Raw genomic sequence first — 57,671 nt, forward strand, 5'->3', positions numbered from 1 at the left:
TGGATGGAAAATGACTTATCCAAATTGTTTTATGATATTTGTCCTGACCATAACAGTTTTATTTTGAACTGACTATACTACAGTCGCTGTGCAAAATAACACCCAATAGAATAAGCAAAAAAAGCAGATATCGATTTGATACCTGCTTTTTTGTTTTATAAATTAACCTATAACTCAAAGCCTGATTTTCTAGGCTTTTAAAAAGAATGGCTACTATTTAGGCTGATGTTTAATAATAGTTTTGGCCAAATGATCACCAAACCAAATCGCCGTATCAATATCGCCAGGTCCAGGTGTTTCTTCAGGTGGCCCATCAAGCGACTGCGTCATTAAGCCCAAAAAGCTTGAAAGACGGTTTAAATCATGTGCCTCATGACCTGTGGGCATCAGTGGTAATCCAATCCAGTTCATGCCATGTTGCATAGCGTATAGAGAAATCTGCTGTAATACGGCAAGCTTATCCCCGCTTAGTCCACCAGAGTTGGCGAACGCGGCGGCCCACTTACCTTCCCATTTGCGGTGATACCAGCGCTTTGAGGTTTCATCCATAAAAGTTTTAAATTCAGCCGTCACGCTACCCATGTATACGGCACTACCGAAAACCAGCAAATCAGCCTGATCCAAATAGTCCCAGTCGACATCATGAACATCGACAGCTTTGGCCTGTGCTTGTGGCAATTGCTGATGTGCGCCCTTAACGATTGCTTCAGCGACGCGCTTAGTATGACCATAGTTACTGTGAAAAATAACGGCAATCGATACATTGGGCGTGTTATCAGTGGGTGTAGATTTTAAAGACGATTCGACAGATGTATTCATACAAACTCTAATAATGGCTATAAGTGGTGGGATAAAAATAAGAAAGGATAATACATAAAATAAATCAGTTCATCATGCTCAGCGTTTATATAGAATTACCGCGTACAATAACAAGCGCCATACGCCCTGTAGCGGGCTGCTGTAAATGGGTCTGACGCCGATAAGAGTAATAATGGTCATCCGCATAACTACAGTGTGTCGGTGATGAATTATCTAGCGTTACACCAGCGGCACTTAATTGATCGGCGGCCAGTTTTGGTAAGTCAATTTTAATTTTCTGCACTTCGACGGTAGCGTCATTTAGTCGTTGGTCAGTTGTATTATTCAAGCACTGAATTTGGCTATCATTCTTAGTGACGCCATCAGAGCTTATTACGTATAACGGATCGAAATTATCAATCTCAGACTCAGTCAACAATTGATTTTCGATGCAGCCTGCCAGCAATTGGTCACGGACAGGGCTATCTACTTCATAATTTTGTTGGCTGATACAAACGCCAATCCATGCCTTAATTTGTCCAGACTCAGTAAAATGCTGTACGGTTGCTTGAATAACGCCACATGCAAGCCCTTGCCAGCCAGCATGAATCGCTGCAATCTGACCACTAGCAGGTTGGTATAAAACAATGGGTACACAATCAGCCGTCATTATCGCCAGTCCAACACCTTTTTGCTGACTGACCATCGCATCAGCGGCCATTGGTTCCATACTCAGTGCTGTGGCGTCAATATCATGAATCCGCTTGCCATGAACTTGATTAACCCAATGCAGGCGTTTGATGCGTAAGTGCTGCTTACTCTCTAAAGATAGATTTGCTACTTGCTCATTGATGGTAGCCAGCAAACGCATGCGATTGTCTAATACCGTTGCCGCCTCGTCATTGACGTGCAAACCCAAGTTTAACTCGCCATAACTGGCTTCAATCTGCGATCCTGATTGCTTTTTTTCTGCACCAAAATCACTGAGATTAACAATATTATCATCAGAAACAGTGCTACTAGAAATAATGTCGCTAAAAGTACTGCCACTAGAAAAGGCAGCCGTTTGAAAAACAGCCACGTCATCAATGTGCGCCAGCAATGTCACAGGAAGCTTATTTGTCATGGCTGAGTTACCGTCTTAATGGGTCGTTATTATATTGCTGACAATGCTTTAGTAATTTTTTACAATCTTATTTACGCATCACTGTTTATTCGTCATCATAACCATCACTCAGAACCGCCATTAACTGCTGCATATCTTCAGGCAGTGGCGTCGTCACCTCGATGTCCTCGCCCGTCGCTGGGTGAACAAATCCTAAGGTGTAAGCATGCAATGCTTGACGGGGAAAGTTACTAATTGCTTGACGCTGGGCTTCTGTCAGACCTGAGCGCAGTTGACGACGACCACCATAGATACGGTCGCCTACTATCGGATAAGTGATATGACTTAAATGCACCCGAATCTGGTGGGTTCTTCCCGTCTCAAGCCCGACATCCAACAAGCAATAATTGCCATTAAGTGGGGTCACATTTAACAGATGCGTGACAGCCTCACGTCCTGCGGTCATGACAGTCATTTTGGTACGCTGGTTACGATGACGACCGATTGGCGCGTCAATACGACGGTGGCGCAATAGACTTGCCTGATCACCTGCAACCACACATTTATAGTGGCGATACACTGATTTATCTTTCAACTGATCCATCAGTGCCATTTGTGCTGGCTTGGTTTTTCCGATAAGTAATAGCCCAGAAGTATCTTTATCAATCCTATGCACTAGGCCTGCACGTGGCAGATGGTTCTGCTGCGGATAATGATACAGAAGCGCATTGACCAAGGTGCCTGTCTGATTACCTGCACCAGGATGAACCACCATACCAACAGGCTTATTAATCACTAATACTTCATCATCTTCATAGACGACATCGATATTTATATTTTCTGGCTGATCTTCACCATGTTGCTGCAACGTGGTCGATAAATGCAATACATCATCTGCTTTAACACGAACTTTTGGTCTTTGTACACTGCCGTTATAAAGCAAACTACCATCAGTAATCCAGCCTTGTATCTGTACACGCGAAAAATCTGTAAATATTTGCGATGCCACCTTATCGATACGCAAACCTGACTCATCTTCTGTAACAATATGGGTCATATCAATCGTTACAGGTACGGCTTGACCAGCAATTGGCGCTTCATCATCGTCGCCATCGTCAATATCATCACCCTCTTCATCGTTACTATCCGTCAGCTCGTTGTCAAATGCGTCACTATCTTCTAACAGAGCTTCTTCTTCTGACAAAGCTTCATCATGGACTTTTTCATCAAGCGTTGTTTGATTGTTGTCAGATAACTCATTATTCTTTAAAACGTCGTTTGGCATCGTTGACTCTTGTGCTGATGAATCAGTATCTAGCGATTGATTCGGTGGTAAATGGGTAGTCATAGCATTATTATTCATGGCAGATTTATATATGGCAAAGTCCCTAGCATCGTTTTGCAAGGCAACTCTAAAGGTAAGTTTATAAACAAATAGACTGTCGTTCGCTGATTGGTAACTCGTCATCCAAATAATCGTTGTCAAAAAAGCGAGGGCAATATCGCGATAGTGTACCATGCCGAGCGCTTAAGCCCTATAGAAGCGATGCGTTATCTGTCGTTTTTTGATTACAGCTCATTGTTTAAAGCATTAGCGATTAACTCTCTAGAATATGACATTGCTGTAATTTACTGTATATTTGTCAATGCTGGCGAGATTCAATATCGCTCAAAATCGCCGCTCATGTTAAAATGCCAAACTGACATCAACTATGACGTGGTATCTTGGTGGCAGACTGTCTTATATCTTGCAAACCTCATCATAATTGAGCAGATAAACAGTCTTTAACGCAGTGGCATCAAAAAGATAAGCTGATTTCTTAAGCCTAACACTAAAATGCTGTCATACTGCGTCAACCATTTAGTCAAAGAGTCAGTGGTGGCTGCTTATAACGACTCATCATGACATTACTACAATATAGATGGTGAAAAAATAGACGAAGCGAACGTTATTCTATAAAGTGGAGCCATATTTTGCTGTATGCTATGGCACTATATTTTAGAATACCGCTATTTTATTAGAATTGGATGTGATCTTGAGCCAATATCACCTTCGATAAAAATTATGCTAATAATGCGTTCGTTTAACTATAAGCATATTCAATAGTAGACCGTTACCTGATGCCATACGCATCGTTTTTATTATTAACCTTTTATATATCATGATAGCGCTGCTGTTATTATGTATCTTGTGTCGGAGAAGAAGTATGCAAGCTGTTGGCAATACGTTTATCAAACTGTCCTCAATAACCCTGCTTGCGCTAAGCGTGAACCTAGTGGGTTGTCAGACTTTTAAAAACCTGACTGGCGGTAAAGATGTCGATGCGGTAGAAACTGCCGAAAAGTCAGAGCAAAATTACTATAATGACGCCATCACCCAAATTGATAAAGGTCGCTATAACCAAGCCATCGAAGATCTGACCAGTCTGCGTACCTTTTACCCTACCGGACAGTATGCTGAACCAGCATTACTCGACATGATGTACGCACAATATTCAAGCGGTGAGTATGAAACGGCAGCAGCCAGTGCCGAGCAATTCATCCGTCTATACCCTTCTAATCCGCAAGTCAGCTATGCTTACTATGTGCGCGGTGTGGCCAATATGCAAGGCTCATCAGAGGGCTTAAAATTATTTAAGCTAAATCAAGCCGAGCGCGATACGGCATATTTACGTATCGCCTTTGCAAACTTTCAAGAGCTTATCAACAAATACCCTAACAGTCCTTATACGCCCGATGCTGCTCAGCGCATGACCTTTATCTATAATCAGTTTGCTGAAAGTGAGATGAGCGCCGCCAATTGGTATATCGAGCGCGAAGCATATGTTGCCGCAGTCAACCGTGCCAAATGGGTATTTCAATATTATCCGCTCAGTGAATCAACGCCAGAAGCCATTGCTATCCTTGCTTATAGTAACGGCAAGTTGGGTCTAACAGACTTGGCGAATGAGTACAAAACTTTATTGCAGATCAACTACCCAGATTGGTTGACCAATGACGGCCGCGTAAAATTAAAAACCAAACGTGATAGCACTTGGCTAAACAAAGTGACTTTTGGCAAGCTTGGGCGTTCAAACATAACAGATAAGACAGCCGCAACTGGCGCATACAATGGCGCAACCAAGACTCAGATGATTCGTAATGCAAATCAATTAAGACTGCCTAGCGAAAATACTACCAATGCACCTGTCGCCAACGACTTCTCTTCTCGTAATAGCGGTCTCAATATAGGCTTAGATTTGCCTGAGGCTTCAGCGGAAAGAGTGACTAGTCAATCGAGCACTGGCTCTACGGCTAGAGAAGCGAACGTTGATCCACAAAATATAAATCCAACGCGCCGCACGACCTTACCTGAAACTAATGACAGCATTATGCTAACGCCATCGAGCAATGACACAGATATGAATAACAACTAATTATTTTCGTTAATTTTATATCATCTATTGCCTATCATAAATAATAAGGTCAACGCTCAGTTGGCCTTATTTTTCTGTCTCTACTCTATAATCTCTGCCCCACCTAATTGACCTATGGTAAACTGTTTTTTGTATGAGCATTCCTAACCATATCCTCGAGCAACTAAATAGCCAAGCTGACTTAGTCAGTATTATTGGGCGTCATACCACGCTTAAACGTGCGGGAGGCGAATATAAAGGCTGCTGCCCTTTTCATGGCGAAAAGTCCCCTTCTTTTTATGTTAATCCACAAAAAAACATCTACCATTGCTTCGGCTGTAGTGTCGGTGGCAACGCCATTAGTTTTTTGCGCGACTATGAAAACCTAACGTTTATTGAAGCGGTCAATGAGCTGTCAAAACAAACGGGTATCGAAGTCCCAAAAGAAGAGCAACAAAACGTCAGTTATCAGCGCACCAAGCAGCAACCGGCCGTAAAACCAGCTGCCAAAGCACCCCATACCAAAGTACCCGCTGATCATCAATCATCAGTAAATACAGCGTCTAATCCTCAAGATCAGAATACCCAAGCTAATACAGATCCGCTTGCCTACGATGATAACAGTCACTATGGAAACAGTAGCTACGAAAATTACCCGCCACTAGACGTCTACGACTCAGCGCCTTATGCAAATGATTCTTATAGTTCAGACTATGAAAGCGGCCATGATAGTAGCTATCCGCCTGCATGGCTGACAGGCACTGATGAGACCACAGATCTGCATGGTATAAATAATCATGCGGATAAAGACGGCAACTTATATGAGCTATTAGAGCAAATACAGCAATTTTATCAACATAGTCTCACGACCCATCCTCATGCCAAGCATTATTTTTTATCGCGTGGTATTACCGAAGACATCTTTGAGACCTTTGGTTTGGGTTATGCGCCCTTTGGTTGGCAGCATCTTGAGCATCAGTTTCCGCAAGATATCGCTGGTCTAAAAGCGCTTGGTTTGGTTCGCAGCTCAGAGTCTGGGCGAGATTATGATCTATTGCGCGATCGCGTGATCTTTCCCATTCGAGACAATCAAGGTCGTACCATTGGTTTCGGTGGTCGAGCGCTCGATGATGACGTCAAACCTAAATATATCAATTCCTCAGACTCGCCCGTCTTTCATAAGCAGCATGTGTTGTATGGCTACTATGAATCACGCCAGCAGCGCGCTGATAACTGGCTCGTGGTCGAAGGCTATATGGATGTAATTGCCCTTTATCAAGTGGGCATTTATGGTGCCATCGCCTCTATGGGCACGGCGATTAACGAGAGTCAGATATCACGGTTATTAACGTTAAATCCTACTTTGACATTAAGTTTCGATGGCGATAGTGCTGGACAAAAAGCTGCTTGGCGCACGCTTGAAGTGGCGCTGCCTGTGCTGGCTGATGATAAAGAACTGCGGTTTTTGACCTTACCCAATAATCATGACCCTGACACCTTTATTAAAAGTCAGGGCAGCGATGCCATGCGTCAACAAATTACCAATGCTATGCCGCTCTCACAGTATATATTTGCGTACTTGAGCGAGCGTTATGACTTAACTTTGGTAGAAGGCAAAGCCAAGCTTATGTCTCAGGTGCGCTCATTGACCACCGCCTTACCCAAAGGCAGTAGCTTTCGTTATTTACTTAATAATGAGATTTATCAAAAGCTTGGCGGCAAACGCAGTCAAAACGTTGAGGCCAAAGATGCGCTACTAGATTTTGATGGTGACATGACCATCAGTCAGCAATTGCAGCTCTGCTTTTTGTTTCAGCCGCGGGCACTGCTTGATGACCCAATTGAGATGATTTGGCAACAGGCCGGTATCAATGGTTTACATCTGCCGGCCCATATCAAACAAAAAGCATCGCCCGATATATTGCGTGCATTGGCTTGGGAAGATCTGCAAGACACGGCGCTCATTGATATCGTGACTACCATCAAACGCTGTCTTACTTACTTGCCAAAAGATGCCAACGCTGCGGCGCACTTTATCTTATCTAATCTAAAACCGATCACTCAAGAAACGCTTAGCCGTAGCTGGAGTGGATTTTATAAGACATTGACGGCAAGGAATATCTTGAGCTTGGATGAGCAGATTGAGAACTTGGTTATGCAGTTGCTCAAACTACATCTACAAAAGAAGATGCAAGATTTGATAAAAAATCCTGACCATATCAAGCTGGCGATTGTCCGAAAACAATCACAGTTATTGAATGATTGGTTGCGCGCACAGCAAGCTGAGCAATCAGCACAGATGGTCACGGTTCAATCTTAATTTTTAATTCTCAGATGATACCTCTTTAAAAGTATCGTAGCTGCCCCCACTAATAATGATTATGCCCAGTAGCATATCTTGCACCATAAACATTTAGCTGATAGCAAATAATCAGTAAAAAATGATTGGAAGGCATCACTACCTCGTGCTTGACTACTGTGGTCTGTGTTAAACTATGTCGCTGTGTATTTATAGCACTGCTTAGTGAATGATTATGAGCATGCATCGTTTAACGCAAATTTTAGGTATTATTTTTAAGTAGCTGTTTTTGAGAGGCTATTATTTTTTAGATATTGTTCTTTTGAAGCTTTTTTAATTTTTAGCTGTTTTTCAGCATTGTTATTGTAGTGTTTTGAGCCTTTATTCATATCAACTCATTTTTGATATTATTGACAACCTCTACGCCATATTTTGATCAATCGATTGATAAGATCAACGCAACCAGCAAGCGATAGCGAGTCACAATATAAAAATGTCCGATGCAAGTAAGCGAGTATTTATGAACGATAAGTCAGTTTCTAAGTCCACATCTCAGCTGGCCACCTTAATCCAGATGGGTAAAGAGCAAGGGTATCTTACCTATGCTGAGGTGAATGACCAACTGCCCGACTCTATTACCGAAAGCGATCAGATCGAAGATATTGTGCAAATGCTAACTGACGTTGGTATTAAAATCTTTGAATCAGCCCCCGATGCCGATGACATCTTGATGAACGACGATTCAAGTGATGATGACATGGCAGCGGATGAGGCAGCGGCTGTATTGGCCTCTGTTGAGACTGAACCTGGTCGTACTACCGATCCTGTGCGTATGTATATGCGTGAAATGGGTACGGTCGATCTACTCACCCGCGAAGGTGAGATTGCCATTGCTAAGCGTATCGAAGAAGGTATTCGTGACGTGCAGCATGCGATGTCTTTTTGGCCAGGTACGGTACAGTTTGTCCTTGATGAATATCAAAAAGTACAAGATGGCGAGAAAAAACTTTCTGATGTCATCACAGGTTTCTTAGATCCAGAAACCGAAGAAGACAAAATTGCTGCTCAAGAAGCAAAAGAGGCAGCAAAAGAAGAAAGAGAGCGCATCAAAGAAGAGAAAGAAAACCCGCCTGTTATCAAAGCAAAAGCCAAAGCAGCGTCGCTTGATGACGATGATGAAGACGATGACGACTCTGAAGAAGAAGCCGAAGAAGAGACCAGCGGTATTGATCCAGAAGAAGTACGTTTGCGTTTAGAAGAGATCGAAAACCTCTTTATCAAAGCCAAACAAGCCTTGCTAGATTATGGCCGTGGTAGCGTGCAAGCTGACGAGGCTTACGCTTTACTCGCAGAACGCTTTATGATGTTGAAGTTGAACAATCGCTTGTCAGACCAAGTCATGGCTATTATGCATGATGTTTATGACGACGTGCGTAAGCAAGAGCGTCAAATCATGCGTTTGGTCATTCGCCGTGGTCGTATGCCGCGTGAAGAATTCCGTAAAACGTTCCCAAGTAATGAAACCAATGTTGATTGGCTCATTGAGCGTATCAAAGGCAAGCCTGCGTTTGCTGGTACGTTAGAAAAAGTCACCGATGACGTTATCTTATTACAACGTCGCATTCGTGATTACGAGCAACAGCTCGACATGAAAATCCACGATATGAAAGACGTGGCGCGCCGTATGGCAATTGGTGAAGCAAAAGCTCGCCGTGCCAAAAAAGAAATGGTCGAAGCTAACCTACGTTTGGTGATCTCTATCGCCAAAAAATATACCAACCGTGGTCTACAGTTCTTGGATCTTATCCAAGAAGGTAATATCGGTCTGATGAAAGCGGTCGATAAATTTGAATATCGCCGTGGTTATAAATTCTCCACGTATGCAACGTGGTGGATTCGTCAGGCAATTACCCGCTCTATCGCTGACCAAGCACGCACGATTCGTATCCCTGTGCATATGATTGAGACTATCAATAAGATCAACCGTGTCTCACGTCAGTTGCTACAAGAAATGGGACGCGAGCCAACACCTGAGGAATTAGGTGAACGCTTAGAGATGGACGAAGTTAAAGTCCGTAAAGTACTAAAAATTGCCAAAGAGCCTATCTCAATGGAGACGCCAATTGGTGACGATGAAGATTCGCATTTAGGAGACTTCATCGAAGATGGTACTATCTCAAGTCCTGTAGATGATGCAACGGCTGCTGGACTACGTGAAGCGACTCGTGATGTGCTTGGCAACCTCACTGAGCGTGAAGCGCGTGTATTGAAAATGCGTTTCGGTATCGATATGCCAACTGACCATACGTTAGAAGAAGTCGGTAAACAGTTCGATGTGACGCGTGAGCGTATTCGTCAGATTGAGGCAAAAGCATTGCGTAAATTGCGTCATCCATCACGCTCTGAGCACTTGCGTTCTTTCCTTGAGAACGACTAATCCTTTAGTAATCTAAACATAAAAAAGCCGAGTTTATCTTGGCTTTTTTTGTGCCTGCTATATAGGTTTAGCGATCACCGAGATTAGGCACTATAGATAGAGAATAATAAAATCACTACAGTACTACTGGAATGAATTTTCGAAGCCTCTGTCAGCAACGACACAGCAAGCGAGAAAAATTTATACCAGTAGTATCTGACTATGGATGTATCGATTTAACTTTTCGTTGACTATATTACGCCACGTCATAACCTATAATTTTTGGTTCTTTAAGTACTAATTGCCTTCCAAATTCACTCTAAATAAGTATAAATAATATCAAGCCCCATTCTTCCAATCAAAAAAATCAACAGGACTAAAAAGCCGATTCGAATAAAACGACTTCCATATCTAAGCGCGAGAAACACGCCGACAATTGCCCCAAGAATATTACAAATGGCTACCAGTAGCCCCACTTTCCACAGTACATTACCAGAAGGGATAAAAAATAAAAGTGCAGCAGTAAATGTCCCCATATTAATTAGTTTTGCTGAGGCTGATGCATTTAGGAAATCAAAACCAAATCCTCGAACAAACAGGAACAATAGAAAACTTCCACTACCTGGACCAAATAACCCATCATAAAATCCAATTAATCCACCGAAAATTGTTCCTTTAGTTATTTCTAATTTACTCCCTATTAACTGCTGATGTGTCGTCCCCAGATCCTTTTTTACGAACGTATAAATAGCCATTATAACAAGCAGAAGAAATACTACGACCTGCATTGCCTCCTTTGGTATTAAAGACACTGACATAGCACCTAAATAAGCAAACAAGAAGGCAGATAAAGCTGTAGGTATAACAATTTTCCAAACAATATTAACGCGTTTCATATATTGAAATATAGATGACAATGTGCCGGCCCATACAGCAATTTTATTCGTTCCAAATACAGTTGTGATTGTATATTCTGGTAGAGCATGAAGTAAGGCTGGCACCAAAACTAATCCCCCACCTCCAACTGCAACATCAATTAACCCACCGAAAAATGAAAAAAGACCTAACGTATAAAGATCAATAGACATATTTTAATTCGTCATGTTAAACATACATGCTCTATCAAATGCTGCTTAAATGCTGCGATAGGAACATGCATGTTGATTGATTTCACTCTATCAGTGCTTGATGAAGGGCACGAAAAGATTTGCCAACTTTGGCATTGTAATGGAGCATTACTCGTCTCAACTGTTCAATGTCAAAAGAGATATTATGCAATCGAGAATAAACGTGTGCCGCTGCTAAAGCATGCAGCTCAGCTTTGTTCCTCGACCTCCATAAGGTTAATTTATTGGACAGATAAATAAAAGTGATTTATATTGAGTCGATAACTCATTTTAAGTGACTGTTTATGGAACTATCTCAACTCCTCATGTTTAAAAAAGTTGCAGACCTTGGAAGTATTGCAAGAGCAGCTGAACAACTCCATTGTGTTCCCTCCAATATAACGGCGAGGATCAAGAATTTGGAGGAAGAGTTAGATGAGTTGCTGTTTATTCGAAAAGGGCGAGGACTGGTTCTTAGTCCTTCTGGAGTCATATTTTTAGAATATACGAATAAAATTATCACCCTTTGTGATGAGGCCAAAAGGTCTATCAGCTTTGGAACCACCCCTACAGGTAGGCTTAGTATCGGTGCCATCGAATCTTCAGCGACAAGTCGATTACCTAAGCTATTGTCGACATACCATCAAACCTATCCAGAAGTAACAATTGAGTTTTCTACTGACACATGGAAAAACTTAGAGAATAAGGTGTTAAAACACGAAATTGATGGTGCTATCATTGCGGTTAAAAGTGCTCACCCTAAGATTAATTGTGAAAAGATTTATGAGGAAGAGTTAGTCATAATTGCATCTTCTATGTTTGACAACATTGACTCTGCAGAAAGCTTAATTGGGAAGAATATCTATATGTGGCCTGATGGTTGCCCATATAGAAAAGCACTAGAAAATTGGTTATCAGAGAGTAACATTTCTGTTCCCATTACTAGCATAGCGAGTTATGGGACTATCCTAGGATGCGTGAGCTCTGGGACAGGAGTATCGTTGGTTCCCAAAGGTATATATGAACAGTTCAAATCATTAGATGGTATTAAGGGGTATTCAATTTTTGAATTAAAACCTATTCATAATTATTTTATTTGGAATAAAGAAACAGGCTACCATAGCGCGAAAGATGCATTTCTAGAACTCATAAAAACAGTGTTTTAGAAGAAAACCTCTCCTGTCCTTGCTCTAACTTAATATCTTTAAATTTATGCCAATCTAGGCTTTACAGATTTCAATTCTGTATTAGAATCACCCTTTACTCTCAGCAGTACATTTATACCCTATCGCTAGGAAACTGACATGATTGTCCGGCAAACACCACATCCTCTCAAAATATTTTTTACCCTGCGTGGATCAATCATTCCAAAAATCTATCCGCAAATTTTGCTGGTGACTCTCCTCAGCACCGTCATCACGATTATTCAACACAAGTTTCCCGACTCTTTCCCCTATTATGGTATGGCTACTTTTACCTTATTAGGTATCGCGTTATCGTTGTTTCTTGGATTTCGTAACAACGCAAGCTATCAACGTTGGTGGGAAGCTCGCGGATTATGGGGTCAGTTAGTATATGATGCCCGCAGCCTAACTCGCCAAGTGCTTTCTTTTATAGACAATGAAGAAGAGATTGGACATAATGCTCAGCAAAGTATGGTGCACCTGACCATCGCGTTTACTCATGCTGTGCGTCATCGATTACGTGATACTGAGCCTTGGCAAGATGTCGAACGTTTTGTCAATCCAGTGCATCATAAAAGCATGCGCCAAGCACAGAACTTACCGGATTATCTGATGCGCTTAATGGGTAAGCAGCTCGGCGATATTCGGCGTCAGCAACTGGTGTCGGAGCAAATCATACAAAATATGGACGAGCGTCTGACTTCTATGACGATTGTTTTGGCAGCTTGTGAGCGTATTCATAATACGCCGCTACCGTTTGCTTACATGCTACTGGTACATCGCACAACTTATCTGTATTGCATTATGCTGCCCTTTGGCTTGGTGTCCTCACTAGGCTGGGCGACTCCTTTAATCTGCGCGGTGATAGCCTATACCTTTTTTGGTCTTGATAGGCTTAGCGAGGAGTTAGAAGAACCATTTGGCTTAGCTGCCAACCAACTGCCCCTGATTGCCCTATCACGAACTATTGAGATCAACTTATTAGAAGCACTGGGAGAGACGGATATTCCGCCTGATATCGCTCCTGTTAACGGTTATTTACCATGATGGTTTGATTGATTACCTAGCGTCTTGCTAATGATTCATAGCCATTACCGCACTTGAATAATTCTTCGTATGACACTATAAATAGGAAATAACACGACTATCCTCAATAAACATGACCATTTAAAAACTGAATCTATCAAGAGATTCAGTACGTCTCAGGTTTTGGCTTTCGTTAAGAGCGATAGTTTACTAACTAACATTTTCATAAAAGTAAGGCACACATTATGAGCGACGATCCAAAAGACACCACCAAACAAAACACTAATAATCAAGCGTCTGAAAAAGAAATCGAAATGACGGACATGACACCTAATGAAGGTGTCCTAAAAGGCAAAAAAACGGATATCCAAAATCCTGAGCTTTGGGACTTTCCGATGAATTACCCGTTGAGCATCATCGGTCACGAAGGCGAGCATGAAAGCTTACTTAATGAAGTGAAGCTTATTTTGGGCAGTCAGTTCCCTGATTTTGATTTGGCTTCTATAGAGGTTAAGCCCTCCAAAACGGGTCGTTTTCACTCAGCGCGAGTCAATTTATACTTAACGGCCGCTGACCAAGTCAATGTGCTTTATGCATCACTTGATAATGCCAAAACTGTTCGTATGGTTGTTTAGAAAAAGCAACCCCTTTTTCTTCCAAATCGTCGCTCATATGGGTGGCGATTTTTTATGGTTTAATGTACAATTTGTACCCGAAATATTCATGACATAACAGTGATTATGGCCAGTTAATTAGACAATATATAAAAATTAAATTAGCGCTATTTTTTACAAAACTTTTATTATATTTATCATTGCCCTCCATCCCTTATCCCATCGTCCTTTGCTAAAATTTGGACACGCTGCAACCTCTTAGCAACATAGTTTTCATCTAAAATCAATATAGCATTTTCAAAAATTTCCCGCTATATTGTGCCTACCAATTAACAAACACGCTATATGTAGTACTCAGTGATTTTAACCGTCACTATGAGTAGTGGTCACTTTTTGCTCAAAAAAAGAGCAGTCAACACTATTATTCAACGTGGTTTGATGAGTGGCGTGATAAAAAAGAGTGAGCGGGTTTTACCGTTTAACGAATAATATAAGCAACCAAAAATAGAGGCCAGCATGACACATATTGATAAAATCCAAGTGACCAAACGTGACGGACGATTAGAGCTTATTGATTTGGATAAAATCCATAAGGTAATCGAGTGGGCAGCTCACGATTTGGAAAACGTGTCTGTGTCTCAAGTTGAGCTAAAGTCGCACATCCAGTTTTATGAAGGCATCAAGACTCGTGATATCCATGAGACTATTATCAAGTCAGCGGCCGACCTAATCTCTGAGACCACGCCTGACTATCAGTACCTAGCAGCGCGTTTGGCGATCTTTCATCTACGTAAAATTGCTTACAATAGATTTACACCGCCACACTTATACGATCACGTAAAAAAGCTAACAGATGCGGGCAAATACGATCAACATATTCTGACTGACTATAGCCGTGCCGAATTTGATGAGTTAGAAGAATACCTTGACCACTGGCGCGATATGAATTTGGCGTATGCCGCCGTTGAGCAAATGGCGGGTAAATACCTCGTCCAAGATCGCGTGAACAAAACCGTGTTCGAGAGCCCGCAGTTCTTGTACATGCTCGTTGGTATGTGCCTGTTTAGCCGTTATGAAAAATCAGAACGTTTGAACTACGTGAAGCGCTTCTATGATGCTACCTCAGAATTCAAAATCTCACTGCCAACGCCAATCATGGCAGGTGTGCGTACACCATCGCGCCAGTTCAGCTCGTGCGTATTGATCGAATGTGGTGATAGCCTAGACTCAATCAACGCGACCACCAGCGCCATCGTACGCTACGTGTCACAGCGTGCTGGTATTGGCATCAATGCAGGTCGTATCCGTGCCCTTGGTAGCCCTATTCGCGGCGGTGAAGCACAACATACTGGCTGTATTCCATTCTACAAACTGTTCCAAACCGCAGTGAAATGCTGCTCACAAGGCGGCGTACGTGGCGGTGCAGCAACGTTGTTCTACCCATTGTGGCATTTGGAAGTTGAGTCACTCTTGGTACTCAAAAACAACCGCGGCGTCGAAGACAACCGTGTCCGTCATATGGACTACGGCGTTCAGTTAAATAAAACAATGTATACCCGCCTCATTAAAGGTCAAGACATCTCGCTATTTTCTCCGGGCGACACGCCTGGTTTGTATGATGCGTTCTTTGAAGATCAAGATAAATTCGAAGCGCTATATACCAAATACGAAAATGACTCAAGCATTCGTAGTCGTCAAATCCCAGCAGCAGACTTGTTTAGCCTAATGATGCAAGAGCGTGCCAGCACGGGTCGTATCTACATCCAAAACGTCGATCATTGCAACACGCACAGCCCATTTGATGCAACGGTTGCGCCGATTCGCCAGTCAAACCTATGTATGGAAATCGCCCTACCGACCAAGCCACTTGATAATATCAATGACGAAGCAGGCGAAATCGCGCTTTGTACGCTATCAGCGGTTAACTTGGGTAAAGTCGAAAACGTCAGCGATATCGAAGAACCAGCCGAGCTGATCGTCCGTGCGCTTGATGCCCTGCTCGACTATCAAGACTATCCAGTCAAAGCGGCTCAAAACGGCAGTATGCGTCGCCGTACGCTAGGTGTTGGCGTGATTAACTATGCTTATTACCTTGCCAAAAATGGCGTGCGCTATTCAGACGACAGCGCGCTTGGTCTGACCCATCAAACATTTGAAGCGTTGCAATTCTACCTCTTGAAAGCGTCAAACAAATTGGCAAAAGAGCAAGGCGCTTGCCCCGCGTTCAATGAGACAACCTACTCGCAAGGTATCTTGCCGATTGATACGTACAAAAAGGACTTGGATAAAATCTGCCAAGAGCCGCTACACCTAGATTGGGAAACACTACGTGGCGAGATCACTGAGCACGGACTACGCAACTCTACCCTAACCGCCTTGATGCCATCTGAGACCTCTAGTCAGATCGCCAACGCGACCAATGGTATCGAGCCACCACGCGGTCTGGTCTCTATCAAAGCGTCAAAAGATGGCATCTTAAAGCAAGTCGTGCCTGAGATTGATAAGCTAAAAGATCAGTACGAGCTACTATGGCAAATGCCTAATAATGATGGCTATATCAAGCTCGTCGCTATCATGCAAAAGTTCGTCGATCAAAGTATCTCTGCTAATACTAACTACGATCCGGTTCGTTATGAAGGCGGCCGTGTACCGATGAAGATATTGCTTAAAGACTTGCTCAACGCTTATAAACTAGGTGTAAAGACGTTGTACTACCATAACACGCGTGATGGTGCGAACGATGTCCAAGCGGATATGGAAGATGATTGTGCTGGTGGTGCATGTAAGATCTAGGTTTGCAAAAAGTGGACTCAGCTTTGGGGCTGGGTTCGCTTATTAAGAATTTATATTTGAAAATGTATATTGGGTGAAGGTTGTGACACCCAATTGTTCAAAGTAGATGTATTGGGTTTCATTTTCGATAGTAGTATATATTGTCACTAACTGGAGTAGTTATGGAAGTATATAAATACCGTACTTTAAATGAAGATAATATCGATAGCTTAAAAGAAAACTATTTTTGGGCAGCTTCTAAGAAAACTTTAAACGATCCATATGAAGGAACTTACTCTACAGAAATGATAGATGACTTTTTCGAGAAAATCAGTTCATTAGGAAAAATAGATTCTTCCAAAGATCTAAGGGAAAGTTTCAACTCTCTTGAAAAGAAGATTTCAGAGTGCAGTATATTTTCACTAAGTAAGGATTATGCTATCAATAGTTTATGGGCATACTATGCTGACAACCATAAAGGTATATGTATTGAATATGATTTGGAAGAATTAATATCAAAAAACGTGCCTATGTATCAACATTTTGATATTAATTATGTGGATAACCCCTTAAGTATCAGTATGAATGATGTTATATCTGAGAATATATTTAAAATAACTATTGGTACTAAAGAGCTATCTTGGTCAAACGAGCAAGAATATCGTATTATTAGCGATATACCTGAGAAGAACTATCATAGATCCGATGCTATTAAATCTATATTTTTTGGATTACAAACATCAAAAGATGAAAAAGAAAATTTGATGCAAATTTTAGCCAATAGAAATATTCAGTTTAAACAAATTTGCAAAGATAATAATTGCTATAAGCTATCGTCATATAATATTAACAACCCTTTTGATGTTGACAATAAAGTTACCGAAATAGAAATACCTAAATATATTGTACCTGAAGAAAAATATGTTAAAGATGAATATAAAGAATATATACCGTATTTATATAAGGTAGCACAGTTCATGCTATCCTATTCAGATTGTTTAGAATTACATGATATAAACTTTTCTCAAAAGTCTACTATAGAAAATCCAATTATTTATGCAAACTTTAAAGAAAAAAACTCTATTTATTATTCTAGACAAAAATTATTTAGTGTAAAAAGTATGGGCAATAACAAGATATAAACCTAACGTATGTTGGATCGAGCTTGAAACACCAAAATATTAGGCTTTGATCCAAGTTATGAATAAAGCAAAAAGCACCTGTGATGAGTGCCCATCATCATACTTTACACTTAGCTCGAAGATGGCAAGTTTATGCCCTAATTGCGCTCACAAACTTTATGGCTATTTAAATTGTAGCCATCATTTTCCAGATGGTGTTTGTGTAGAGTGTGGTTGGAACGGTCAAGAGTCTGATTATGTAAAAGACTTATTAAAGTGCGCTTAGCATATCGATTTTATAAAATAATTGAAAAGGTGCATGGAATTTACCCTATGCCTACTAAATAGGTTGGATAAAATGCAGCTGTCTTCACCAATCATTTATAAACGCTCCGCTAATGCAATAACTTACCGTGATGGTGGTTCACTTGAATTAAGATTCGCCGCAGATAACGACAGAAAATATTGTATATTTATGGAAGTTGTTCATGCCTCACCAGATGATTGCAAACGTTATCAACCGCCAATGCTATTTAAAGAGTCATTTGACATAAATAACAGTAAGCCTGAAGACTTTATCGGCTATTTAAATTGGCAACAGATTAAAGGCTTGATTAGCGAAATTAGAATGGATATCGGTCAAGATTTCAAGAAACATTCTGATAGCGTATATTTCGAATTGATTGGAAATATTGCGAATAATAATGGTTGGCTTATCAAGTAAAATACTTTGGCTTTACCGCTATAATTAAAACATACAGATAGAACTAAAACGACGGAGGTCACGTGCAATATACCGCAATCATCAAAGACGGTGGTTTGTTTATCCCAAACGTATTTTCAGACCTCAACGATGGTGGCTCGCATATCGTACAAGTCGAAGTTGATATTGCAGACGTGCGTCAGCAGTTAAGCGCAAGCGTAGAGTTAAAGACAGCAGCGCCGAAACCACCCAAAAAACAAGTAAAGAAGCAGACCAAAAGAGAAATACAAAGAACAGCGGAAAATGCTGACTTGGGCACACTGCGTAAAAGCGCCCTCGATGAATTGGAAGCATTAGATGATGGTGAGCTGAGTGAAATCTTCAAAGCCTATATGAACGATGGGCAAGCATCATCACAGATATCACTAGAGAACCTATAATCTAAATAGCTATCATCCAAAACTTTGTAATAATATCAAATTAAAGCCAGTCAAATCCATATACATTAACAAACGTATCACTTATAAAGGCAGTCCCATGACTTACTCGATTTTTTCTCAAACGCCAAACAATGCGCTAAAAGAGCCGATGTTCTTTGGTCAGCCAGTCAACGTGGCGCGCTATGACCAACAAAAGCACCCAATCTTTGAGCAATTGATAGAAAAGCAACTGTCGTTCTTTTGGCGTCCAGAAGAAGTTGATGTGTCACGCGACCGTATGGATTTTAGCAATCTGTCCTCGCATGAGCAGCATATATTTTTGAGTAACCTCAAGTATCAGACCCTACTTGACTCTATCCAAGGTCGTAGCCCAAACGTCGTGTTATTGCCGCTGGTGTCTATTCCTGAGCTTGAAACGTGGATTGAGACATGGTCGTTCTCCGAAACCATTCACTCACGCAGTTATACTCATATTATTCGTAATATCGTCAATGACCCAAATATTATCTTTGACGACATTATGCAAAATGAGCATATTTTAGGACGTGCCTCTGATATTGCTCAGTACTATGATGATCTGTACCGCAACTCACAATTATATAGCTTGTACGGTGCTGGCACGCACAATATCAATGGCGAGCAAGTTACGGTTGATTTGAGATCATTAAAAAAACAGATGTATCTTTGCATTATGGCGGTTAACGTATTAGAAGCCATTCGTTTTTATGTGTCATTTGCCTGCTCGTTCGCCTTCGCTGAGCGCAAGCTGATGGAAGGCAATGCCAAGATTATCAAGTTGATCGCACGTGATGAAGCGCTGCATTTGACGGGTACTCAACACATGCTGAATCTCATGCGTAACGGTCGTGACGATCCTGAGATGGTTGAGATTGCCGCAGAATGTTACGAGGACAGTATCGAAATCTTCCGTAAAGCGGCCGAGCAAGAAAAAGAATGGGCAGGTTATCTATTCAAAGACGGTTCGATGATTGGTCTAAATAAAGATATTTTGTGCCAATATATTGAGTTTATTACTAACTTGCGTATGGAAGCCGTTGGTTTGCCATCAGTATTCCCGAAATCAAAATCAAATCCGATTCCGTGGATTAATACGTGGTTGTCTTCTGATAACGTGCAAGTTGCGCCGCAAGAAACAGAAATCAGCTCATACTTGGTTGGTCAGATTGATTCTGATTTATCAGACAGTGACTTTGATGACTTTGAATTATAAAAGCTTTGAGCTGTAATGACTTTGAACGGTAATGGCTTTGAGCGGTAATGACTTTGAGCGGTAATGACTTTGAGCTGTAACTGTTTAAATTCTGATGCCTGTAATGACATAAAATATTTGATAAATGAATAAAGCAACGCGCAATATAAATGGCAATACGGCAGGAAAATTGAGATATAGATAGAGAACAATAAAATCACTACAGTACTACTGGAATGAATTTTCGAAGCCTCTGTCAGCAACGACACAGCAAGCGAGAAAAATTTATACCAGTAGTATCTGACTATGGATGTATCGATTTAACTTTTCGTTGACTATAGGATCAACTATGACTTGGGTAATGACGAGTAAGAAGCAGTTTTACTTGCACGATGATGAAAGTCTGCTTGATGGCCTACTGCGCACTGGGCATGAGGTCAATTATCAATGCCGAGAGGGTTATTGTGGCAGTTGCCGAATCAAACGTATTGCCAGCTCACATATCATCGATTACCCGTTTAACCCGCTTGCGATGATTGAGGATGATGAAATCCTGCCCTGCTGCTGCCGTGTGCAAGGGGTTATTTATATCAATCATGAACCTATCGTAGAGTAACAAACTACTGATCAAAAATTAAAATTAGCATTAAAAAAAAGCGCGCTGTCTGTCGAGACAACGCGCTTTTTATTTTTTTATTCTATCCCTATTTTACGACAACCATTATAAAGGCGCGCCATCTCGTTCAAATAGTTGCAGTAACTCTTCACGCATGCGGTCACGCTCTGCCTCTGACATCATGGGCACTTCTTGTGTTCCATCCTCTAGATTTGGTTGACCTGCACCGCCAAGCGTTTCATCATGAAGCACTACTGGTTGCTCAACTGACTCTTGTGCTGGACGCTCTTCTAACTGTATCTTCACTTGCGCATTTTTACCTTTGCGCAATATCTGGGCATTTAGCTCGCTGTCGGGTGCTTTGCGAGCGACGTACTGAATCAGGGTGTTGGCATCGGTCATTTCTACCCCATCAATCGTCAAAACAATATCGCCAACACGCAAACCGCTTTTGGCCGCTGGACTACCATCGACGACTTTTAGCACCTCTACACCCGTCGAGGTTTCAAGCTGAGTTGGATCGCGTAATTGTGATTGTATCTCGATACCCAACCAACCACGGCTGACGCGACCATTCTTAATCAAGCCATTCATCACTTGCTCTACGATCGACGTTGGAATAGCAAAACCAATCCCCATCGAGCCACCAGAGCGTGAAAAAATCAAGGTGTTGATACCCACCAATTCACCGTGAGCATCGACCAGCGCGCCACCTGAATTGCCCGGATTGATAGCCGCATCGGTCTGGATAAAGTCTTCAAACTTACTGACCCCAAGCCCAGTACGACCCGTCGCTGATATGATACCTTGAGTAACTGTCTGACCCACACCGAATGGGTTACCAATGGCCAATGCTAAATCACCAACACGAGCAGGATCTTTACGGAAACCTAATGGTGTTAATCCTGTCATATCTACTTTAATCACCGCCAAATCACTGTCCGGATCAGTACCAACAATTTTCGCGCGGCTTTTGCGGCCATCATTAAAGGCGACGACAATTTCATCTGCTTTTTCGATAACGTGAGCATTGGTCACGATATAGCCATCTTCTGATACGACGACGCCAGAGCCTAAGTTGGTATTGCCCTGCTCCTGTGATGGATCGCCATGATCCTCAAAAAATCGGCGCAAAACAGGATCATCCATATAAGGGTGCTCAGCCATCGTTTGCGTGGTATAGATATTGACAACCGACTGCGACGCACGGGCGACCGCATTGTGATAAGAAGAAATAGGCGCTGGAGTGTCAGCAGCAGGAGCCGACGCTTGCTGCTCAGCGGCCGTGGTTCTCGGTGGCTCCCACGTAGCATTCGATGTCGTCTTCATACTCGTAAATAACCAAATAAAAGCTACAATCACTATCAGTAACAAAACCCAAGGCAACCACTTTACGACAGACGCCTTGTTATTGGTGTTCCGAGATGACGACATATAAAACCTCTATAAATTTGATACAGACAGACGAAGATACCTAAGGCAAAAGCGTGTTGACCATTAACTACAATATACAATTCGTTAAGTACAATGCATTAAGTAGCCACAGCTAACTAAATACCCACGGTTGTGCAATACTTATTTAAGCGTAATACCATTTGATAGATATACGTATGCAAATTATAACCGCCCCCACTACCAAGTTGTCACGTATCGTGTACCATTTCAGTTATTAGCTTTGTCTACTCTTTTACAGCACCATGCTAAAATAGCAGTTATCAGAAATATTCGTTATGACAAGCCCTATATTAATTATCAAGGCTTGCTCTACTGCAATAATTATAAGGAAAGCAAAACAATGACAACCAGTGATATCTCAACTGAACGCTCTTCTGCTATTGAGCATTCTTCTACTACCGTTAGCGTACAAGATCTAACGCAATTTTGTGACGATTATTTGTCGGCAGACGCTTTTAAAGATTATGCGCCAAACGGCTTACAAGTAGACGGTGGACGAGCGGTTCAACGTGTCGTCACAGGCGTGACAGCTTGCGACGCGTTGATTGATGCGGCGATTGCTGACAATGCAGATGCCATTATGGTTCATCATGGATATTTTTGGAAAGGCGAGCCTGCCCCTCTTACGGGAATGAAAGGCCAACGTATACGCAAACTGATGCAAAATGGCATCTCTATGATAGGCTATCATCTACCGCTTGATGCTCATCCTACTATTGGCAACAATGCCAAGCTTGCTGAATTACTTAATATGACCATCACTGGTGCTCTTTATCCTAATGAGGCGCACCCTGTTGGGAACATAGCCACTTGCACACCGCAGAGTGCGCAAAGTCTCATTGAGCAAATTACCCAAGCATTAGGACGTTCACCATTACATATTTCTGCGAATTATAATGTATCGAATAGGACTAATATTGATGTGGATGATAATAGGCTAATCGGACGTGTGGGTATCTGTACAGGTGGCGCACAAGATATGATCGAGCAAGCAGCCATGATGGGCTGTGATGCGTTTATCTCAGGCGAGATATCAGAGCGCACCACTCATATCGCACGCGAGCTTGGCATTGATTATTTTGCCTGTGGTCATCATGCGACAGAACGTGGTGGCATCCAAGCGTTAGGAGATATTATTGCTCAGCAGTTTGGGTTACCTGTGACCTTCATTGATATTGATAATCCCGCTTAAACCCATAGTTGTTATGAAAACACAGTCATTATGAACACACAGTCATTATCAACAGATAGTAATTAGATTCAGTTTATAAGTAGTTTTTGGATGTTGTTTTAGGATTTTAAAGGCAACTGCTTTTCTCATAACATGTGACTTTTATTGCTCTAATCTTAGCTAATGTATAGATAATAAGATTATTTTTAACCGTCTATAGCCCGATTGTTAAGTTTTATCGCTAATTTCTTAACTTAACTTGAATAATACAATTTGCAACCGCATATTACTAAGTGAAGAAAGAACGTCTTGTCATGAGACGTCCCATTTATTATAGCTTCCGGTTATAGCGCTTGAATGATGGTAAATGTCCAAAATTCTATTTTTTGTATGGCGACTGTTTTGTACGATAGATGAGAGCTTGGATATTCTACTAGCGAAGTTATTATGTCTGCACGATATATTTTTAGCAGCCTAATATTTTCTGATTTCAGCGTCGCAATAACGGCTTATGGTTACCTGCTTGATAGTGTATTTTTATAATTGCTTTATTAACTATCGAATAGGGTCGCTCGCCGCTATTGCTGAACAAAAATATCATTAATCCTGCCTCTGTTATGAACCATTCAAAGAGCCAGTCGTTATTGGTATCAACGTAGCAAAATTGAACGATAATTTAGTGTCACTACCTTACTATCCTATCGATCAATTAAGCTACGGCTTGTTTTGATAACTTACTCATGACCTTACCTGTGTTTACTGTAATAGCTTTTTTATCTTTAGCCCTATCTATTTATCGATGAAGGAATCATCTGATTTATATCCTTCGCAGCATGGTGCGTCCATGTTTTTACATGAGTACTTTAAGAGTAATACTTTAATCCTCTTAAGTGATATGTCGATAGATAAACAGCTAATGAAAAACTGTATCGCCCGCGTTATAAAATATTTATTGGCGGTACTGTTTATTAGTTATTAGCATTATTATAGTTAAACAAGCTGATCTTGCGCTTATATTATTAAAAAGTGTGATACCAGCCAAAATGTTGTATGGATGTATGGGTCGTTTATGAGCATGCGTTCATTAATATTTTAGGGTAAGTAGGATGGCTAAAATCAGGAGACATCCATGCAGCGTATTACTTATCGTGTAAAAGTATCTGCGCAAGAGACCAAACGCCGTATTCCTTATTTATTGCGTCCCTCTGAACGCCTACTAAGCACTAAAAGTAACATCGTTTCATCCGTTACCCCAAAAAAATCGACGCGTTTTGCTCGAACTAAAAAGTTGATGCAGATTTCTAGTATCGCCCTTCTCTCATTACCTGCTGAGAGTCTGACGATAGTCGGTGCGCAGATGCCAGCCTATGATAATGTCATGCAACATAATACCTTAACCATTGCCGCTGTCCCAGGTGATAGCACTTATTTTGCTACTGATGGTTTTCAACATGGCTTTGGCTATGATTTGGTACGTGCTTATGCTGACGAGCTGGGTGTTGATATTGATTTAAAAGCTTATGCCAATGAAGAAGCTGCACTGAAAGCCGTACGATCCGGCAAAGCAGATATGGCATTGACCACGGCCAGCACTCAGCTAAAGAGCCAGCTTAATTTATCGTCTGTTAATGTCAGCTGCGGTTACGATACAAGCCTAACAAAGAACGGTTTGCATCCAAAAGTTAGCTGGACGTTTAGTTCGGCTAATGACCCATTGTCAAAAAAAGCCAGTTACTTTTTATGTGACAGTATCAAGCTGCAAAGTACGCAAAAGCTGGCTTCCTTTTATAATCAAAACCTACTGAAAGATTCTTATAGTCAAGATCATTTCCAAAAAACACTGACAGAAAAGTTGCCTGATTATCAGTCTTCTTTTAAAGAACAAGCACGTAACTATAATCACGATTGGGAATTACTGGTAGCGATGGGATATCAAGAGTCACATCTTGATGCCAATGCGGTATCGCCAACGGGTGTTCGTGGCCTCATGATGCTGACCAATAACACAGCCAAAGCGATGGGTGTCTTAGATCGCGTTGACCCTTATCAAAGTATCGGTGGCGGCGCACGTTATCTAGAGCAGATGAAAGATGACTTTGCTGATGTACCAAAAACTGACCGTATTTGGTTTGCGCTTGCTGGTTATAATATGGGCCCGAATGCGATCAAAAGCATTCAGCGTACATTGAGAGATCAAGGTATCGATGATAAAAATTGGGCAAACATTTATGCATATTTAGCGGACAATAAAGCCTCTAATAGTCGTTATGGCCAAGCGATGCATTACGTCAGTAATATCAGAAGCTATCTTGAGACGATAAAGACTCACAGCGTTTAATGATATAGTTGGTGAAAAGTTACATCGATATATCAATCGTTAGATACTACGGATATAAATTTTCCTTGCTTGCTGCGGCTCTGCAGACAGAGGCTTCAAAAAATTCATTCCAGCAGTACTGTCACGCTTTTATTGTTTTTTAACTAGGGCGTGTTGAACATTCAACCATGGCACTGACGGAAACTATTTTTTAGGCGATTCGACGTTAAAAATCGTAAGTTTAGTCATTCTAAGCATCTTTTTTTAACAATGAAGCGGCAAAAAAGAGTTCTATCCCTATGGGCTGATGCTAAAATTGCCCCATACTACGTTGCAATTCTAGCTAAGGTATCAACATTATCGTCGACTTGCTCCTTGTTTGGCGCTATTTTAGCCATCAGCAGTGCCTATCTGTGAATGTTCAACACGCCCTATACATATTTAACTATATAATGTTGCAGACACTTTCATTTGAGACTCACCAAATAAAAAAGCTGCTCTTTATGAGAGCAGCTTTTTTGTAGATTATGATTTGCTGTTGATAAACCTATATCGACTGCAACACTTCATTATTTATTAGGAACGGTTAGACGTTGACCACGCTGCAACATAGTATCTGCGCTGATATCGTTCATTTCAGCCAACTCTTGCGTAGATACGCCGTATTTACGCGCTAGGCCAATCAAACTATCTCCTGATCCAACGGTATAACTAACAGTTAATTTCGGTACTTTAAGCGTTTGTCCGCGCTGTAGCTGTGCTTTAGTTGTCAGATTATTGGTCGTCGCCAAATCTTCTACTGACACCCCAAATTGACGTGCTAGCGCAATCAAACCATCGCCCGATTTAACTTTATAGCTTTCAGTATTGCCAAGTTTTTTGCCACTACTACTCGCTGTGCTAGTAGCACTGCTACTGCTTTGGCTGTTGCTGCTTTGATTGTTACTACTAGAAGCAGCAGGGGCACTACCGTTAGCAGGAATAGTAATAGTACGACCCAGTATAAGATTAGAATTGGTTTTGAGATTGTTTGCTGTTGCTAAATCACTTAGGTCGATATTATAGCGTTGGGCAACGCCTGTTAAGGTGTCACCTGACTTCACTTTATAACTGACTGCTTTATCATTCAGCTGACGATCTACCAATTCTTTAGATACGGGTACTTTGATGGTTTGCCCGCGTTGCAGACGTGCTTTGGCATCAAACTTACTGTTCACTGCTGCAAGCTCTGTTGGGCTAACACCCACACTATTAGCAATTCCGATTAAGGTATCACCTGATTTTACTTTATAGTTAGTGGTCGCCACTGAGCTTGAGCTGCTTTGGCTACTAGAACTGGTAGCAGAATTAAAATCGACGCTAGCAGGCACCTTCAAGGTTTGGCCAACATACAATGAACTTGTCGTACCCATACCGTTAAGAGAGGCTAAGGTGTCCGTCGAAACATTGAATTGACGCGCTAGTGCAATGAGACCATCACCCGCTTTTACTTTATAGTTCTTGGTAGCAGTGGTTGATTTGCTTGGTTTAGTGGATGGTGCTGCAGGTGTTACAGTAGGCACCTTTACTTTGCCCGGTATTAACCACAGCTTTTGGCCTCTTAGTAAATCAGCACGGCTGCTTATATTATTATAGCTGGCTATCTGAGTCACTGACAAACCGAAGCGATTGGCTGTCCCAATCAGCGTATCTCCGCTTTGTACTACATAGCTATCCGGTTGCTTCGTCTTTTCATTACTATCAGTGCTTAAAGGCTGAATAGTTTTAGCATTATATAAGTACAAAGTACTACCAGATAACAGACTAGCGCTGGCATCTATTTGGTTCCATTCTGCGATATCACGCCAACTCACACCAGCACGACTGGCGATATTAGATAACGTGTCACCACGCATTACCGTATAAGTCGTACGAGTGCCTTGCGGTTTTGGCTTACTAACTGATGTTTTCGCAAAGCTAAGCTTTTTCTCTTCACCACTGGCTTCTAGGATAGATTGCTGTGTCTGGACTGCTGATAGGTTAATGTTGCCATCAGCATTGATAACATTGGTCTCAGAAGTACTGCTGCGTATTTGATTGGCAATGAAATCACGCTCTTCTTTGCTTAGCGGCGGTTCTTGGACAATCGTATTGTTTTGTGTGATCTGAGCAGAAGTGGTCGGTAGACTGTTGCTATTTTTGAGTTCCGCATTGATCTTATTCGTTTCGGCAGTCGTCAATGGTGGCTCAGTACGTACGGACGCATTATTACTATAGATAGAGCTGCTAGATGACGTAGTAGATGGTGAAATGTAGCTCGTCGTTTGCTGAGGAACACTAGCGCTCGCCGCATAATCAGCCAATGCACTGCTATTGGTGGGCAATGAAGAGGCACTATAAGGCTTGTTATTATAACTTGGTGTGCTTGACGTGTTCGACGTGCTAGTGGGGCTGCTTGTTGTATTGTTTGATGCAAGTATATTACCCGTGCCATTACCTCTTAATAAGCTTAATTTAGCATCGGTATTGAGGCTCACATCATTAGGAATAATGATACGCTGCGGGCCTGAAGAATCAACACGTCCCGATGTTAGCGCTGTATTCAATCTTTCTAGCTCATCATAAGTGACGCCTGTTATCTGTGCTACTTCTGACAAACTCACGCCATAATTGACTGGCACACTACGAAAATGCTGACGGTTGGCAATAGCCGGTAAATAGACGCCATACTGTTCAGGCTTGGCAATAATTTCGGCCACCGCCAAAAAACGTGGTACATAGTTCATGGTTTCAGTGGGCAATTTAAGCGACCAGTAATCTGTTGGCAATCCACGCGCAGCATTGGCATCAATTGCCTTCTGTATACGACCAGGGCCCGCATTATAAGCCGCTAGTGCCAACTCCCAACTACCAAATTGATTGTGTAGCGCTGTCAAAAAGTCATAAGCGGCGCGTGTTGATTCGATAACATCGCGGCGACCATCATAGGTGCTACTTTGGTTCAAACCATAAATTCGACCTGTACTTGGAATAAACTGCCACAAGCCTGCTGCTGCTGCACTACTCGTGCCACTTGGATCATAAGAGCTCTCAATGACTGGCAGTAGAGCAAGCTCCGTTGGGATATTACGACGCTCGGCTTCTCGTACCGTATGGTAAATATAGCGACTGGCACGCGCAGTCAAACGATTCAGATAGTCTTGTCGACTGGTGAACCAACTTTTTTGTCCTTCAATGCGCTGATTATATGTCGGCTGACCGCCATTCATACGATAACCAGCCCGCAAACGATTCCATAAGTCACCGTATTGCTGAATAGCAAGTTTGTTACCTTCCACCATTGTCATGTCACTGGCTTCTAATAGGTCTGCTAACTCATCCAAACTCTCCGCATCCAAAAAAGCAGTTGAATAATCAGAGCTACTGCCTGATGCAGGAACTTGACTAACGGGACGTTTAGTAATGATTGACGAGCTATTGGTCGCACCCTTATTTTTTATCATTGACGTATTACTACTACAAGCACTGATAAGTAAAGTGGATACCGCAAGCGTCAGTGGCAACGCAATAAATGAGCGAGAGTTTGATAGCACAGTAGACATGGTATTGGAAGTTTCCTAACGACAGAAAGTGACAAGATAAAATTGATAGATAGTATAGTATGCAATGTAAAGCAAAAACTACTCTAATATAAAAAGATAATGACCAAAAGTTAAGTCAACATTTAAACCATTGGATTAAAACAGTTGATAATTCGATTGTTTAATATGACGAATGGGTAGTAATTATTCATAACTTATCACTGTCGTTTGAAATAATCTTTTTAAAAGATCATTTTTCCTAAAAACCAGCTAATGAATCTACCTTATAACCAATAACTGGTTAATTTCCACTCAATCAATATTATTTTTGACTTAATTGAGACTTAGTTAATAGCCACTTGCGATACGGCCCGTAGTAATACTGCGTTACCAGTAGCTACTGTTAAGGTAACTCTTGATGTTGTGACAAACGAGATTTTTTGACCATCTTTAACCCAACTCTCATTAGTCGTGACATTGGCTTTAGCCTGTTCACCAGTAATAACGATGTTATCTACAGCAATATCATAGCTGTAACTAGAAGTGTCACTCCAACTATTCTGTAGCAGTTTTAGATAAGCGTCTTTATCTAAGCTAGTAGATCTGCCTTTTCTAGACAATGAAATCAGCGCGTCATCAGAGACCAAACGAGCGACTTGACTGACATTTTGGCTATTCGCAGATGACTTCATTGCTGCTATATAATTTTGTACCAAAGCTTCGGTCATGGTTGCTGCTTGCGCACTGACACTTACGGTACTTGCAACGGCAACTACCGCAGCGATGCTAGCACTTTTCATTAATAACGCTAGCAGCCCCTTTCCCCATAATCGTTTCATGATAGTCCTTAGCGATACTATTGTTATTATTGTCATCTAGTGACGACTGACGTTTATCTATCGGTGAGTAAAACCTATTAGACAGTTATTGCTTCACACGCCCTAGATCCATTACAGATTGACTAGACGCTTTTATTCTACATGCTTCATTTTTATGATAGCACTGTTATCCATAAAGATATTGTTGTTTTCAAAAGCACTGTTGATGTTCTAAAAAGCCCTGTTAAAAGCTATAACGGCATACTTGTATCATAGAGTGAGCGTATCATTCAATTCTCACAGCTGTGTGACACCCTGTGTAATTATTGCGAATACCAAGATACGAAAACAATTACTATAGGAGTGTCACTTTATAGACTTACTGTGGATAAAAAATTGGCATCTAGTGAGCCGATTGCCGCCGTTTATAACTCAGCGCAGACATTTAAGACTTGCCACTAGTGTCTGTACCACTATCTTCATAATATTCATCATCACTGAGTTTCATGCCCAGACGTTCTACTCGTCTGTCCATCATTTGTCGAGCCAGTGCTTGCATATCTTCAACGCGGTCTATCTCATCGACAATTTCAAGACCCAGTAAAGTCTCAAACACATCCTCTAGTGTCACTAGACCTTTTACTTCACCATATTCACCGACCGTAATCGCAATGTGAATACGGTTTTTTAGCATAAGCTCTAACAAGTCAAACAGTTTCATTTTTGAAAATACAAAAGTGATATCTCGTTTAAACTGAGTCAATGGCTTATGCATCGCATGGTTAACTTTTGCCAACAACATATCTGTTTTTAAGACAAAGCCAGTAATATTATCTAAGTCACCATCATAAATCGGTAATCGTGAAAAGGTAAGTTTTGGACGATCAACCAATAATTCGGCGACGGTTTTGTTTTCTTCGAACGATAGCATCACTGAACGTGGCGTCATGATATCTTCGACTTTAATGGCACCGAACGCCAGTAAGTTACGAATAATACGTGATTCCAATGGATCTATTTGTCCCGACTCTTCACCGATACTAGCAAGCGCCGCAAACTCACGACGGCTAAAGGTTTCAGGCTCTTTGCCACGTACCAAAAGTTTGGTTAATTTTTCTGAGATCCAAATCAGAGGATACAACAGCAGGATAATACCCCGGACGAAATAAGCAACTAGTCCGCCTAATTGACGCCAGTATACCGTTCCGAGTGTTTTTGGCATAATTTCAGACAAAAACAAAATAGCCAATGTCATTACGGCAGAAAACAGACCAAACCATGCACTACCGAACACGATTGTTGCCTGAGCACCAGCACCGATAGAACCTAACGTATGAGCCACTGTATTCAAGGTCAAAATAGCCGCCAACGATTGATCGATATTATCAACCTTCAATCGTTTTAGCATATTTGCTTTTTTTGGATTGGTTTCTTGAATGTCAGCAATATATGACGGTGTCATACTGAGCAATGCCGCCTCTGCCAAAGAGCAAATAAAAGAGATGCCGATGGCAACAGCTACAAAAAGTATGAGTAGTAAAACACTGGTGGCTGTTGGCGCTGCTAACGCTTCCGTGGTGGTGGCTGCCCCCGCTGCAAAAGCCGGATATGGCAATAACGCTATGAGCATCGCCGTTAATAACGATAGCCCAAAGACTGGCTTAGTATAGCTAGAACTCATAGAATGGCGTGTCGTCGGAGGAGGTTTAGCTGACGCTTCTTTATAAGCGCGCGGACGACATAAACGAGGTACAAACATAAAAGTGGTGAACAAGTTGGGTAACCTAAACAGAAAAAAGGGAAAAGGAATATAATGAGCAAGCTATACCAGATAATAGAATTAGATTCTAAAATAGGCAAAGATGTCCGTAAAACATCTATAAATAGCGACTCAAAGCCGATTTAGTATTTCATATTAGACTTTATTATATCCCAGTAAACCGCATGATAAATGCAGGTAATTATTACCATTTGATAGTAGCATTGATGATGATATTTCACAATAAGTCGCTATTTTTAAGGCTTTATTTTTTTGTACCTGATATTTTCTGACACTTACCGAACGACCATTTAATACTTGAAATTTGGTATACTCTCAGCACTTTGGCATCACTTGTGTCATTTGACGAAAAAATTATCGCAATAGGTGCGTCGTAAGCATGCGACTACCTTAATAAAAACACACTCAGCCTATGATTAACAGTTACCAAGGCTGGGATTTTTTGTTACTATGCGTCTAAATTTATTGTTATTTATAATTTATTGAGAGAGAGATATGGAACAGTTCGGTCAAATCTTATTACCGGTCGCCTTTTTTGCCATTTTTTACTTCTTGGTTATCCGTCCACAATCTAAGCGTACTAAAGAGCATCGAGCTATGGTTAACGCCTTGAGCGTTGGTAGCGAAATTATCTTTGCTGGTGGCTTAATGGGCCGAATCAAAGCCCTAGAAGGCGATTATGCCGTTGTTAGCCTAAATAACAATACTGATGTCAAAGTACAACGTGCTTCTGTTATCTCAGTATTGCCTACTGGCACCATTGAAAGCGTTTAATCATTAATAGTCCCTTACTAATGATTGTTTGATTTGATGGTCGTATCATCAGTAAATGTAATGACTAAAAATGACCGTACACTATCTACGGTCATTTTCGCTGTAACGTAGTGACCTAAAATAGCTTGATAGACTCATAAATAGTCTATTTTTCTATTTTAAATATAATGTCTCTGTTTATTTTATCAGTGATATTTTTAAAGACTCTGTGTCTTTGAAAACCCTGTGTTTTTGAAGACCTTATATCTTTGAAAATTATATGTTTTTGAAAACTACATGTTTTTGAAGAATACATAAAGATGCGTCTGTATTATTTGCTTTACTATCATCGCGGATGATCGCAATGGTACATGATGACGGTTGCCACACATGGCACTCGACCATTGCTATCGCTAACTTCCCATCTGCTAACTTGTGGCCTACGTCGCCAGTCGTTTATCAACCTAAAGAAGTGATTATGCAATATCCCGCTTGGAAATACTTACTTATTACCGTCGTGCTAATTATTGCCGGTCTATATGCTGCCCCTAATCTATATCCTGACGAGCCTGCCGTGCAGATTACGAGCGCTGCCGCGGGTACACAGTTGTCTGAAGGTATTTTAACCCAGTCTCAAAGCCTGCTTAAAGACGCTGGTTTAAAAAACCATAATGGTACCTTTGAAGGTAATAGTGCGCTGGTACGCCTTGACAACCCAGTTGATCAGCTCAAAGCTCAAGAAGTGCTACGTCAGAATTTGGGCGACGACTATGTGGTCGCACTTAACCTAGCGCAAACAACCCCGCAGTGGCTACGTGACATCGGTGCAAAACCAATGAAGCTTGGCCTTGATTTACGCGGTGGTGTCCGTTTTGTGTTAGAAGTCGATATGGACAAAGCGCTTGAGCAGCGTCTGACCAGTGCCAGCCGTGACATGCGTCGTGAGCTACGTGCCGAGCAAATTGCGATTAAAGGCATCAAGACCGAAAATAGAAGCGTATCACTACATTTTTCTGATACAGATACCCGTAATCGTGCACAGAACGTTTTACAAAGCTCGATGGGTAATACGTTTAGTCTACAGTCCTCTATTGACGATCAAGGGCCAGCCTTAATTTTGGCTTATAATGATGCAACGCTTGACGAAATTAATAGTTATGCGGTCAATCAAAACTTGACGACCTTACGTAACCGTATTGCCGAGCTGGGCGTTACTGAAGCCTTGGTACAATCGCAAGGTGCCAGTCGTATCGTTGTAGAGCTACCTGGTGTACAAGATACCGCTGAAGCAAAACGTGTCCTTGGGCGTACGGCAAATCTTGAGTTCCGTATGGTCGCTGAAGACAGCGAAAGCTATGTAGGTGGCATTCCTCCAGCGGGTACCGAAGCGTTCCCATTTGAAACACTTGATGGGCCTCCTGTACTGCTACAGCGCCAAGCGATTGTTACTGGTGATAAAGTGACCAATGCTCAAACGGGTGTTGATGAAAGCGGCTCTCCTGAAGTAAGTATCACGTTGGACAGTGCTGGCGGCAAGCTGATGCAGAACGCTACACGGACTGCTGTTGGCAAACAAATGGCGGTATTGTTCATTGAAAACAAACAAAAAATTACTTATGAAGAAGATCCGGCGACGGGAGAAACTGTCGAAGTAAGAACGCCTTATGCTGAGACTAAAGTAATCAATCGTGCCAACATTCAAGCGGTGCTTGGTTCATCTTTTAGAATTACAGGTCTAGACAGCAGTGCTGAAGCGGCTGAACTTGCGCTTTTATTACGCTCAGGCGCACTTGCTGCCCCAATGTACTTTGTAGAAGAACGTACGATTGGCCCATCACTAGGTCAAGAAAATATCGATAAAGGTCTATTCTCTACTCAGATCGGTTATCTATTAGTGTTTGCGTTTATGATTATTTTCTACCGTCTTTTTGGCGTAATCGCTAACGTGGCACTTGCCGTCAACGTTATTATTATCATTGCCATTATGTCAATCTTAGGCTCATCTTTAACCTTGCCTGGTATTGCTGGTATCGTTTTGACTATTGGTATGGCAGTTGATGCCAACGTTCTGATTTTTGAGCGAATACGTGAAGAGATTACAAACGGTGTACGACCAAAGTCTGCTATCGTGGCAGGTTTTGACCGAGCATTTAGTAGTATTTTCGATGCCAACATTACAACCTTATTAGTCGCATTTATCCTATTCGCGATTGGTACTGGCCCAATTAAAGGCTTTGCGATTACGCTCGCTATTGGTATTGTCAGCTCGCTATTTACCGCTATTTTGGTCACTCGCGCGCTGATACAGATTGCTTATGGTAAGCGTAAATCTATCAAACGTTTGAGCATCGGTTAGGAGAATATTATGGCGATCGAACAGAATAACCCTCTAGAACAGCAGAACAATCCAGATCGAAATGGTTCAGGTGGCTCAAACAGTGATGCAAATAATGCAAGCACGCGCCGCCGTCAAAAACCACGCCGCGATGGTAAAGGCAGTAATACCAAAACCAATAACCCAACCACTGCCACATCAGGTAAAAGCCAAACTCGTCGTGGTGGTAAAGGTAACGGAAAAGGTAGTCAAGCATTGGCCACGCAAATGTCTGATACTTCCGCAGCTATTGACCCTAATTTAGCATTGAGCAATGCTGCAGATGATGCAGCAGCACAATCTGAAGGTGGTATTAAAGCCGTTGGCAATCAGCGTATCATTCCATTTATGAAGATAGAGAAGCCAATGGCGCTTTTATCTTTATTGTTGGTCATTGCTAGTATTATTGCTATTGCAGTGAATGGCCTAAACTTAGGTCTTGATTTTACTGGTGGTGTCTCAGCAGATGTAAATTACGAGCAGCCTGTCGAGCAGGTCGAAGTGGTACAATCACTGGCGGCTAATGGTTTTGATGATGCAGTAGTACAGTATCTTGGTACACGGCAAGAGCTGCTTATTCGTCTTCCTCCTCAGTCAGATAGCGTCGATGGACTAAATGCTAGCCTTAACAAAGCACTGTCCCTCCCTAATAATAACGTTGAAATTAGTAACGTTAACATTATCGGCAGCCAAGTTGGTAATGAGATTTATCTAAACTCAGTCATGGCACTCGTGTTAGCATTGGTATGTATGCTAGGTTATGTTGCCTTACGCTTCCAGTTCAAACTTGCGCTTGGTGCTGTATTATCGCTATTTCATGATGCTATCGTGACTATTGGTGTTTTTGCCTTATTTGGCTTCCCTTTCGACTTAACCGTCTTGGCAGCTGTTTTGGCACTGGTTGGTTATTCTATAAATGATACTATCGTTGTTTATGACCGTATCCGTGAGAATTTCCGCCGCGTTCGTGGCATCACGCCGCGCCAGACCGTTGATTTGTCTTTAACAGAGACACTTCGCCGCACGATTATGACCATCTCCACTGTACTTTTGGTTGTTTTGGCGATGTTGTTCCTAGGCGGCGATGGACTGTTTTGGTTCTCAGTGGCATTGTTTATTGGATTGATAGCTGGTACTTACTCATCTACCTATATTGCAAGCTCAATTCCATTGCATATGGGTCTATCTCGCGATGACTTTATTGTGAAAGTAAAACCAGAATTCGAAGAAGAAATTGTCACTTTTAATGATCCAAAAATGTTTGAACAAGACAATGCTTAATGATACTTAGCCGCAACTGATTAAGTTAATGATTAGATAAATTTAAGCAGTTCTAAGATTCATAGCTAAGTAAACGGTAATGATCTTTAAATAAAAGCACCTGACTTATGAATAATGAGTTTAGGTGCTTTTATCTTTATAACTGTTTTTTCTTCAATCATTAAACCTGCTGCGCTGACTTTATCTATCGGTTAACAGACAGCGTTTTATCCTCTTTATTGTTTCAATATAAACGAGCCATAAATGCCAATGACTAAAACGCCATCTAGCGCAATGCCACCGATTGATACCCGATATAAGCGTATCATTGCTATTGCCTTGCCAGTATTATTGGCCAATTTGGCCATGCCCCTACAAAGCGTTATCGATACGGCGATTGTCGGCAATATGAATGATACCGCCAAACTTGCTGGCATGGGTTTGGCCATACAGTTGTTGTCGCTATTGCTCGTCAGTTTTAACTTTTTACAATACGCCTCATCTGGACTATCCGCTCAAGCCCTCGGACAGTTAGCCAACCATGTTGACGGCTCTGTCAATGATACGAAAAAATCAGTAAACCTAGTACCATCCCCGCTACTGTCTATCTTGCAACGTGCCTTGTTATTAGCATTTTTTATTGGCAGCATTCTACTATTGGCAAAACCTTGGTTGATTGATTTTGGTTTGCAAGCTTTGTCAGCCAATCCTGATAGCGGGCTTGCAGCAAAGACATATCTGGATGTACGTTTTTGGGGTGTGATCGCCGAGCTGATGAACTTTGCTTTTATTGGCTGGTTTGCAGGACAAGGCAAAACGCGTTATATGCTCTATCAACAAGGCTTTATCGCTATACTTAACATTATTTTGACCTTGTTTTTTGTTTTTACGATGCAAATGGGCTTGGTTGGCGTGGCACTAGGAACCACCATTGCATTTTGGTTGGGTATTTTATTGGCACTCTGGTTGAGTCGTCAACATTTGCAAATAACTTGGAAAGCGTTATTCACTGCTGATCGACAACATTTTACTCAAGAAAAAATACTTAGGCTATTTTCACTAAATAAAGATATCTTTATTCGTACACTTATCTTGACCTTGAGTTTTGCTTGGATCACTCGTCTTTCTGCCCAAGGTGGCGATGTCATACTGGCCGCCAATGCGATTTTACTCCAAGTCCTCAGTATCTCAGCCTTTGCCCTTGATGGCGTAGCAGTATCCGCCGAGACCTTAAGCGGTCAAGCAGCAGGACGACGGGATTGGGTTCGTTTTCGCATCATCGTGAAGCGTACAGGTGTCGTCAGTTATGGCCTTGCTATCATGTTAAGTGCGATATGGTGGATTGTGATGCCACTGTATTTGCAATTCATGACCAATATCGAACCCGTCTTTAGACTCGCTTATGATTACCATTTATACGCTGTATTGCTACCTGTCGTTGGCGTCGGCGCATACTGGTTAGATGGTATATTTTTTGGCTTAACCGCTGGCAGTGTGATTCGTAATGCCGCCCTAATACTAGCCGCCATCTTTTTTCCATTAAGCTGGTTGTTCTATCAACAGTGGGATATGACGGGCATTTGGCTGAGCGTATGGTGTTTATTGTTATTAAGATTCATTATTTTGAGTGTCTTCTTATATCGCGCTCATCAAACAGGCAGCTATGAAAAATTACAGCCTCATGTTTAATACTGTTTTGATTGAGTGATTTTTTAACTCAGCTTTTTAGTAAAAAATAATGATAAGCAAAAATGATAGTAATAAAAATTAGGATACCGTGTGACTATTCATTCAAATGAGATAAGCCAACAATTTAAAACCAGCCATAACTGGGTCGAAGGTTTCAAAAAAAGCCTGCCAGTAGCAATGGGCTATCTGCCTGCAGGTATCGCCTTTGGTGTGCTTGCACAAGTTGCTGGCATTCCTGTATGGGCAATCATTATGCTCAGTATCGTACTCTATGCGGGCGCGGCTCAATACGCTTGTTTACCGATGCTGAGCGCTGGTCTGCCGATTGGCAGTGTCGCTACGAATATTGCGGCTATTAATTTGCGTCATGTGTTTTATGGTATGCCATTATTGCAGTACCTGCCAAAACACAAGCTTGCCAAAACTTATTGCCTATTCGCTCTTACTGACGAGACTTTTTCGGTCATGACCAGTTTACCTGACGAATCACGACAATCATTGATGCTGCCAATAAGCTTTTTTAATCAAAGTTGGTGGGTGCTAGCAAGCGCGATTGGTGTGCTAATCGGTAGTGCGCTCAGCGATTTGGTGCCACACTTGGACTTTGCCTTGGTTTGTCTGTTTGCGATTTTGGCTTATGAACAATTTCAAAGCATCAAACGTTATTTCCCCATTGGCATCGCTGTAATCTCCTTAGTCATTGCCTCTTTATTTACGAGCAACTGGCTATTATTGGTAGCGATTACCATTTGTATGCTGATGATTTTAGCGCGTGGCATTTGGGCAAAGCGTGGTTTTATTGGAGAAACTGATGAGCAGTAGTTATCTTATTTTTGCTACTCTTGCAATGGCTGCTGTTACCTTTATTACCCGCGCCCTTCCCGCTTTAATACCCAAAAAGCTTTTGGATACGCCTTGGCTTCATCGATTAAATGAGAGTTTACCGTTGTCAGTCATGGTACTACTCATTTTGACCAGCCTCTCCTATCAAGACCTGTCGGCAGCTACTGGTATGAATAGCGCAGAGTTGCATTTATTAATGGCACAAATTGGTGCCTTACTTTTGGTACTATTAATCTATCATGTCAGTCGTCAGTTATTGGTAAGTATGGTTGTCGGTATCGCCGCTATTAATGGTTTATTGTGGGTATTTACTAATTTTCTAAGCTAATGCTATCAATTAAGCATGCTATAGTCAAAACACCCTAAAACGCTACGTTACTACTGATATCAATTTTTTGAAGCTTCTGTCTGCGCAGGAACAGCAAGCAAGAAAAATTGATAGCAGCAGTGTGTGATGTATCGATATTAATTTTCACTGACTATAATTAATGACATACCCTGATAACAACCAACAAGAAAGCCTTGAGAATTTCGAAAAAACTTAGCGGTATTTTGACTATAAAAAAGGCCGCATTCTCGTTAGAATGCAGCCTTTTATTTTCTGATGATACTTTTAATCTATAACTAATTACATCTCTTCAACACCCATCATATCAACTGGGGTATCAGCAACTATCTGCACGCCTTTTTTACCTGTCTTGGCAGTTTCGCTACGCTGTTGTTGCAGATGATCAAGATACGCTTCGTTAATTTGACCGGTGATATAACAGCCATTAAAAACGGCACAATCAAAGCCTTCAACCTTACTGTGCTTGGTATCTTTTACTGCATCAATTAAATCATCCAAGTCTTGGAAAATTAATCGATCAGCGCCAATAATATCACGCACCTCTTCTGTCGTGTGACCGGAGGCAATAAGCTCACTACGCACTGGCATATCAATACCATAAACGTTCGGGTATTTGACTGGTGGCGATGCACTCGCAAAGAATACTTTGTTAGCGCCTGCATCTCGTGCCATCTGAATAATCTCATGACAGGTCGTACCACGAACGATAGAGTCGTCAACCAACAATACGTTTTTGCCTTTGAACTCTAACGGTACAGCACTAAGCTTTTGACGAACCGATTTTTTGCGTTGCTGCTGACCCGGCATGATAAAGGTACGACCGATATAGCGGTTTTTCATAAACCCTTCACGGTACTTAATATTCATCTTAAGCGCCAGCTCCATCGCTGAAGTACGCGAGGTATCCGGAATAGGAATGACCACATCGATATCATGATCTTCGCCCCATTCAGCAAGAATTTTATCTGCCAGTTTTTCACCCATACGTAAGCGTGATTTATAAACTGAGATATTATCCATGATTGAATCTGGACGAGCAAAGTAGACATACTCAAAGATACAAGGTGTATATTCTTGCTGTTCTACACACTGCTGAGTATGAAGCTTATGATCTAAATCAATAAAAATAGCTTCGCCCGGCTTCACATCACGAATAATGCTAAAGCCTGATCCTGTCAAAGCCACTGATTCTGAAGCGACCATGTATTCGGTGCCGCCGTTTTCTGCCATGCGCTTACCAAAAATAAGCGGACGAATGCCGTTTGGATCACGAAAAGCAAGTAGACCATGACCCGTAATCAAAGCAACCACCCCATAAGCGCCTTCACAGCGACTATAAACCGCTTTTACTGCTTCAAAAATATCAGCAGCGGTTGGATTGGTTTTGCCCAAATTTTGCATTTCATGCGCAAGTACATTCAACAGTACTTCAGAATCTGAGTCAGTATTTAGATGGCGACGATCTTCGATGTACAGTGATTTGGCCAAGCTCTCAGCATTGGTCAAATTACCGTTATGTGCAAGCGTGATACCATAAGGTGAATTGACATAAAATGGCTGGGCTTCCGCACTACTAGAGGTACCAGCAGTTGGATACCGAACATGACCGATACCAAATTTACCAACCAGTTTCATCATATGGCGATTCATGAAAACGTCACGTACCATACCATTTTCTTTACGTAGATAGAGTCTTCCATCTTGCAAAGTGACTATGCCAGCGGCATCTTGCCCGCGATGTTGTAGCATCGTGAGACCATCATAAAGAATCTGATTGACTGGCTCATGAGCTGCAACTCCAATGACTCCACACATAGTTATATCCTATTTTGACCCATACATTAGTATTACAATAACGGCAAAATCTCTGACAGTAAACGATAGAAATTTGGACTGTCACTCACCGCCGACCTGATGATGTTAAACATTTAAAAATATGTATCTTTTCAATTATTTAAAAAAAGAGCTATCAATATTTAATCTATCGTCTCTTATGAGCTATAGATGCTATTAAACAATTTTTTATCAAGGATAATTGGGTTACAAAAACAATATTATAGAAACGACAAGAAATTATAGAGGCTAAAATCATACGTAATAAATGTCAGCCATATAATAAACCAGAAACATAAAATTCTATGACTGATTGATTTGATCCCAAGCGATACCTAGTACATCTGAAACCAGCTCTTTGCCCATCGGTGCATAAGGCAATAGCTCAGGCGCGAGTACCGAGGTTTGCCATTGCGGCATTTGAATTAATAAAGGGGCACTAACGCTAAGAACAACCAACACCATTAGTACATTTTTGGCGGCACCCAGTACACCACCAGCCATTTTATCAACTATACCCAAACGCAAGGTTTTGAGCACACCTGAAAAGACAAATGCGACTAAATGCATGATAGCCAATATCACAATCACCACTAATAAAAATGCCAGTGCCGTTTGTAAAACAGGATTTTGTACGATACCTGATAGTTGCGGCGACACGGCTCCCGCCAAACGCGTAGCAGCTATAAAGGCAATAAACCAACCTGCTAAGCCCACTGCTGTTTTAATCAGTCCTACTTGAAAGCCACGCCATAAGCCAATCAAGACAACAACAGCAATCACGATATCTAGACCACTCATGTGTTACGCCTTATATCTTATTCATTTTCATTGGATGTTTGTGACAAGGTTAATTGTTAATTATTGGTTTAAGATCGAGTTTTTTCATCTAGATTACAATTAATTGATTAACAACTTAACTTTCCATCGCATCGTAATAACCACCGACTGCTTGAATACAAGATTGTACCAGTCCAGGTCCACGATAGATAAGCCCCGTATAGAGCTGCACCATATCAGCACCCGCTTCAATCTTCTTGACAGCCTTGGCACCACTATCAATACCGCCTACGCCAATCAGAGCTACCTTACCATCGAGCTGATCAGAGAACTGTTGTAAAATTTGGGTACTAATGTGGCTCACTGGTCGACCTGATAGACCGCCTGTTTGGTCGCCATCATGCAAATCTTCAACACCTATGCGGCTCAAAGTCGTATTGGTCGCAATCAATCCATCAATCTCGAAATCTATCAACTGCTGTGAGATATAGTCCACTTGTGACGGCTCTAAGTCAGGCGCAACTTTGAGTACCAATGGCACATAAAAGCCATATTCGGTTGCTAATTGATTGTGACGGTTTTTGATCGTATCCAAAAGCTGAGTCAATGCGTCGCCACTCTGCAAGTCACGTAAGTTTTTGGTGTTTGGAGAGGAGATATTAACGGTAATATACGAGGCATGCGGATAAGCACGTTCTAAGCAATAAACATAATCATCAGCCGCCTGCTCTACGGGTGTATCGGCATTTTTACCGATATTAATACCAATATTGCCTTTATATTTGCAGCGTTTGACATTTTCGACCAGATAATCGATGCCTTCGTTATTAAAACCCATACGATTAATAATAGCATCGGCTTGTTTGAGTCTAAATAGTCTTGGCTTATCATTGCCAATCTGCGGTCTTGGTGTGACCGTGCCCACTTCTATAAAACCAAACCCCAGCTCAGCTAACGCATCGATATAATCACCATTTTTATCCAGTCCTGCTGCTAGGCCAACTGGATTAGAAAACTGTAAACCCATACAATCTGTTGGCTGCATCGACTGACCATACACCAAACCTAACACGCGCGCTTTATGAGCTTTATCTAATAAAGATAAGGTCATCTCATGAGCGTGTTCTGGATCCATTCTAAACATAAAAGGGCGAAGTAAGGCATAAGACATAGTAAGGACAGACCCTGGTCGAAATAAATAGTGAGTGAAAAGTGCGAATAAAATCAAGCGCTGCGATTATATCAGCTTAACAGAAATAAGAGCAAAGTTTCATGCAGTAAATTTCTATAGTTAAATCGAATTAGACACAGTCAAGTGGCGACTAAGCAGCGGTAGCAGATCGCCATTTTTAAAACGGGAAACAGGCCAACCTAACCGTAAAAAAATAACCATCATATGAGAACTAAGGTACAGGCCGACCATCAGCCAACGCTATCCAGCCTCGGATAATGCGATAAAGGTGCCAAATGAAGGTAAAAAAGATAATGAGTGAACCAAATCCAGCTAATAGTACCGAACCAATAGCAATGTTTCCGCCACCATCAGTCAATATGCTGATACCAAACCCACCCAATGCAAAAAAAACAATGGCAATACCTATAAAAAACAAGACGATACTGTACCAAAAAGTCTTAATCTGCCAATCAAAATGTGTGGCTAGCCATGAGCCATCTGCATCACGACGCTTCACGTAGTTCATTACAATCGGTACAATCCAAAGCAAACCAGCGGTAAAATAGCTGATCACATACAAGAAATAAGTAATGTGATTATAAGTGATTAAAGATCGGCGCTTATTGTCGGTCATAATATTGTAGTTTCCTTGTTGGGCAATCTCATTATCAGATATTGTACCAACAGAATCACTATAATGGTTGTCAGCCACTTTGGTCTGTTGGCGTATACGCTCATCAGGTTTGTGTTTAGGAGAGTGATTCATCGTAAATATCTATATCTGACAGTAATTAATCATTCTTTAATTGTGCCAAATAAGGAGTTTTTCAATGATACTCACAATAAGTAAATCATTGAGGAGGTTATTATAAAAAAACTCTACAATCTATCGAACGGCAATATAGTCGATCCACTAGATAGCACTTCATACGATGCCTGTTTATGAAGTAACTCTCATATGGTGTAACCGTCCCTATGGCGCAACCGTCGCTTGCACCTGAATGGCTTTGTTTGTCGGATCTTGTTGCATGGATAACTGAGTAAACTGCCAGCCTTGCTGCTCAAGCTGACCAAGCGCTGCACTGACGACTGCCTGACTAGGATGAGTAAAGCTCAGCTGTACCGCGTCACCCGCTGCGACTACTTGAGCATTTTCAATACCAGCGTTGCTCAACAGCGCACTGACGCTATTGGCAGGTGGCATCGCTGCTTCACCGTCAGCAGTATTGGTCGCATTCACGGCGTTTCTATTGATATTACCTGCTTGCGCTCGCAACCAAAAATAATCCCCCACTTGCTCTTGATAGTCACTTTTACTCTGACTGGCTGCTTGATGGATACTATAACCTCCGTAGCCACCAATAAATAACAGCAAAAATACAGACAATACCGCTAACGCCAACTGATCGCGTGGAGACAGTACTTGCCAGCGCGATGACAATACCTGTTGGAAACCGTTCATGCGCTCTGACAGCACGTTGCTTCCAATACCGTTGCTGGTCTCAGGATTCATTTTATTATGTTTGGCGCGGCGCTGTAATCGTTTCATGTTCTGACCTTTTTTCTATCACTTAAGTGACTAATCAATTATGATGCCGCCACAGTTGCTTGCGTATCTTTATTTTCTACAACATTCACAGTGACTTGACCACTAAATTGCCCTTCTTCACTGCCATTAACCTGCTCTAGCTTAGCATTTAAACCCTGTGCCGCCAGTGTGCTCGTAAACCGATCGAGACTATCTCGGTCAGGGGCAATCAAGGTAAAGCTGAGTGACGATGGCTGCATGACTAACGCTTGTGCATGCAATGAAGACTGCTTGATTAAAGGTGATATTCGAGCCAACGCTGCCATATGAGAAGCAGGGGTTTGACTGTCACTGTTCAGCTTGGGTTGTAACTGTACTTGCAGTTTTGTACGGGCACTCAATGGCTCATTAGCAAACCAAGACTGATACTGTTTAGCAATCTCGCTCTTGGTTGCAACGGTTGCATTATTGTACTGATACCATTGCACGCCATCGGTCGCCATTTGTAGTACCAATGCTGATAATGCGACCATCATTGCGACACGCAGATACGGCGATAGCTGTGAATCTGTTGATTTGACAAAGAAATTAAGCCCATGACGTTCGGGATTTTCAAGCGGTATTGGCGTCGTGGTCAACGTGGTTAATAGTAACTGATGCTCAGTGATAAGCGCAGCAGTTTGCGCCATAGCATTGAGTTGCGTTAATGGCTTTTGCAAATCAACATGACGATTAGACTCTATAGTGCCATTAAAAGCGTCAGTAACGTCGTCGCTAGCAGACAGATTTGAAGAGTTGTCAGACGACTCTATAGGCGGCAATAAATTTACTTCGGTTAAATGCGGAAAGCGCTCAAAAATCAGCGGTAAATAGCTGACAGCCATGCCCAGACGTAATGACTGGCGCAATATCATGGTTTGTGTATCTTGATAAAGTGTCACTTGCTGACCTGCACCCTCTTCTGGCGTTGGCAACAGTAGAAAATCAGGAAGTAACGCTGTTATATTCATACCAACCAATTTGGCGCTTTGCTGCCACGATTCGATATCGCTTTGCGCCAGTGCGTATAGTTGATGATGGTCAGCATGACTGATTTGCCGAATGGCCAGTTGCTCAACAGGGGTGAGCGAGATCTCTTCAAATAGATACTGTTTACCATTAATGCCCAGCTGTTTAAGCTGAGCCGTATTAAAGTCAGTATCTACTTGTAATACATGGCTTGAGGGAAAATAGAGACACAACGTTTTTTGAGCATTGGTTTTGTAACTACCATAGATAGCTTGCAGCTGCTGCCAACCCTCGACTACTTCCCATCGTTGTACATCTTCATGCCAGACAGCTAATGGACTATGCTGCGCTCGTAACCAAACATGTAACACTAAGCGTGTCCTTAATTAGTGAAGCTATTATAGAGAGGCAGTTGTCAGTAAGGCTGCTCAGGAACAAAACGATCAACCTCATGTGCCATACCGCCCATCACAAAGTCCATTTCAAACACTCTTGCTTCTGCTAGAGAGAACGACTCAGGATACGCTCCCGTTAGCAAGCCAGCAATATGAGCAACGATAGACATATGACAAACCACGACGAGACATTCTGCTTCTATATCAGCTAAGTCTACTAAAGCCTCACGAGCATCATCAGCGGGCGTAATATTATTCTGTATAGTTGAGGGTACTTTTGGCGCACGCGATTGAAGCGCTGCCAGTGTTTGCTGCGCTCGATCATAAGGACTCACAACAAAACAATCTGGATGATAGTGAGTCGTCACATATTCTGCCGTTTGCGCGGCTTGCTGCTGCCCAAAGTCCGTCAGCTGACGTACGCTATCTGGACGCGATTCGTCTTCTGCTTGACCATGACGTACTAATATAATTTTCATAACCGTCCTTGTCTTCCTTTTCTGGGTACACTATTTTAATACGGTCTCATTTTATTACTACGCTAGAGAATGATTACTTGCTGCCAGAATCGCCACTTTCATCTATAGCGCTGCTTGACGTTTTCATTTGGGCGGTAAGCGCTGCATTACTATGATCGTGAGCCATAACGAATTCAACGTCACTGCGGAATCCTGCTTCCATCAAGTGTAGTGCAACGCCTAATGCGGCTTTATCTTCATAAATGACGGCATAAAGTGCGTGAGTGATGGGCATATAAATGCCTTCTTTGGTGGCTTTTTCATGTACTTGCTGAATGGTATTGACGCCTTCAGCTGTTTGACCAAGTTTTTTTACTGCCGCATCGATGTCCATACCACGACCGAGCATATTACCGATACGGTAGTTACGGCTCAATTCTGAGCTACAGGTAGCGTATAAATCTCCCACGCCTGATAACCCTAAGAACGTTAGTGGATTCGCGCCTGCCTCTACCCCAAAGCGACTCATCTCTGCCAAAGCACGAGTCAATATCATCGCCTTAGTATTCTCGCCGACATCATAGGCGGCAGCCATACCCATTGCGATCGCGTAAATATTTTTGAGCGCACCACCCAGTTCAACACCGCAAATATCATCACTGGCAAATACTCGAAAGAATGCACTGTGCAGCGCCGCTTGTACGGCATGGCGTAATGGTTCAGACTCACTGGCGATGACGGTAGCAGAAGGCATGTTTTTCATGATTTCTATGGCCAAATTTGGCCCTGACATCACGCCAAAATTCACTTCTGGCAATACTTCTTTAATAATGTCACTCATCATTGCAAAAGTATCTTTCTCCATACCTTTGGTCAATGACACAATAGACTGACCGCTAATGAAAGGCGCGATATTTTTTAAGGTTTCGCGAAACGCCAAACCTGGTACAGCGATAAAAATAATGTCTTTGTCTTTGACAGATGCTGCTAAGTCATGACTATACTTCAGACGATCATCAAGCTTATAACCTGGCAAATATTTTTTGTTGGTTTGGGTTTTTACCATCGCCTTTACGGTACGCTTGTTACGTACCCATAGTGTGGTATCACAGCCATTTCGTGCCGCTAAATTTGCCATTGCCGTACCAAAACTACCACCGCCTAAAAATGCCAAACGCAGCTTGGTAGGATTACTGTGAATGGCCGCCATGTTTTTTGCCACCGCGGACTCTACCGCGCTAGGATTAAGTTTTTTGCGGCCGATACCTGATTTGGTCGCACGTTCGATAATTCCTGACAGAAGGCTGTTTTGCTTCTCGGCGGTATTCTTATCTTTTCCACTCTTATCGTTACTGCTGTCTTTCTTACTATCACTAGGACTGGTCATGTTTTTTTATCCGTGTTGAATGGCTTATTATTAATAATAATTTATCACAATTTGTGTGCTGAGACCGACTGTCTTTTTAGATGCTCATTCTATTAAATAGACAGTGCGGTTATCTATTACGGACATTATGACTCAAATCGTACTAATGGCTCGATATCAATAGCTTTACGGGCAGGCTCATCTTTGGGGCTGGTGCCAGTATAAACAAAAGCAGTCACATAATCATCTGGACCAACATCAAAATATGCTTTTACGGCAGGTTCATTACACAGTAATCCAGTACGCCATAAGGTATTAAATCCTTGCGCTTTTAGGGCCAAAATAAGGTTTTGTATCGCAGAGCCCGCACTTAACATTTGCTCAAAAGGAGGCACTTTTTTGTGTGCTTGCATTTTAGTGACAACGGTGATGATAAGGGGGGCACGTAACGGCATGGTCTGCGTCTTTCTGATGTCTTTTTCAGACAATACGTCTCCCTCTCTCTCCGCTTTTGCTTGGGCAGCTTCGAGCAAGGCACGTCCTAATTCATGACGAGATTCGCCTTGCGTCACGATGAAGCGCCATGGACGCAGTTTCTTATGATCGGGCGCGGTTACGGCACACTCAATGGCCGCTTCAATCTGGGCACGAGTCGGTGCTGGCGCGTCCAAATTGCCCATACTACGTCTTGAGTTAATCCAGCCAACCAACGCTTCAGCAGATAACGGCGGGCTATCCATTGTTATATTATTAATGGACAATTTTTTTTCCTGTTGCGCTTCATCATTTTCATCATATGACGTCATTATCGATCCTTATTTATTATTATCTATACCTGTTTTTTTATTCAAAACTAAATCTTTTATCTTGAGCTGACTGACTATTAAGGCCTATTGACGCTAAAAAATACTGATTATGCAGCATCTCCGATACGATGCGCCATTTTTAAATAATCCTCTGACTGCATCTCAAGTAAACGTGAACGTGTACGCTCAATCTCAAACGCCAGCTTCTCTCCTTGATACAGATCCAGTATCGATTGTTCGGCTCGAACTAAAAGCTTTACGCGGCGATCATAAAACTCATCAACGAGGTAAATAAAACGGCGCGTCGGATCACGCAAATCATCATCCAGCGCTGGTACTGAATTAACCAGTACGGTGTTGAATTGCTTAGCGATTTCGATAAAATCAGAGGCTGAACGCGGCTCCATACATAAATGACGGAAATCGCAAAACAGGATATCTTCGGTACGAGCGTTGATCTTTATTTCACGGCCATTAATAGTGATGGGCTCATAACTGATTTTTTGGTTATTGGATAAGCTAGCAAAACGGTTGGCCAACCAATGGTGGTTGGCTTTGGTCATGGGTGATTCAAATAGTTCCGCTTGCTGCAACACACGCAAACGATAGTCAATACCAGAGTCGATATTCATGACCATTGTATGACGCTCAACTTCGGCAATGGCTGGTAAAAAGCGATCACGATGCAACCCATCTTTATAGAGTCCTGATGGCTCAATGTTTGACGTTGCGACCAAAGTAATGCCACGATTGAACAGCATGGTGAAAAGATCACCTAAAATCATGGCATCAGAAACGTTAGAGACAAAGAATTCATCAAAACAGATGATAACCGCTTCTTCATAGATAATATCAGCCACTTTCTCTAATGGATCACTCTCACCTTGCAGCTTATGTAACTCTTGATGCACGCGCTGCATGAAATGATGAAAATGCAGACGCATCTTGCGCTCAATGGTGAGAGAATCATAAAACATATCCATCATCCATGTTTTACCGCGGCCCACTCCACCCCACATATATAACCCCTTGGGCGCGGTAGGTTTGGATTTTAAAAAGCTAAAAAAACCCTTTTTTTGATCCACACTATTGATGAGCTGATGATGAACCTCATCAAGATAGCTCATGGCCTTGAATTGCTGCTCATCTTGAGTAAAGTCGTCCGTACTGACGGCTTGCTCGTAACGTTGCAATGGAGATAAACTCATAATACGACTCATCATTAGATAAAATAAATATTAAAGTAATTGGTTAATGCTTTTTTACCGCGTAAACATAAAGTGATAACAAACTATTATTTGATAGAACTACCACATCACAATATCGGCAAGTACAAAAACTATATATCGCTACCAAAACTGTGTTTCTCTAATAAACCTTTAAGCTCTGACAAGCGACCATGGAAAAAGTGACCAGCACCATCCACAACGCTGACAGCAATGCCTAATTGTTCGGCGAATGCTTGCATGTTCTGAGGATCAATGACTTCATCCGCATTGCCATAAATCTCAAAAGTTTTATCGGCTGGTAAACGTATATCACTACTGTCGTTTTTTTCAACCGATGGCGCAATAAGCGCAATGTTAGCAATTTCAAAGTCGCTTACGCCCCATATATGAGACGCTTCAAGCACTTGCTCAGCCACACGCGCTGTCACATAACCGCCAAAAGAAAAACCACCAAGCCATAGTTTACGCGCATTGGTTTGTTCGGCAATCCATTGTAGCACGGTCATTGCGTCCACTACTTCACCTTCAGCATAATCATGTTCACCCGTCGACTGGCCCACACCGCGAAAGTTAAAGCGCACCACATGCATACCGTTATCACGGGCGAAACGATACATAGTCGTGACCACTTTATTATTCATCGTACCGTCAAATAGAGGGTTGGGATGACAAAGCAGTGCCACTGTGTCGGTCTGTGGATCGTTAGGATTGTCTTGTTGCCAAAGCGCGTCGACTTCGAGCACGCCAGCAGGAGCCGGAATCAATTGCATAAAATTACTTACTGATTGAGAATGAATAGGTCAATTATCCTAGATATGGTTTATATTTCAAGTGATTTGCTGTGTAAGAGTGCAGCTTGTGCAGTTTTTTGATTAGTGATGACTTAAAACAACCCATCAGTGTCTATAAATATGGGTAATTTCAACCTTTGTCGCTCATCACTGTGCCAACATGCAAGGTTAATATGCAATATCTGTGAAATATAGAAAACAATAACCGTCTAGACACTCAACGCAGGAATAGGTTAGATTTATAGCCGTTGTTGAGCAGTATAATCTATGATGTCATGCTGATGTAACATCTGCTTAATTTTACTATTTAATTTTTATGTTGAACTTTCAGGAGTTAGGAATCATTTATGAATACCATCACTAAAACGGCTACCTTAACTGCTACTTTAGCAGCTGCACTTGCCTTAAGCGCTTGCCAAACGACACCTTCATCACCCGTTATCCAACGTGCTAATTCTCTTTATGAAACGACTGGCATCGCAGACACCAAGGTCAAGGCACAGCAAAATGCTATAGATAGCGCGCAAAAAACCTGCCGTAGCAAACAAGTGATTATCGTCGAGGACACAGTAAAATATAACGGTATTTTAGATGAGCGTACTGGACGTATGGTTGGTCAAGTTGGCGCAGTCGTTGGCTCAATTTTTGGTACTGGCACACCAGATTTGTCACGTAAAGATGACTACGAATACACCATTAACTTCCGTTGTCAGTAAGATAAATTCGTTATTCAAATGCTCAGATAACGTTCGTTACTAGAAATTGAAACCTATGTTTCTATTTATATCGACTCGTCTGACTAAGTACAAATAGTTTATAGCCAACAAGTTTACGTGAAATATTCTATCGCGGCTTGTTGGCTTTGCTTTTTGTGCGGACATTTTTGCGTTAGACTATCCTATCTAATATTTTATACGTCTTAGTTCGTTTTTATGCCGTCAGTTTCTGAGCTTTCATCACCTTTGGTCTACTATTATGCGCAAACCCAATCTCTCCAATATCAAACAAGCTAAAGTATTAACGCCTGCCAAGGATTTGGCGACCTTAGAGGCCGAACTGGCAGCACAAGAAAATGACATAGAAACCAATTTAGAAGATACTGTCTTGCGTCTTAGTGATTACTTATCCGCGGTTGACATGGTTATCAAGCAGACCTTTAGTCATCGCGTGTGGGTAAAAGCAGAGATTCGCAATCTGTCTAGCAAAGGTGGTCATTATTACTTTGAGTTAGCAGAAAAAGATGACGATGGCAAAGTTGTCGCCAGCTGCCGTGGCAATCTTTGGCGCTTTAAAGCCGCTCGCGTCTTAGCAAAGTTTGAGCGGGCAACGGGTATGCCCTTGGATCGCGACTTAACGGTTTTATTAAAAGTATCGGCAGGTTTTCATGCACAATATGGCTTTTCTATTACCATTGAAGACATTGATCCCAGCTATACGTTGGGCGATTTGGCAAAACAATATGCACAGATGGTTGATCGCTTAACTGGCGAGGGATTATTGAACCTCAATCAGCAATTGCCGCCTCCATTTGATATTGAACATGTGCTGGTCATTGCCCCTGAAAAAGCAGCAGGACTAGGCGATTTTCAAGCCGATGCCGATCGCTTAGCTCATACAGGCGCGTGTCACTTTCATTACCATCACGCCACGTTTCAGGGTAATCATGCCCCTCTTGAGATACGTCAAGCCATCGTCAGCGCCCAGCAACAGTTTCAAGACACTTATCAGCGCTTGCCCGATTTATTAGTTATTATTCGTGGCGGCGGTGCAGTCGGTGACTTGGCTTATTTAAACGATTATGAGCTTGCCGCTTTGGTTGCAGAACAGCCGATCCCTGTGTGGGTCGGCATTGGTCACGAGCGTGACAAGGTCATCTTAGATGAGGTCGCGCATACCAGTTTTGACACCCCATCAAAAGTCATCGCCGCCATTAGTAGCCATTTAGCACAATTGGTCACTCAGACATTGCACTATCAAGCACAAATAAAACAAGCCACCCAGCGCCAATTAAATAGTGCTGAGCAGCGAGCAGAACGCCAGTTAAGCCAAATACAGTCACAAACGACGGGTCAATTGACTGCCCTACAAAAAGACAGTAACTATGCGTGGCGTAGCATTCAGCAAAGCGCCCAGCGCCAAGTGAAGCAAGCTGCCAGACAAACCGCCGAGCTAAATACACAGACTCAAACCTCGGCTTATCAGCAGTTGTCCATTGCATCTACTCATAGTGAAAATCATCAAAAAACCATTATGCACAGTACTCAGCAACAGCTAATACAAGCTCAGCGTGATAGTGAGCATCTGCGTGACATTGTGTTATTGCATCGTCCTTCTCGCGTGCTTAAGCAAGGCTATAGCATATTGACTGATGAAAAAGGCAAGCAAATACTCACCAGTAGTACCCAGCTTCATGCTGAACAGACGATACGTATTGTCTTAAAAGACGGCGAAGCAAAGGCACAGATTTTGGACATAAAAGCCACATAAAGTGTTTGCTACTGAATACCCTTAATAAGACGATAATCTCAAACTATCGTTAAAAAACAATGAAAGCACTCATAAACAATGAAAGCACTAATAAAAGCACGACAGTATTGCTGGAATGGATTTCTCGAAGCCTCTGTCTGCAACGGCATAGCAAGCAAGGAAAATTTATATTAGCAGTATCTGACGATTGATGTATCGATTTAACTTTTCACCCGCTATATCTAACGTCACTTTATTGTTTACTTCACATTAATTTTAGAAATTAGGACACACTATGACCACCTCTACTCGCAAACGCAAAAAAGCCGCCCCAAAAACCTTTAAGGCGGCCTACGATATTCTAAAAACCAATGCAGCTGAACTACAGCAGCAAGACGAGCCTGATATTGATAATCTAATGACCACCGTTGAAGAATCCATTGCCGCTTATCGCGTTTGCGAAACTCGTATTAATGCGGTACAACAAGCATTAGATGCCGCTTTCGCTGAAGAAGACAAAACAGAAAGTAGCAGCAGTTAAGCGACCTACTCTAGCTCATCAACTTCAAACACTTGACGCAAATAGGCAAGATACGTGTCATTATTGATCATGGTCTTGCCGGGGCTATCAGACAGTTTCGCGACTGGTTGTCCATTGCACTCAACCAGCTTGAGCACGATATTAATCGGCGTGATGCCCATATCATTGGTCAGATTGGTACCAATACCAAAACTGGTTTTAATACGGCCTTGGAAGTATTGATGCAACTCCCAAGCTTTATTAAGATTCAGACCATCGCTAAAGGTCAGAATCTTCGTTTTGGGATCTATCTTTAATTTTTCATAATGCGCAATGGCTTTATCACCCCAAATATAGGGGTCACCGCTATCATGACGCAGACCATCAAAAAGCTTGGCAAAATACAAATCAAAATCACGTAAAAACGCATCCATTCCAACGACATCGGTCAGCGCAATACCTAAGTCACCGCGATATTCATGCACCCACGCTTCAAGCGCCGCTTTTTGTGAGTCGCGCAAACGCACATCCAACGCCTGAAATGCCTGCATAAACTCATGCGCCATCGTACCAATCGGCGTCATACCTAGTTTTTTTGCTAAATAAACATTAGAAGTGCCGCCCACTATTTTTGGTTCAGCCTTATGCAAGGTCTCAACCACATGCGCTTGCCACGTTTTGCTAAATCGTCTACGAGTACCAAAATCAGCGACGATAAATGGCGGTGTACCACGACTGTCTTTGGCTTGTTCTGCTGCATAATGATGTAATAATGCGAATTTTTCATCCAGCCTACGCTGACCTTCTTCAATCACACTCTCATTTGATAGCGCATTAAAATAGAGCTCATTGACAATTGCCAGCACGAAGACTTCAAAGAACATTGCCTGAATCATCGGGCCTTCAATGTCGATGAATAAACGACCTTTACTGTCTGTACTAACCGTAATAAAACGACGTTTCAGCTTAAATAGCTCAAGGTAATCGACAAAGTCTGAACGCATAAAGCGCAAACTACGTAAATACTCTAACTCATCTTCTAAAAAACGCAGTTCACATAAACTGTCTAACTGCTGCTCAAGTTGCTCTCTGATATCTGCTAATGGATAGACCGAATCTTTGTTATTGCGGCAGCGGAAGCGATAAACGCCATGCGTCTGCGGAAACTGATGCAGCATCGCTTGTAACATTGTGAATTTATACAAATCGTTATCGAGTAACGAGGTAATAATAGGCTCAAAAGTTGTAGAAGTATGGGTAACGGTCATGTTACAGCCTTAAATACAAAAATGAAAAATCGCTAAACGAAGCGAGTGATAAAATAGATGGACATAACGATATCTATTGCTGATAGATAAATCATAAGCGTTTGAGTATAACGAAGTTTGGTTGATTTTTCATAATTCAAGAGCTATAGCAGCAAAAATACAACGATAATAAAATGAATCATCATATTACGATAGCATTTATGCTCAAGGCATCAATAATAAAAAAGACGCTAAGAATCATCTTAACGTCTTTTTATAAGATCAATTATGACCATTAATAATTAAGGTTTTGCAGGCTTTACCAACTTCACTAATGGCGCATAGCCTGACTGCGGCATCACACTGACTGGAATAAACTGTAACGAGCCGCCGTTGATACAATAACGCAAGCCGCCACGGTCTTTTGGACCATCAGGGAATACATGACCTAGATGCGAATCAGCGACTCGTGAGCGAATCTCAGTACGCACCATATTAAAGGCCTTATCTTCATGCTGGGTAATCACTTGCATATCAATAGGCTTAGTAAAACTTGGCCAACCGCAACCTGATTGATATTTGTCAGTTGATAAGAAAAGTGGCTCACCACTTACTACATCAACATAGATCCCCGGCGCAAATAAATTATCATATTCGTGACTAAACGCACGCTCAGTTCCTGCATCTTGAGTAATGTCATACTGTGCTTTCGTCAGTGTATTTTTCAGAGCGCCTTTATCAAACCCAGCATAACGCTTGGGATTTAATGTTTCAGCCACTGTCGTCACAGGCGCAAGCTTGGTCGTTGCTTTTGTCTCTTCAGGCTTATCATCCGCCAGACTTAAATCGACATGACAATAGCCATTTGGATTTTTAGCCAAGTAATCTTGATGATACGATTCAGCCAAATAGAAGTTGTCTAGCGCCTTGTCTTCGACGACGACTTTTTCCTTATATTTACCTTGTACGCGTTTGATTGCGGCATCAATCACTGGTTTGTCCGCTTTATCAGTATAGTAAATACCTGAGCGATACTGTACACCGCGATCATTACCTTGCTTATTCATGCTAGTAGGATCAACCACACGGAAGTAATACTTCAAAATCGTATCAAGATCGGTCTTATCTGCATCATAAGTGACTTTGACGGTTTCAGCGTGTCCTGAACCACGAATGACATCCTCATAGCTTGGATTTGGCTGGTTGTCACTACCATTCGCATAACCAGATATAACGTCAACCACGCCATCGACACGTTCCATATAGGCCTCAACGCCCCAAAAACAGCCACCAGCCAGATAGATTGAGCGAGTATTAATGGCCTTACCTTTATCGTTATAGTAAACACCATCTTTTTGATTAATAGTCTCAATCTTGCTGTTATTATCAAGCGCCTGAACATTGGCAGGCTTGGCTTTACTATTTTTGAGCTCAGCAAAATCATTACTGGCATTTTCTGCCAGTGCATATGCCTGCTCTGCTGTCATGTTGCCTTTGACTAAGCGCACAAGGTTACCTTGTTTATCCAAAATAGCCCAGCTTGGATAAACCTGCACCCCAAGTTTATCAATCAACTCACCTGATGGGTCAGATAATACAGGTAACTTTGGATAATCTGCTTGAACACCAGCATACCAAGTGGTGAAATCACTATCCTCTTTTTCATTGAGATGACCGGGGCTAGTAACGGTGACGACGTTAACGTCTGAGAATTTAGGATCCTTGCGCCAAGTTTCTGTTTCCTCAAGCGACCCCAAACATAATGGACACCAGCTTGCCCAAAACTTCACCAAGGTTGGTTTATTGGGATCTATCACTGCTGCACCTGTATCACCCAAGCCTTTCGTTAATTGCGGCAGTGATTGCAGCTGTTTGAGCATATCTGACGGCAGCATATCACGAGAGCTCTTCGCTTCGCTCTTTTTCGGACTGGCGCTACTGCTCGTGTTATTGGTGCTGTTGTCCGCATTGCTCATCTGACCACAAGCAATCAATATTCCTGCGCTCAATACAGTGGTCACGCCAAACGCACCAGCGTTTTTGAACCAACGCGATGAGGCACGTGGTGACTCTGTCGACGACTCTTTTGCATCTCTGTGGTCATTATTACGAATATTTTTATGTGGCATGATAGGTCCTTTCTACGAAGTCTTACGTTCATAGGCTGAAGTTAAATGATAACTTATGATCTTTTTAAACTGGTATCTAAGCAGAATATACTAAAAAATTTTAAAAGAATAAACGCATTGTATAGGTGTTAGCTATATGAGATATAGGCAGTTAAAATGATGAAATAGTTTGGAAAAATCTGGTATATACGTTAAGTATTATATGAATAGCATCTGATCTTTGTAAGATCACCTTATATATTATACAGTGAATATTACCCATCTTTTGGTAGTGATTGATGCATTGATACACTTTTTTGACAACGCAGTAAGAGTAGCGATATACAGAACTGGCTCACTCAATAATCTATGCTCAGACATATTATATGAAGGTAGAACAGAGAAAAACAATGCTTTTAATACAATTACTTACTGAGAATAAGCCTATCTACCTACACGCTTAAATGAGTAGATTTCAAAACAATTTAATTTGTAGCGTTCATGATTTAACCTTTGGCGTTCATAAATTGTGCTACATAATTATCGGCTGGATTGTGACGTAATTCTTGTGACGTTCCCGTTTGCACTAAACGCCCACCGTTCAAAATACTAATACGTTGGCCGACCTTGACTGCCTCATCAATGTCATGGGTAATAAAGACAATCGTTTTATTCAGACGGTCTTGCAATGCTAGCAATTGGTCTTGTAATTGAGCACGGATAAGGGGATCAAGTGCAGAAAACGCCTCATCCATTAGCAAAATTGGATTGTCCGTCGCTAGCGCCCG

At 41.8% G+C, this 57,671-nt stretch carries 45 protein-coding genes (1 of these 45 running past the window's edge); 23 read left to right on the plus strand and 22 right to left on the minus strand.

Going from position 1 to position 57,671, the window contains the following annotated elements:
• Window positions 1-213 precede the first annotated feature (213 nt).
• The 3 genes from JMX48_RS10840 to JMX48_RS10850 form a co-directional block, all read right to left on the minus strand.
• Window positions 214-819, minus strand: coding sequence for a flavodoxin family protein (locus tag JMX48_RS10840; RefSeq protein ID WP_201537646.1), 606 nt, complete (start codon window positions 817-819; stop codon window positions 214-216).
• 85 nt (window positions 820-904) lie between these two features.
• Window positions 905-1,924 (minus strand): polyphenol oxidase family protein, encoded by a 1,020-nt coding sequence (locus JMX48_RS10845; protein WP_201537648.1) that lies wholly within the window; start codon window positions 1,922-1,924, stop codon window positions 905-907.
• Window positions 1,925-2,009: 85 nt separating this feature from the next.
• Window positions 2,010-3,251 (minus strand): RluA family pseudouridine synthase, encoded by a 1,242-nt coding sequence (locus JMX48_RS10850; protein WP_201537734.1) that lies wholly within the window; start codon window positions 3,249-3,251, stop codon window positions 2,010-2,012.
• Between the two features lie 859 nt (window positions 3,252-4,110).
• Between JMX48_RS10850 and JMX48_RS10855 the strand changes: the two genes are divergently transcribed.
• The 3 genes from JMX48_RS10855 to rpoD all read left to right on the plus strand — a co-directional run bounded on the left by JMX48_RS10855 (window position 4,111) and on the right by rpoD (window position 10,034).
• A complete protein-coding gene (locus JMX48_RS10855; protein WP_201537650.1) occupies window positions 4,111-5,319 on the plus strand; it encodes an outer membrane protein assembly factor BamD in 1,209 nt (402 codons plus the stop codon).
• A gap of 133 nt (window positions 5,320-5,452) precedes the next feature.
• Entirely contained in the window at window positions 5,453-7,618 is a 2,166-nt protein-coding gene (locus tag JMX48_RS10860; protein WP_201537652.1) for a DNA primase, read from the plus strand.
• A gap of 499 nt (window positions 7,619-8,117) precedes the next feature.
• Window positions 8,118-10,034, plus strand: a complete 1,917-nt coding sequence (rpoD, locus tag JMX48_RS10865) for an RNA polymerase sigma factor RpoD (RefSeq protein WP_201537654.1) — start codon at window positions 8,118-8,120, stop codon at window positions 10,032-10,034.
• Window positions 10,035-10,327: 293 nt separating this feature from the next.
• Here the strand turns inward: rpoD and JMX48_RS10870 are convergent, their stop codons facing one another.
• Window positions 10,328-11,101 (minus strand): sulfite exporter TauE/SafE family protein, encoded by a 774-nt coding sequence (locus JMX48_RS10870; protein ID WP_201537656.1) that lies wholly within the window; start codon window positions 11,099-11,101, stop codon window positions 10,328-10,330.
• Between the two features lie 323 nt (window positions 11,102-11,424).
• Between JMX48_RS10870 and JMX48_RS10875 the strand changes: the two genes are divergently transcribed.
• From JMX48_RS10875 to yfaE, 9 genes are all read left to right on the plus strand, one after another.
• Complete coding sequence (locus tag JMX48_RS10875) at window positions 11,425-12,285, plus strand: LysR substrate-binding domain-containing protein (RefSeq protein ID WP_201537658.1); 861 nt, start codon at window positions 11,425-11,427, stop codon at window positions 12,283-12,285.
• Window positions 12,286-12,423: 138 nt separating this feature from the next.
• Complete coding sequence (locus JMX48_RS10880) at window positions 12,424-13,350, plus strand: bestrophin family protein (protein ID WP_201537660.1); 927 nt, start codon at window positions 12,424-12,426, stop codon at window positions 13,348-13,350.
• A gap of 293 nt (window positions 13,351-13,643) precedes the next feature.
• Window positions 13,644-13,964 (plus strand): DUF493 domain-containing protein, encoded by a 321-nt coding sequence (locus tag JMX48_RS10885; RefSeq protein WP_320158148.1) that lies wholly within the window; start codon window positions 13,644-13,646, stop codon window positions 13,962-13,964.
• A gap of 495 nt (window positions 13,965-14,459) precedes the next feature.
• Window positions 14,460-16,736 (plus strand): class 1a ribonucleoside-diphosphate reductase subunit alpha, encoded by a 2,277-nt coding sequence (gene nrdA / locus JMX48_RS10890; RefSeq protein WP_201537664.1) that lies wholly within the window; start codon window positions 14,460-14,462, stop codon window positions 16,734-16,736.
• 161 nt (window positions 16,737-16,897) lie between these two features.
• Window positions 16,898-17,857, plus strand: a complete 960-nt coding sequence (locus tag JMX48_RS10895) for a DUF2971 domain-containing protein (protein ID WP_201537666.1) — start codon at window positions 16,898-16,900, stop codon at window positions 17,855-17,857.
• Window positions 17,858-18,194: 337 nt separating this feature from the next.
• A complete protein-coding gene (locus JMX48_RS10900; RefSeq protein WP_201537668.1) occupies window positions 18,195-18,560 on the plus strand; it encodes a hypothetical protein in 366 nt (121 codons plus the stop codon).
• Window positions 18,561-18,622: 62 nt separating this feature from the next.
• Window positions 18,623-18,979 (plus strand): hypothetical protein, encoded by a 357-nt coding sequence (locus tag JMX48_RS10905; protein ID WP_201537669.1) that lies wholly within the window; start codon window positions 18,623-18,625, stop codon window positions 18,977-18,979.
• 97 nt (window positions 18,980-19,076) lie between these two features.
• Complete coding sequence (gene nrdB / locus JMX48_RS10910; protein ID WP_201537672.1) at window positions 19,077-20,210, plus strand: class Ia ribonucleoside-diphosphate reductase subunit beta; 1,134 nt, start codon at window positions 19,077-19,079, stop codon at window positions 20,208-20,210.
• A 328-nt stretch (window positions 20,211-20,538) separates the two neighbouring features.
• Complete coding sequence (gene yfaE, locus JMX48_RS10915; RefSeq protein ID WP_201537674.1) at window positions 20,539-20,805, plus strand: class I ribonucleotide reductase maintenance protein YfaE; 267 nt, start codon at window positions 20,539-20,541, stop codon at window positions 20,803-20,805.
• Between the two features lie 105 nt (window positions 20,806-20,910).
• Here the strand turns inward: yfaE and JMX48_RS10920 are convergent, their stop codons facing one another.
• Window positions 20,911-22,239 carry a S1C family serine protease gene (locus JMX48_RS10920; RefSeq protein ID WP_201537676.1) on the minus strand — a complete coding sequence of 443 codons (1,329 nt, stop codon included), beginning with the start codon at window positions 22,237-22,239 and terminating at the stop codon, window positions 20,911-20,913.
• Between the two features lie 361 nt (window positions 22,240-22,600).
• Here JMX48_RS10920 and JMX48_RS10925 point away from each other — a divergent pair, with 361 nt between their 5' ends.
• Both JMX48_RS10925 and JMX48_RS10930 read left to right on the plus strand, forming a co-directional pair.
• On the plus strand, window positions 22,601-23,452 hold the full coding sequence (locus JMX48_RS10925) for a Nif3-like dinuclear metal center hexameric protein (RefSeq protein WP_201537678.1): 852 nt from the start codon (window positions 22,601-22,603) through the stop codon (window positions 23,450-23,452).
• A gap of 1,108 nt (window positions 23,453-24,560) precedes the next feature.
• Window positions 24,561-25,769 carry a transglycosylase SLT domain-containing protein gene (locus tag JMX48_RS10930; RefSeq protein WP_201537680.1) on the plus strand — a complete coding sequence of 403 codons (1,209 nt, stop codon included), beginning with the start codon at window positions 24,561-24,563 and terminating at the stop codon, window positions 25,767-25,769.
• Between the two features lie 548 nt (window positions 25,770-26,317).
• Here JMX48_RS10930 and JMX48_RS10935 read toward each other — a convergent pair.
• The 3 genes from JMX48_RS10935 to JMX48_RS10945 form a co-directional block, all read right to left on the minus strand.
• The gene (locus JMX48_RS10935; protein WP_201537682.1) at window positions 26,318-29,329 is read right to left on the minus strand and encodes a LysM peptidoglycan-binding domain-containing protein; all 3,012 of its coding nucleotides are present in this window, start codon (window positions 29,327-29,329) and stop codon (window positions 26,318-26,320) included.
• A 323-nt stretch (window positions 29,330-29,652) separates the two neighbouring features.
• Entirely contained in the window at window positions 29,653-30,147 is a 495-nt protein-coding gene (locus JMX48_RS10940) for a nuclear transport factor 2 family protein (protein ID WP_201537684.1), read from the minus strand.
• 424 nt (window positions 30,148-30,571) lie between these two features.
• Window positions 30,572-31,807, minus strand: a complete 1,236-nt coding sequence (locus tag JMX48_RS10945) for a hemolysin family protein (protein ID WP_227687992.1) — start codon at window positions 31,805-31,807, stop codon at window positions 30,572-30,574.
• 594 nt (window positions 31,808-32,401) lie between these two features.
• Between JMX48_RS10945 and yajC the strand changes: the two genes are divergently transcribed.
• The 6 genes from yajC to JMX48_RS10975 all read left to right on the plus strand — a co-directional run bounded on the left by yajC (window position 32,402) and on the right by JMX48_RS10975 (window position 39,153).
• Window positions 32,402-32,680, plus strand: a complete 279-nt coding sequence (gene yajC, locus JMX48_RS10950; protein WP_201537686.1) for a preprotein translocase subunit YajC — start codon at window positions 32,402-32,404, stop codon at window positions 32,678-32,680.
• Window positions 32,681-33,137: 457 nt separating this feature from the next.
• Window positions 33,138-35,015, plus strand: a complete 1,878-nt coding sequence (gene secD, locus JMX48_RS10955; RefSeq protein WP_201537738.1) for a protein translocase subunit SecD — start codon at window positions 33,138-33,140, stop codon at window positions 35,013-35,015.
• A 9-nt stretch (window positions 35,016-35,024) separates the two neighbouring features.
• On the plus strand, window positions 35,025-36,314 hold the full coding sequence (gene secF / locus JMX48_RS10960) for a protein translocase subunit SecF (RefSeq protein WP_201537688.1): 1,290 nt from the start codon (window positions 35,025-35,027) through the stop codon (window positions 36,312-36,314).
• A 243-nt stretch (window positions 36,315-36,557) separates the two neighbouring features.
• Window positions 36,558-37,982, plus strand: a complete 1,425-nt coding sequence (locus JMX48_RS10965) for an MATE family efflux transporter (RefSeq protein ID WP_201537690.1) — start codon at window positions 36,558-36,560, stop codon at window positions 37,980-37,982.
• 90 nt (window positions 37,983-38,072) lie between these two features.
• On the plus strand, window positions 38,073-38,804 hold the full coding sequence (locus tag JMX48_RS10970; RefSeq protein WP_201537692.1) for an AzlC family ABC transporter permease: 732 nt from the start codon (window positions 38,073-38,075) through the stop codon (window positions 38,802-38,804).
• Window positions 38,794-39,153, plus strand: coding sequence for an AzlD domain-containing protein (locus JMX48_RS10975; protein WP_201537694.1), 360 nt, complete (start codon window positions 38,794-38,796; stop codon window positions 39,151-39,153). Before JMX48_RS10970 ends, JMX48_RS10975 begins: the two co-directional genes overlap by 11 nt.
• Before the next feature lie 300 nt (window positions 39,154-39,453).
• Here JMX48_RS10975 and purF read toward each other — a convergent pair whose 3' ends face one another.
• The 11 genes from purF to JMX48_RS11030 form a co-directional block, all read right to left on the minus strand.
• Window positions 39,454-40,989 carry an amidophosphoribosyltransferase gene (gene purF, locus JMX48_RS10980; RefSeq protein WP_201537696.1) on the minus strand — a complete coding sequence of 512 codons (1,536 nt, stop codon included), beginning with the start codon at window positions 40,987-40,989 and terminating at the stop codon, window positions 39,454-39,456.
• A 321-nt stretch (window positions 40,990-41,310) separates the two neighbouring features.
• The gene (locus JMX48_RS10985; RefSeq protein WP_201537698.1) at window positions 41,311-41,808 is read right to left on the minus strand and encodes a CvpA family protein; all 498 of its coding nucleotides are present in this window, start codon (window positions 41,806-41,808) and stop codon (window positions 41,311-41,313) included.
• A 115-nt stretch (window positions 41,809-41,923) separates the two neighbouring features.
• Window positions 41,924-42,958: a quinone-dependent dihydroorotate dehydrogenase gene (locus tag JMX48_RS10990; protein WP_201537700.1), complete on the minus strand. Its 1,035-nt coding sequence runs from the start codon at window positions 42,956-42,958 to the stop codon at window positions 41,924-41,926.
• A gap of 232 nt (window positions 42,959-43,190) precedes the next feature.
• Complete coding sequence (locus JMX48_RS10995; RefSeq protein WP_227687993.1) at window positions 43,191-43,727, minus strand: DUF4870 family protein; 537 nt, start codon at window positions 43,725-43,727, stop codon at window positions 43,191-43,193.
• 207 nt (window positions 43,728-43,934) lie between these two features.
• Window positions 43,935-44,510, minus strand: coding sequence for a type II secretion system protein GspM (gene gspM, locus JMX48_RS11000; RefSeq protein WP_201537702.1), 576 nt, complete (start codon window positions 44,508-44,510; stop codon window positions 43,935-43,937).
• Window positions 44,511-44,548: 38 nt separating this feature from the next.
• Window positions 44,549-45,868, minus strand: a complete 1,320-nt coding sequence (gene gspL, locus JMX48_RS11005; RefSeq protein ID WP_201537704.1) for a type II secretion system protein GspL — start codon at window positions 45,866-45,868, stop codon at window positions 44,549-44,551.
• A 44-nt stretch (window positions 45,869-45,912) separates the two neighbouring features.
• On the minus strand, window positions 45,913-46,371 hold the full coding sequence (locus JMX48_RS11010; protein ID WP_201537706.1) for a SixA phosphatase family protein: 459 nt from the start codon (window positions 46,369-46,371) through the stop codon (window positions 45,913-45,915).
• Between the two features lie 73 nt (window positions 46,372-46,444).
• Complete coding sequence (locus JMX48_RS11015) at window positions 46,445-47,737, minus strand: NAD(P)H-dependent glycerol-3-phosphate dehydrogenase (protein ID WP_201537708.1); 1,293 nt, start codon at window positions 47,735-47,737, stop codon at window positions 46,445-46,447.
• A gap of 125 nt (window positions 47,738-47,862) precedes the next feature.
• Complete coding sequence (locus JMX48_RS11020; protein ID WP_413786364.1) at window positions 47,863-48,456, minus strand: nitroreductase; 594 nt, start codon at window positions 48,454-48,456, stop codon at window positions 47,863-47,865.
• Window positions 48,457-48,629: 173 nt separating this feature from the next.
• Window positions 48,630-49,730, minus strand: a complete 1,101-nt coding sequence (gene zapE, locus JMX48_RS11025; RefSeq protein WP_201537712.1) for a cell division protein ZapE — start codon at window positions 49,728-49,730, stop codon at window positions 48,630-48,632.
• 131 nt (window positions 49,731-49,861) lie between these two features.
• The gene (locus JMX48_RS11030; RefSeq protein ID WP_201537714.1) at window positions 49,862-50,521 is read right to left on the minus strand and encodes an alpha/beta hydrolase; all 660 of its coding nucleotides are present in this window, start codon (window positions 50,519-50,521) and stop codon (window positions 49,862-49,864) included.
• Between the two features lie 368 nt (window positions 50,522-50,889).
• Between JMX48_RS11030 and JMX48_RS11035 the strand changes: the two genes are divergently transcribed.
• The 3 genes from JMX48_RS11035 to xseB all read left to right on the plus strand — a co-directional run bounded on the left by JMX48_RS11035 (window position 50,890) and on the right by xseB (window position 53,549).
• Window positions 50,890-51,258, plus strand: coding sequence for a hypothetical protein (locus JMX48_RS11035; RefSeq protein ID WP_201537716.1), 369 nt, complete (start codon window positions 50,890-50,892; stop codon window positions 51,256-51,258).
• Window positions 51,259-51,517: 259 nt separating this feature from the next.
• Window positions 51,518-53,029 (plus strand): exodeoxyribonuclease VII large subunit, encoded by a 1,512-nt coding sequence (xseA, locus tag JMX48_RS11040; RefSeq protein WP_201537718.1) that lies wholly within the window; start codon window positions 51,518-51,520, stop codon window positions 53,027-53,029.
• 274 nt (window positions 53,030-53,303) lie between these two features.
• On the plus strand, window positions 53,304-53,549 hold the full coding sequence (xseB, locus tag JMX48_RS11045) for an exodeoxyribonuclease VII small subunit (protein WP_201537720.1): 246 nt from the start codon (window positions 53,304-53,306) through the stop codon (window positions 53,547-53,549).
• Between the two features lie 5 nt (window positions 53,550-53,554).
• Here xseB and pncB read toward each other — a convergent pair whose 3' ends face one another.
• The 3 genes from pncB to JMX48_RS11060 form a co-directional block, all read right to left on the minus strand.
• Window positions 53,555-54,796 carry a nicotinate phosphoribosyltransferase gene (gene pncB, locus JMX48_RS11050; RefSeq protein WP_201537722.1) on the minus strand — a complete coding sequence of 414 codons (1,242 nt, stop codon included), beginning with the start codon at window positions 54,794-54,796 and terminating at the stop codon, window positions 53,555-53,557.
• A 281-nt stretch (window positions 54,797-55,077) separates the two neighbouring features.
• Window positions 55,078-56,904 carry a bifunctional peptide-methionine (S)-S-oxide reductase MsrA/peptide-methionine (R)-S-oxide reductase MsrB gene (msrAB, locus tag JMX48_RS11055; protein ID WP_201537724.1) on the minus strand — a complete coding sequence of 609 codons (1,827 nt, stop codon included), beginning with the start codon at window positions 56,902-56,904 and terminating at the stop codon, window positions 55,078-55,080.
• Window positions 56,905-57,389: 485 nt separating this feature from the next.
• Window positions 57,390-57,671: the final stretch of an ATP-binding cassette domain-containing protein gene (locus JMX48_RS11060; protein WP_201537742.1), read on the minus strand. 669 nt of this gene lie beyond the right edge of the window; only the last 282 of its 951 coding nucleotides appear in the window; its start codon lies off the right edge, out of view — the gene reads right to left on this strand; its stop codon occupies window positions 57,390-57,392.

Source organism: Psychrobacter immobilis (assembly GCF_904846225.1).
Lineage (GTDB): Bacteria > Pseudomonadota > Gammaproteobacteria > Pseudomonadales > Moraxellaceae > Psychrobacter > Psychrobacter immobilis_F.

Excerpts from the sequence above, each read along its gene's own strand:
- JMX48_RS10995 (WP_227687993.1), bottom strand. The coding sequence starts at position 43,727 with ATGAATCACTCTCCTAAACACAAACCTGATGAGCGTATACGCCAACAG.
- pncB (WP_201537722.1), bottom strand. The coding sequence starts at position 54,796 with ATGACCGTTACCCATACTTCTACAACTTTTGAGCCTATTATTACCTCG.
- JMX48_RS10900 (WP_201537668.1), top strand. The coding sequence starts at position 18,195 with ATGCAGCTGTCTTCACCAATCATTTATAAACGCTCCGCTAATGCAATA.
- JMX48_RS11020 (WP_413786364.1), bottom strand. The coding sequence starts at position 48,456 with ATGGATAGCCCGCCGTTATCTGCTGAAGCGTTGGTTGGCTGGATTAAC.
- JMX48_RS10855 (WP_201537650.1), top strand. The coding sequence starts at position 4,111 with ATGCAAGCTGTTGGCAATACGTTTATCAAACTGTCCTCAATAACCCTG.
- msrAB (WP_201537724.1), bottom strand. The coding sequence starts at position 56,904 with ATGCCACATAAAAATATTCGTAATAATGACCACAGAGATGCAAAAGAG.
- xseA (WP_201537718.1), top strand. The coding sequence starts at position 51,518 with ATGCGCAAACCCAATCTCTCCAATATCAAACAAGCTAAAGTATTAACG.
- JMX48_RS10925 (WP_201537678.1), top strand. The coding sequence starts at position 22,601 with ATGACAACCAGTGATATCTCAACTGAACGCTCTTCTGCTATTGAGCAT.
- yajC (WP_201537686.1), top strand. The coding sequence starts at position 32,402 with ATGGAACAGTTCGGTCAAATCTTATTACCGGTCGCCTTTTTTGCCATT.
- rpoD (WP_201537654.1), top strand. The coding sequence starts at position 8,118 with ATGAACGATAAGTCAGTTTCTAAGTCCACATCTCAGCTGGCCACCTTA.
- JMX48_RS10875 (WP_201537658.1), top strand. The coding sequence starts at position 11,425 with ATGGAACTATCTCAACTCCTCATGTTTAAAAAAGTTGCAGACCTTGGA.
- JMX48_RS10850 (WP_201537734.1), bottom strand. The coding sequence starts at position 3,251 with ATGACTACCCATTTACCACCGAATCAATCGCTAGATACTGATTCATCA.
- purF (WP_201537696.1), bottom strand. The coding sequence starts at position 40,989 with ATGTGTGGAGTCATTGGAGTTGCAGCTCATGAGCCAGTCAATCAGATT.
- JMX48_RS10945 (WP_227687992.1), bottom strand. The coding sequence starts at position 31,807 with ATGAGTTCTAGCTATACTAAGCCAGTCTTTGGGCTATCGTTATTAACG.
- JMX48_RS10965 (WP_201537690.1), top strand. The coding sequence starts at position 36,558 with ATGCCAATGACTAAAACGCCATCTAGCGCAATGCCACCGATTGATACC.
- xseB (WP_201537720.1), top strand. The coding sequence starts at position 53,304 with ATGACCACCTCTACTCGCAAACGCAAAAAAGCCGCCCCAAAAACCTTT.
- JMX48_RS11030 (WP_201537714.1), bottom strand. The coding sequence starts at position 50,521 with ATGCAATTGATTCCGGCTCCTGCTGGCGTGCTCGAAGTCGACGCGCTT.
- JMX48_RS10920 (WP_201537676.1), bottom strand. The coding sequence starts at position 22,239 with ATGTCGTCATCTCGGAACACCAATAACAAGGCGTCTGTCGTAAAGTGG.
- JMX48_RS10930 (WP_201537680.1), top strand. The coding sequence starts at position 24,561 with ATGCAGCGTATTACTTATCGTGTAAAAGTATCTGCGCAAGAGACCAAA.
- JMX48_RS10885 (WP_320158148.1), top strand. The coding sequence starts at position 13,644 with ATGACGGACATGACACCTAATGAAGGTGTCCTAAAAGGCAAAAAAACG.
- JMX48_RS10860 (WP_201537652.1), top strand. The coding sequence starts at position 5,453 with ATGAGCATTCCTAACCATATCCTCGAGCAACTAAATAGCCAAGCTGAC.
- JMX48_RS10975 (WP_201537694.1), top strand. The coding sequence starts at position 38,794 with ATGAGCAGTAGTTATCTTATTTTTGCTACTCTTGCAATGGCTGCTGTT.
- JMX48_RS10985 (WP_201537698.1), bottom strand. The coding sequence starts at position 41,808 with ATGAGTGGTCTAGATATCGTGATTGCTGTTGTTGTCTTGATTGGCTTA.
- JMX48_RS10940 (WP_201537684.1), bottom strand. The coding sequence starts at position 30,147 with ATGAAACGATTATGGGGAAAGGGGCTGCTAGCGTTATTAATGAAAAGT.
- JMX48_RS10895 (WP_201537666.1), top strand. The coding sequence starts at position 16,898 with ATGGAAGTATATAAATACCGTACTTTAAATGAAGATAATATCGATAGC.
- secD (WP_201537738.1), top strand. The coding sequence starts at position 33,138 with ATGCAATATCCCGCTTGGAAATACTTACTTATTACCGTCGTGCTAATT.
- nrdB (WP_201537672.1), top strand. The coding sequence starts at position 19,077 with ATGACTTACTCGATTTTTTCTCAAACGCCAAACAATGCGCTAAAAGAG.
- JMX48_RS10880 (WP_201537660.1), top strand. The coding sequence starts at position 12,424 with ATGATTGTCCGGCAAACACCACATCCTCTCAAAATATTTTTTACCCTG.
- JMX48_RS10990 (WP_201537700.1), bottom strand. The coding sequence starts at position 42,958 with ATGTCTTATGCCTTACTTCGCCCTTTTATGTTTAGAATGGATCCAGAA.
- JMX48_RS10840 (WP_201537646.1), bottom strand. The coding sequence starts at position 819 with ATGAATACATCTGTCGAATCGTCTTTAAAATCTACACCCACTGATAAC.
- JMX48_RS11010 (WP_201537706.1), bottom strand. The coding sequence starts at position 46,371 with ATGAAAATTATATTAGTACGTCATGGTCAAGCAGAAGACGAATCGCGT.
- JMX48_RS11015 (WP_201537708.1), bottom strand. The coding sequence starts at position 47,737 with ATGACCAGTCCTAGTGATAGTAAGAAAGACAGCAGTAACGATAAGAGT.
- JMX48_RS11035 (WP_201537716.1), top strand. The coding sequence starts at position 50,890 with ATGAATACCATCACTAAAACGGCTACCTTAACTGCTACTTTAGCAGCT.
- yfaE (WP_201537674.1), top strand. The coding sequence starts at position 20,539 with ATGACTTGGGTAATGACGAGTAAGAAGCAGTTTTACTTGCACGATGAT.
- JMX48_RS10870 (WP_201537656.1), bottom strand. The coding sequence starts at position 11,101 with ATGTCTATTGATCTTTATACGTTAGGTCTTTTTTCATTTTTCGGTGGG.
- gspM (WP_201537702.1), bottom strand. The coding sequence starts at position 44,510 with ATGAAACGATTACAGCGCCGCGCCAAACATAATAAAATGAATCCTGAG.
- zapE (WP_201537712.1), bottom strand. The coding sequence starts at position 49,730 with ATGAGTTTATCTCCATTGCAACGTTACGAGCAAGCCGTCAGTACGGAC.
- JMX48_RS10845 (WP_201537648.1), bottom strand. The coding sequence starts at position 1,924 with ATGACAAATAAGCTTCCTGTGACATTGCTGGCGCACATTGATGACGTG.
- secF (WP_201537688.1), top strand. The coding sequence starts at position 35,025 with ATGGCGATCGAACAGAATAACCCTCTAGAACAGCAGAACAATCCAGAT.
- nrdA (WP_201537664.1), top strand. The coding sequence starts at position 14,460 with ATGACACATATTGATAAAATCCAAGTGACCAAACGTGACGGACGATTA.
- JMX48_RS10935 (WP_201537682.1), bottom strand. The coding sequence starts at position 29,329 with ATGTCTACTGTGCTATCAAACTCTCGCTCATTTATTGCGTTGCCACTG.